Below are 55,236 nucleotides of genomic sequence, written 5' to 3'. Positions count from 1 at the left end.
CCAGGGTCGGGGCGATGTCCGCGGTGCGGCCGGAGATGATGTTGACGACGCCGCCGGGGACGTCCGAGGTGGCCAGCACCTCGCCCAGCGACAGGGCCGGCAGCGGGGCGTCGGCGGCCGCCGCGACCACCACGGTGTTGCCGGTGGCGATGGCGGGCGCGATCACCGAGACCAGGCCGAGCAGCGAGTGCCCGTACCCGGCCTGCGGGGCGACGATCCCGACCACACCGGTCGGCTCCGGGGTGGAGAGGTTGAAGAACGGCCCGGCGACGGGGTTGGCGCCGCCCGCGATCTGGGCGACCTTGTCCGTCCAGCCCGCGTACCAGACCCAGCGGTCGATCGCGGCGTCCACCAGGGCGGCGGCCTTCTTCGGGCCGATGCCCTCGGAGACGGCCACCTCGGCGGTGAACTGCTCGCGCCGGCCCTGCAGCATCTCGGCGACCCGGTACAGCACCTGGCCGCGGTTGTACGCGGTGGCGCCGGCCCAGCCCTTGACGGCCGCGCGGGCGGCCAGCACCGCGTCGCGGGTGTCCTTGCGGGTGCCGAGCGGGGCGTTGGCGAGCCACTCGCCCTTTGAGTCGGTCACCTCGTACACCCGCCCGCTCTCGGAGCGCGGGAACTTCCCGCCGACGTACAGCTTGTAGGTCTTGAAGACGTCAAGACGCGTGGTGGTGTCAGACATCGAGGTAGGCCTCCAGACCGTGGCGGCCACCCTCGCGGCCGTAACCCGACTCCTTGTAGCCGCCGAACGGCGAGGTCGGGTCGAACTTGTTGAAGGTGTTGGCCCAGACCACGCCCGCCTTCAGCCGGTTCGCGGTCCACAGGATCCGCGAGCCCTTCTCCGTCCAGATGCCGGCGGAGAGGCCGTACGGGGTGTTGTTGGCCTTGTCGACCGCCTCGGCGGGGGTGCGGAAGGTCAGCACCGACAGGACCGGGCCGAAGATCTCCTCCTGGGCGATCCGGTGGGCCTGGCTGACGCCGGTGAAGATGGTCGGCTTGAACCAGAAGCCGGTGCCGGGCAGCTCGCAGGAGGGCGACCAGCGCTCGGCGCCCTCGGCCTCGCCGGCGTCGGTCAGCGCGGTGATCCGGGCCAGCTGGGCGGCCGAGTTGATGGCGCCGATGTCGGTGTTCTTGTCCAGCGGGTCGCCGACCCGCAGGGTGCCCATCCGGCGCTTGAGGGCGTCCAGCAGCTCGTCCTGGATCGACTCCTGGACCAGCAGGCGGGAGCCCGCGCAGCAGACGTGGCCCTGGTTGAAGAAGATGCCGTTGACGATGCCCTCGACCGCCTGGTCGATCGGCGCGTCGTCGAAGACGATGTTCGCGGCCTTGCCGCCGAGCTCCAGCGAGAGCTTCTTGCGGGTGCCGGCGATCTGCTTGGCGATCGCCCGGCCGACCGGGGTGGAGCCGGTGAAGGCGACCTTGTTGACGTCCGGGTGCGCGGTGAGCGCGGCGCCGGTGCGGCCGTCACCGGTGACGATGTTGACGACGCCCTTCGGCAGACCCGCCTGGCGGCAGATCTCGGCGAAGCGCAGCGCGGTCAGCGGGGTGGTCTCGGCCGGCTTCAGCACCACGGTGTTGCCGGTGGCCAGCGCCGGGGCGATCTTCCACGCCAGCATCAGCAGCGGGAAGTTCCACGGGATGACCTGGCCGGCCACGCCCAGCGGGCGGGGGTTCGCGCCGTAGCCGGCGAAGTCCAGCTTGTCGGCCCAGCCCGCGTAGTAGAAGAAGTGCGCGGCGACCAGCGGCAGGTCGACGTCGCGGGTCTCGCGGATCGGCTTGCCGTTGTCGATCGACTCCAGCACGGCCAGCTCGCGGCTGCGCTCCTGGATGATCCGGGCGATCCGGAACAGGTACTTGGCGCGCTCGCTGCCCGGCAGCGCCGACCAGTCGGTGAAGGCCTTGCGGGCGGCGGCGACGGCGCGGTCGACGTCCTCCTCGGTGCCCTGGGCGAACTCGGCGAGCACCTGCTCGGTGGCCGGGTTGACCGTCTTCAGGGCCTCGCTGCCGGAGGAGTCGACGAACTCGCCGCCGATGAAGTGGCCGTAGGAGGTGGCGATGTCGCCCGCGGCGGCGGGGGACTCGGGGGCGGGGGCGTAGCTGAACAGGCCGCCGCCGGGCTGCACGGGCTCTTCGGACTTCGCGTTCTTGTTCTTGGCCATGATTCTCAGTCCACCGTCACGTAGTCGGGACCGGAGTACCGTCCGGTGGTCAGCTTCTGACGCTGCATCAGCAGGTCGTTGAGCAGGCTGGAGGCGCCGAAGCGGAACCAGTGCGGGGTCAGCCAGTCGTCGCCGAGGGTCTCGTTGACCATCACCAGGTACTTCATGGCGTCCTTGGTGGTCTTGATGCCACCGGCGGGCTTCACGCCGACCTGGACGCCGGTCTGCGCCTTGAAGTCGCGGACGGCCTCCAGCATCAGCAGGGTGACCGGCGGGGTCGCGTTGACGGCGACCTTGCCGGTGGAGGTCTTGATGAAGTCGGCGCCGGCCAGCATCGCCAGCCAGGAGGCGCGGCGCACGTTGTCGTACGTCTGTAGCTCGCCGGTCTCGAAGATCACCTTGAGGTGGGCTGCGGTGCCGTCGGGGCGCTTGCACGCCTCCTTGACCGCGACGATCTCCTGGAAGACGTCGAGGTAGCGGCCGGAGAGGAAGGCGCCCCGGTCGATCACCATGTCGATCTCGTCGGCGCCCGCGGCGACCGCGTCGGCGGTGTCGGCGAGCTTCACCGGGAGCGCGGCGCGCCCGGCGGGGAAGGCGGTGGCGACGGAGGCGACCTGGATGTCGGTGCCGCGCAGCGCCTCCTTGGCGGTGGCGACCATGTCCGGGTAGACACAGATGGCGGCCACCCGCGGGGTGGTCGGGTCGGTCGGGTCGGGGGTCCTGCCCTTGGTGCACAGGCCGCGCACCTTGCCGACCGTGTCCGCGCCCTCCAGCGTGGTCAGGTCGATCATCGAGATGGCCAGGTCGATGGCGTACGCCTTGGCCGCGGTCTTGATCGAGCGGGTGCCGAGAGTGGCGGCGCGAGCCTCCAGGCCGACCTGGTCGACGCCGGGCAGGCCGTGCAGGAAGCGGCGGAGCGAGGCCTCGGACGCCGCAACGTCCTGGAGACCGCTGCCCGCAACGCCGGGGGCATTGGCTGCAAGAGTGGACATAGTCACCAGACCAGCATATCTACGCGCGTAGTCGACCGCTAGGCCCACGGCCTTTCGATGCCGGACCGATATCTCGGCCTCCCGTCCGCCCCGCTCGTCACCCCTGTAGATCGTGGGGGGCATGGGGCAGAATCGTCGGCATGACCGAATCCGACGGCAAGCCCCACCAGGGCCCGGCCGCCCCCGATGGTGAGCCCGTGTACGCGGACCGCGTGTACCGCTCCATTCCCGGCGTCATCTCCGGTGTGCTGTTGTTGGCCGTGGCCGGGTGGCTGATCGGGGACGCCGTGCTGAACGGGACGGGCAAGACGCCCTACGTCTCGCTCGCGGCCGTCCCGGTGTTCGCCTTCCCGGTGATCGCCTACACGCTGCGGCCGGCCGTGCTGGCCAACAGCCGGCGGCTGGTGGTGCGCAACCCGCTGCGGACCATCACGGCGCCCTGGGCGGCCGTGGACGCGCTGCGGGCCGGGTACTCGGTCGAGCTGCTGGCGGAGGGCCGGAAGTTCCAGGTGTGGGCGGTGCCGGTGTCGCTGCGCCAGCGCAAGCGGGCCGCCCGGGTCGAGCGGCGCGGCGGCGTCGAGCGGCACGCGTCCCGGCTGGGGACGGCCTTCGCCCGGCCGACGCCGACGGTGGTGGAGGGGGCGCCGGATCCGAACCGGGCCTGGTCCGACCAGGTGGTCGGGGTGCTGCAGGAGCTGGCCGAGCGCAACGCCGCGCGGCCGGACGCGGCCGGGCCGGTGGTCGTGCGGTGGTGCTGGTGGATCATCGCGCCGACGCTGCTCGGGCTGGTCGCGCTGATCGTCGCGATCGCCGTCTGACCTGCTGCACAGGCAGGGCGCAGGGCACGTAGGACACAGGGCGCAAAAGCAGAAGCAGCGAAGGGGCCCGCCGAGACGGCGGGCCCCTTCGTCGTGCGGGCTGTCGCAGGCTGCGGGTCAGGCGTCGATGCCCGCGGCCACGGCCAGGTCGCGCTTGATCGCGGCGAGCAGCTCGGCGGCCCGGGTGCGGGCGTCGGCCAGGTCGGCGGCGGTGGCGACCGGGAGGACGACCTCCAGGTAGCACTTCAGCTTGGGCTCGGTGCCGGACGGGCGGACCACGATCCGGGCCGAGCGGACGGCCTCGCCGGCCAGGTAGTAGCGCAGGCCGTCGGTGGGCGGCAGGTCGGCCGAGCCGGCCGTCAGGTCGTCCGCCTGGGTGACCCGCAGTCCGGCCAGCACGGTCGGCGGCTGGTCGCGCAGGCGCTGCATGGCGTCGGCGATCAGCGAGAGGTCCTGGACCCGGACGGAGAGCTGGTCGGTGGCGTGCAGGCCGTGCTCCAGCGCCAGGTCGTCCAGCAGGTCGGCGAGGGTGCGGCCGGACCGCTTGAGGGTGGCGGCCAGCTCGGCGACCAGCAGGGCGGCGGTGATGCCGTCCTTGTCGCGCACGCCCTGCGGGTCGACGCAGTAGCCGAGCGCCTCCTCGTAGCCGTACCGCAGGCCGTCGGCGCGGGCGATCCACTTGAAGCCGGTCAGCGTCTCGGCGTAGCCGAGGCCGGCGGCCTCGGCGATCCGGCCCAGCAGGGTGGAGGAGACGATGGTGGTCGCGAAGGTCCCGGAGGCCTTCTTGGCGACCAGCGCCGCGCCGAGCAGCGCGCCCACGTCGTCGCCGCGCAGCATCCGCCAGCCGGTGCCGTCGCCGGAGCCGACCGCGTTGCCGTTCGCCGGGACGGCCACCGCGCAGCGGTCGGCGTCCGGGTCGTTGGCGATGACGATGTCCGGGCCGACCGAGGCGGCGGTGCGGAAGGCGAGGTCCATCGCCCCCGGCTCCTCCGGGTTGGGGAAGGCCACGGTCGGGAAGTCCGGGTCCGGCTCGGCCTGCTCGGCGACCACGGTGGGCGCCGGGAAGCCCGCCCGGCGGAAGGCGGCGACCAGGGTGTCGCGGCCGACGCCGTGCATCGGGGTGTAGACGACGTCCAGGTCGCGCGGGCTGTGCTCGTCCACGATCGAGACCGCGCGGTCGAGGTAGGCCTCGATCACGTCCTCGCCGAGCACCTCCCAGCCGTCGGCGGCGAGCGGGACCTCGGCGAGCGCGCCGATGGCGTCGATCTCGGCGGCGATCCCGGCGTCGGCCGGCGGCACGATCTGCGAGCCGTCGCCCAGGTAGACCTTGTAGCCGTTGTCCTGCGGCGGGTTGTGGCTGGCGGTGACGGTGACGCCGGCGGCCGCGCCGAGGTGGCGGACGGCGAAGGCCAGCACCGGGGTCGGCAGCGGGCGGGGCAGCAGCGCGGCGCGCAGGCCGGCGCCGACCACCACGGCGGCGGTGTCGCGGGCGAAGTCGAACGACTTGTGGCGGGCGTCGTAGCCGATCACCACGAGGTCGCCGAGGTTCTCCTTCTTGACGTACGCGACCAGGCCGGCGGCGGCCCGGATCACCACGGCGCGGTTCATCCGCATCGGGCCCGCGCCCAGCTCGCCGCGCAGGCCGGCGGTGCCGAACTGGAGCCGGTCGGAGAACCGCTCGGCCAGTCGGGACCAGGCGATCTTGCTGTCGGACTCGGGCTCGGGGCCCTCGGCCTCGGCCAGCAGCGCCGCCAGCTCCTCGCGGGTCTGCGGGTCGGGGTCCTCGGCGAGCCAGGCCCGGGCCCGGGCCAGGAGGTCGGTGGTGGTTGCCTGCGTCATGGCTGCAGCTCCATCGGGAAGTGCGTCGGTTGGGTGGCCGGAGGGTTCCGCAAGAAGGGTTGCCCATGCGGACGGGGCCCGCAGGCGCTGTGATCAGCGGATCACAGCAGCCCGCGGACCCCGTCGCTCACGATCGTGCGCCGCGGCGGGTCCGACGATCACCGTCGCACGCGCCGGGCGGAAATCGTCGGACTAGGGCCGGACAGGCCCTAGCCCCGGGTGGTCAGATCCGCTCGAGGACCTTCGCCAGCAGCGCGCCCATGCGCTCGGCGGAGGCCTTGCCGGCCTCCAGCACCTCGGCGTGGTTGAGCGGCTCGCCGGTGATGCCGGCGGCCAGGTTGGTGACCAGCGAGATGCCGAGCACCTCGGAGCCGGCCTCACGGGCGGCGATGGCCTCCAGGGTGGTGGACATGCCGACCAGCTCGCCGCCGATCACCCGGGCCATGTGGACCTCGGCCGGGGTCTCGTAGTGCGGGCCGCGGAACTGCACGTAGACGGCCTCGTCGAGGGTGGAGTCCACCTCGCGGCAGAGGTCGCGCAGGCGCTTGGAGTAGAGGTCCGTCAGGTCGACGAAGTTGGCGCCGACGATCGGGGAGTCCGCGGTCAGGTTGATGTGGTCGCTGATCAGGACCGGCTGGCCGGGGACCCAGCCCTCGCGCAGACCGCCGCAGCCGTTGGTCAGCACGATGATCCCGCAGCCCGCGGCGGCGGCGGTGCGCACGCCGTGGACGACGGTGGCCACGCCGTGGCCCTCGTAGTAGTGGTTGCGGCCCAGGAAGATCAGGGCGCGCTTCTCGCCGATCTTCACCGAGCGGATCGTGCCGGCGTGGCCGGCGACGGCGGGGGCGGGGAAGCCCGGCAGGTCGGTGACGGGGAACTCCGCCACGGTCTCGCCCAAGGCGTCGGCGGCCGGCACCCAGCCGGAGCCCATCACCAGGGCGACGTCGTGGCGCTCGGCACCGGTCAGCTCGCGCAGGCGCGCGGCGGCGGCCTGGGCGGCGGCGTAGGGGTCGGCGGAGACGACCGACTGAGGAGATGCGTTCACACGTCCGAGGATAGACGGGAATCGACTACGCGCGTAGAAAATCCCGGTACGACGTGCCGGATCGTTACCCGGATGGCGTGAATGTACAGCTCCGGGGCCCCTTTCGGGCCGGGTGGCCCGTAGCTGTCTACAGGCCGTACCCGGTTCGGCGGCAGCCCGGCCGCACCCGGCTCTAGAGCCGCTTCGCGCTGCGCAGTCCCTTGGCGTACAGACCGTTGTCGTCCAGCCGGGCGGTGCCGCCCTTGTCGCCGAAGGTCGGGCCGTCCGCCTCCTCGCGGCTGGAGATGTACCGGGGGTGGCCGTCGGTGTCCAGGCCCAGGTAGATGCCGGTGTGGTCCAGCCGGGTGCCGGTGCGGGCGTCGATCTCGAAGAAGACCAGGTCACCGGGTTGCAGCGGATCGATCGAGGCCGGCCGCAGGGTGGTGTCCGAGCCCGGGGCGGTGGTCAGCGGCAGCACCGGGACCCCGGGGGAGAGCCGGGCCAGTCCGTTGGCGGTGCGCGGCAGGCCGGGGCCGGCCGCGTCCTTGCTGAGCAGCGGGTAGCCGGAGCGGTAGCCGTAGACCATGCGGACGAAGCCGGAGCAGTCGAAGGCGCCGTAGCGGCTCCGGTCGGGCTGCTTGGTGACCTTGTCGGCGAAGGTGTACGCGGTGCCGAGGTAGTCGACGAAGTCGGTCTGCTCCAGGCGGAGGTCCTGGCCGAGCGCGCCGTCGGGGTTGAGCGGGCCGAAGGAGGCGTCGCCCCGGACCCGGACGCCCTTGGCGTCCTGGCCGGCCGGTGCGCCCGCGAGGTACTGCAGGGCGATCGCGAGCACGTCGTCCGCGGTGCTGCCGAGCGACTGCTGGAACCAGCCGCGGAACCAGGCCTCGTTCTCGGCGCCGGCCTTCCACGGCTGCGGCATCAGCCGCACCCAGCTGTCGTTGACCAGCGTGGCCGTGGTGGTGCCCGGCTCGGCGAAGGTGCGGCTCGGGCCGGCCAGGACGGCGGTGCGGGCGCCGTCGGTCAGGGTGGCCAGCACGCCGCCGCGGGCGTCGCGGACCACCGTGCGGTCCGGGCCGGCCAGCCGCTCGTAGCGGTAGCCCGCGGCGGCCCGGTCGACGGCCATCGACGGGGCGGCGGGGCCCGGGACGGTGGCGGCCGCGATCAGCGGGGCGGTGGAGCCCGTGACGGCCGGCTGGTCGCGGTCCCGCAGCCGGACGGTGAGATAGCCGCTGGTGGCCAGCAGGGCGACGGCGAGGCCGCCGCTGAGCAGGGACTTCCGGGTGACGGGCATGGGGGCTTCCTGCGGGCTCGGGTACGGGTGCGCGAAGGGGGCGGGGGCCGCGGGGCGATCAGGTGCCCGGCAGGGCCCCGAGCAGGACACCCGCGGTGAGCACCACGTAGTTGGCGAGGGTGACGGTGCTGGTGGCCATCAGGGTGGCCGCGCGGGGCTGGCGGACCAGCTGGTAGGCGATCAGGCCGGGCACGATGAAGCCGAGGGTCTGGTTGGCGTACAGGGTCGGCAGCTCGTGCTGGAGCACCAGCATCACGGTGGCCTGGAGCAGCACGCCGATCAGCACCACGGCCGCGAACAGCCGCTTGCCGTAGAGGATCACCAGCTTCTGGACGACCCGGGTGGCGAGGTAGGTCAGCACGGTGACGCCGACCACGATGGCCACCCGCTGGAGGTCCTCGACCAGGGTGAGGGCCAGCCAGCCGGGGGTGATCATGCCGCCGGGGGAGAGGTTGGTGGTCAGGTAGCAGACGAGTGAGAAGACCAGGCCGAGCGCGATGCCGATGGCGGCGATCTCGGGGGTGAGCTCGGTGGGGATCACTGCTGCTCTCCGTACGGGAAGGGGGCGTGCGGGCGGGCGGGGGCCGGGTCGAACCAGGAGCCGGGCAGCGGCTGGGGGACGTAGACGGGCTCGGGGGCGTACGCGGGCTGGGGGGTGTACGTGGGCTCGGCGTGGCCGGGGTGGTAGTGGCCGGGGTGGGCGTAGCCGGGCCACTCGTGCGGGGACTCGGAGTGCGGGGGCTCGGGGTACGGGGGGTCGGGGTACGGGGGGTCGGTGAAGACCTGGTCGGCTGCGGGGACCGGCTCCCCGTCCGGCTCCTCGTCCGGGGCCAGCCGGGCCAGCTCCTCCAGGAACAGTTCGCCCTGCCCGTGGATGTTGCCGATCGCGATCAGCGAGGAGTCCGGGCCGAGCCCGGCCAGCAGCTCGGCGGTCAGCGCGGCCGGGTCGCGCCGGTCGCCGCCGAGGTCGACCACGCGGCCCGCCCAGCCGGCCGGGATGCCGTCCCGGGCGCTCCTGGTCGGGTGGCCGATCAGGAAGACCGTGTCCGGGTCCAGCTCGGGCACGATCTGGCCCATCTGGCCGTTTCGCTCCACCCGGTCCGGCCGGCAGTTGACCACCACGTTGAGCGGGCGGTGGATCGCGCCGAGGCCCTCCAGCTGGCGGACGTTCATCAGGGTGGACTCGGGGTCGTTGGCGGCGAAGACGTTGGCGAAGCGCAGCCGCCCGCCGGCCGGGGTGCGGTAGCGCTCGACCGAGAGCACGCCCGGGTCCGGCGGCGCCTGCCACATGCCGCGCAGCGCCGTCTGCCGGTCCACGCCGAGGAGTGCCGCGACGGCCAGGGCGATGGCCACGTTCTCCTTGAAGGTGAACCAGCCGAAGCCGCGCAGCTCCTCGTCGCTGACCGACTCGGGGTCGACCACGATCAGCTCGCAGTCCCGCCTGGCCGCCTCCTCGCGCAGGATGTGCACCCGGTCCTGCTCGGCGGTCACGCAGACGCCGCCGACCGGCATCGAGCGGCAGAGCGAGCGGGCCACGTCGTCCAGGGTCGGGCCCATCTCGGCGAGGTGGTCCTCGCGGACGTTGCAGAGCACGCCGATGGTGGAGCGGATCAGCTTGGTCTGGTTGACCTCCTGCAGCGCCGGCATCACCGCCATGCACTCGATCACCAGGGCGTCCGGGCGGTAGGTGGCGGCCCGGCGGACGATGCCGATCTGCTCCACCACGTTGGCGATGCCGAACTTGCGGTAGACCGGCTCCTCGGTGGCGTCGGGGTGGATGAAGCGGGCCGCGGTACCGGTGGTCTTGGCGACGGTGACCAGGTCGCCGCCGCGCAGCGCGCCCGCGCAGAGCCGGGTGATCGAGCTCTTGCCCCGGATGCCGTTGACCAGGACCCGGGTGGGGATCTGCTCCAGGGCGGCGAAGTGCCGGCGCTGCTCGACGACGCCCGCGACCAGCAGGGCGGCGCAGCACACCAGCAGCACGACGTAGAGGAAGAGCACGGGGGTCCTTCGCGGTCTCAGTGGGGGGCGGTGGCAGTGGCGGTGGGCGCGCGGCGGGCGGCGCGTTCCAGGTCCTGGCGGATCAGCTCCAGGCTGCGGGCGACGGCGCCGACCTCGTCGTGGTGGACGGGGTAGAGCACGGTGCGGCGGTCCCCGGCGGCCAGCGCCTCGGCGCTCGCGGCCAGTCGGCGCAGCGGCAGGCCGACGGCGATGAACAGCCAGCCGAGGCAGAGCACGGCGGCGGCCAGGCCGAGCATGCCCGCCAGCACGGCGCGCCGGTCGGCCCGGTTCTGGTCCAGGTGCAGCCAGGACACCGGGTGGTCGGTGACCACCGACCAGCCCAGCCGGGCGACGGCGCCGTTGCCGCCGAGCGGCGCGGCCGCCAGCACGGCCGGGTCGCCGCCGGCGCGGACCACGTCGGCGGCGGGCTCCTTCCCGGCCTTGGCCAGGACGGCCGTGGCCCGGCCGTCGGGGAGTTCGCCGAAGGAGCTGTAGCCCTCGTTGGCGGCGAGGACGCGGTGCCGGTCGTCCAGCAGCCAGACCCGGCCGAGGCCGGGCCGGGTGAGCAGGGCGGGGAGGAAGTCCGTCCGGAGTTCGCCGACCACCACCGGCCCCGCGGCCTCCGGGGCGTCGCCCTCGGCCGGTTCGGCGGGGGCCGCGGTGAGGGCCGCACGGGCGGCGATCCGGGGCTCCTTGCCGGAGGTGTTGAGCAGCAGGACGCCGCTCGGGCCGAGCGCCGGCCGGCCGGTGCGGTGCGGCGGCTCGCCGGCCCGGGCGAGCACCTCGCCGTCGGCGCCGAGCACGTAGAGCGCGCGGTAGCGGTCGTGTTCGGCGAGGGTGGTGCGCAGCACGGTCTCGGCCTGGCCGACGGAGGCCTGGGCGAGGGCCGGCGCGATCGACCGCAGATCGGCGTAGCCCTCGTTGAGCGCCTGGCGGACCCGGTCGGCGGCGGTGTCGGTGCGGTCCCGCTGGGCGGCGACCACCTGGTTCGGGACGAGGACCTCGCCGTCGGTGCCGCCGAGGAACAGCAGCGGGCCCGACCAGCCGAGGACGACGACGGCGCTCAGCGCCAGCGGCAGCGCGGTGCCGGGGCGCCGGCGGCGCGGGGCGGGCACGGCGGGCGGCCGGGCCGGGTCGAGCAGTTGGCGGCGCAGCTCCTCCAGGGCGCGGGTGATCCGCCCGGCCTCGCCGCGCCGGGGCCCGGCGACCGGCTCGTCGAGGCGCTCGCCGCGGGTGAGCCGGCGGGACTCCAGGAACAGCCGCAGCAGCGGGCGCTGCAGGGTCCGGGTCAGCAGCCAGGCCAGCAGCAGGGCGACCGCCAGCAGGGCCCCGGCGGCGGCCAGCCCGAGCATGGGGTGGCGCAGGCTGCCCGTCCGGCCGTCGACGGTGCTGGTGGAGACGACGGTCAGGCCGAGCGGGGCGGCGAGGTCGCGGCCGTCGGGGGAGGCCACCGCCGCGTAGCCGGCCACCCGCCGGACGCCCTTGTCGTCCGGGCTGCCGGCCAGGCTCCCGGAGGCCGTCTCGCCGGGGGCCGGGCGCTGGTGGACGGCGTGCTCCCGGGCGGTGTCGACCAGTCGCCGGTCGGGATCGGCGGCCAGCTGGGCGCCGGCGGTGTCCAGGACGGCGCCGGCGGCGTCGAGCACCTGGACGGTCTGCTCCCTGCGGGTGGCGATGCCTGGCAGCCGCAGGTTGTCGGAGGCGACCAGCAGGGCCCGGCCGTCGGTCCTGGTGGAGACGAGGGCGAAGGTGAGCAGCCGGGTGCCGGCGGTGGAGGGCACCAGCAGCGGCGCGGGCGCGGTGTCGGTGACCTTGCCGAGGTCGAGGCCGGCCAGCGGGACGGTCTCGCCGCGGGCGGCCAGCAGCCGGCCGGTGTCGGGGCGGACGATCACCGTGCCGCGCCACTTCCGGTAGGCCTGGCCGAGCGTGCTCAGCACGGCGGCCGGGTCGGCCGGCGCGCCGTCGTAGTGGGCGGCGGCCCGGCGCAGGTCGGTGGCGCTCTCGTGGAGTCCGGCGCGCAGCGAGGCGGCGGTGTCCTCGGCGGCGTACTGGTGGGACTCGCGCAGGGCCTGCGGGGTGTCGTCGACCCGCAGGCCGCCGACGGCCAGGGCGGTGATCGCGGCGACGGCCAGCAGCAGGATCAGCAGCAGGACGATGGGCGGGCGGATGCCCCCGAGCAGCGGCATGTCGGCCCGGCGGCGATAGCGGTGCTGTCGCGGCGGGGTGGTTGCCGTGCTCACGGGGCCTCGTCATCGGATCGGGGGTGGGTGACGTGCCCACCCCCCGCGGGGCCCGCCGTGACCGGCGGTCAAGCCTTGGTCGAACGTGAGAAGCGTACGAAGCGGTTCACCGGAAACCGTCACGTTCCGGTCTCCTACCGATGACATTTCGATTCCATTGGGTTTGTATCGGGCGCACGGTAGGTTTTCGGGCCATGGAGATACGGGGTTCGCGGCGTGCGGTGGCGCTGCCGGCGGCGGTGCTGCTGGTGCTGGCGGCGCTGGCCGTCGTGCTGACGGTGGCGGCCCGCGGCTCCGCCGGGCCGCCCCGGGCGGCGGGCGGCTCGACCGGCGCCGCGGCGGGCACCCCGACGGGGCCGACCGGCCCGGTGCCGGTGGACCTGGCGGCCCGGGTGGACGGGTACACGGCGGGCTTCGGCCCCGCGACCGGGTACACCGTGCCGGACGCCGCCCAGCGGCGGGCCGTCGCGGACGGTGTGCTGCGGACGGTCGAGGGGCGGCCGCAGGAGGCGGGCCAGGCGCTGGCGCAGGCCGGCTACCGGCTGACCGAGTTCACCGAGGCGGGCAGCGGCCGCCGGGTCGCGGAGATCGCCGACGACCCGGCGGCGCAGGGGCGCGGCTGGGGCCGGGTCTACCTGGACCTCTCGGCCCCGGCCGGCTGGACGGTGCAGGTGCCGCACCCGGTCTCGGACAGCCGGACGGAGCAGCTCGGCGTCGAGCTGTTCCGGGCCGCGCCGGGCGGGGTGCTGGTACTCGCCGGGGCGCACCGCAAGGCGGGCGAGGGCGGCTCCTCGGACCCGGCGCACCGCGCCGACACGGTGTTCGCCGCCGTGGTCGAGGCGCTCACCGCGCGCGGGCTGCCCGGGATCCAGGTGCACGGCTTCGACGAGGGCAGCCTGCCGGGCCAGGACGCGGTGGTCTCCAGCGGGACGGGACCGGCCGGGGCGGCCGCCGAGCTGACCGCGGGCGGGCTCGGGCAGGCCGGGTTCGCGGTCTGCCGGGCCTGGCGGGAGAAGTGCGGGCAGCTGGAGGGCACCACCAACGTGGAGGGCCGGTTCGCGGCCGGCCTCGGGGTGCCGTGGCTGCACGTCGAGCTGGGCAACGGGCTGCGCACCGAGCCGGGCCGACGGGCCGCGGTGGCGGAGGTCCTGGCCGCCACCGCGCGCTCCTGGAGCAGGTCCTAGAAGCGGGTCAGCAGGGCCGGCGGCGCAGGTCCAGCACGTAGTCGTGGGGCGCGCCCGCGCTCTCCGCGGCGTCGGCGACCAGACCGAGGTAGCGGGCGGCGGGCAGCCCGCCCTCGTAGTCGTTGAGCACGTACGTCCACACCGGGATGTCGCCGTCCAGGGTGTGCGCGCGCAGCTTGATCTTGCGGTAGATGCCCAGCTGGACGCCCTCCCAGCGGTCCAGGCCCTCCTCGTCCATCGGCGCGACGTCGTAGAGCGAGACGAAGACCTGCTCCTTCTCGTCCTCGACCACGGTGGCCAGCGAGCCCTCCCAGCCCAGCTGCTCCCCGCCGAAGGTGAGCCGCCAGCCGTCCAGCCACCCGGTACCGCGCAGTGGGGAGTGCGGGGCTCGGCGGGTCATCTGCCGTGCATCGAGGTTGGTGGCATACGCGGCGTAAAGGGGCATGGGGTGCAGCCTAGACCGTCCGGCGGACGGCCCAGGGCTGCCGGGGGATCGCACCGGAGCCCCGACCCCGGCGTGGCGGCGCGCTCGGCGTACGGGACAATGGTGCGTGTGACTCGGATCGTGATCATCGGTGGCGGACCCGGCGGCTACGAGGCGGCGCTCGTCGCCGCCCAGCTCGGCGCGGAGGTGACCGTCGTCGACCGCGACGGTCTGGGTGGATCGGCGGTGCTCACGGACTGCGTGCCGTCGAAGACCCTGATCGCGACCGCGGAGGTGATGACCACCTTCGACAGCTCCTACGAGGAGCTCGGCATCATCGTCGCGGACGACACCCCTCCGCTGGAGCAGCAGGCCAGAGTGGTCGGCGTCGACTTGGGCAAGGTCAACCGACGGGTGAAGCGCCTGGCCATCGCGCAGTCCCACGACATCACCCAGTCGGTCACCCGGGCGGGCGTCACCGTGCTGCGCGGCCGGGGCCGGCTCGGCGCCGACGGCCAGGGCGCGGACGGCTCCCGCGAGGTGCTGGTGGACGCGCCCGACGGCACCGTCCACGCGCTGCGCGCCGACGCGGTGCTGATCGCCACCGGCGCGCACCCGCGCGAGCTGCCGGACGCCCAGCCGGACGGCGAGCGGATCCTGACCTGGACCCAGGTGTACGACCTGGAGGAGCTGCCGCGCGAGCTGATCGTGGTCGGCTCCGGCGTCACCGGCGCCGAGTTCGCCGGCGCCTACCAGGCGCTGGGCTCCAAGGTCACCCTGGTCTCGTCCCGCGACCGGGTGCTCCCGGGCGAGGACCCGGACGCCGCCGAGGTGCTGGAGGAGGTCTTCCGCCGCCGCGGCATGAACGTGATGAGCCGCAGCCGGGCGGAGGGCGCCAAGCGGGTCGGCGACCACGTCGAGGTGACCCTCTCCGACGGCACGGTGATCAAGGGCACGCACTGTCTGATGGCGGTCGGCTCGATCCCGAACACGGCCGGGATGGGCCTGGAGGACGCCGGGGTCAAGCTCAACGACTGGGGCCAGATCCAGGTCGACCGGGTGTCCCGCACCAGCGCCCCCGGCGTGTACGCGGCCGGCGACTGCACCGGCGTCTTCATGCTCGCCTCGGTGGCGGCCATGCAGGGCCGGATCGCGATGTACCACGCGCTCGGCGACGCGGTGCAGCCGCTCAACCTGAAGACCGTCGCCTCCAACGTCTTCACCGACCCGGAGATCGCCACCGTCGGCTACACGGCCGCCGACGTGAAGTGCGGCAAGATGGACGCGATCGAGATCAAGCTCCCGCTGCGCGGCAACCCGCGGGCCAAGATGCAGGGCATCAGGGACGGTTTCGTGAAGCTGTTCTGCCGCCCGGGCACCGGCATCGTGGTCGGCGGCGTGGTGGTCGCCCCGCGCGCCAGCGAGCTGATCCACCCGATCGCGCTCGCGGTGGACGCCAATCTGACGGTCGAACAGGTGGCCAGCGCGTTCACCGTCTACCCGTCCGTCTCCGGCTCGACCGCCGAGGCCGCCCGCCAGCTGCACATCCGTAAGCGGGCCGACGGCGAATCCTGAGCACCCGGCGCGAAGTTGAGGGCGGCCGCCGTTCGGTGGCCGCCCTTCGCGCAGGCGGGGGCATCACTCGGACGGCGGGCGCAGTCCCGGGTTGCTGACGGCGCGTATTGTACGGTCACGCGCCGCTCCCGGGTGAGCAATTCCCGCTACTAGCAGCAAACGCCTGAAAGCAGACGGTCACGCGGGTTACCGTCGGTTCTGTGTTTGCTGCAGAACGTCGCCAGTTGATCCTCGAAATGGTGCGCGCCAACGGAGCCGTCTCGCTCCGTGAACTGGCCCGCGTCGTCCAGACCTCCGAAGTGACCGTGCGTCGTGACGTACGGGCGCTGGAGGCAGAAGGGCTCCTCGACCGCCGGCACGGCGGTGCGGTGCTCCCCGGCGGCTTCAGCCGCGAACCCGGCTACCCGCAGAAGACCCACCTCTCCGCGGCCGAGAAGAGCGCCATCGCCGATCTCGCCGCGGGCCTGGTGGAGGAGGGGGATGCCGTGGTGGTCGGTGCCGGCACCACCACCCAGGAGCTGGCCCGCCGACTGGCCCGGGTGCCCGGGCTGACGGTGGTCACCAACTCGCTGCTGGTCGCCCAGGCGCTGGCGCACGCCAACCGGGTGGAGGTGGTGATGACCGGCGGCACCCTGCGGGGGTCCAACTACGCCCTGGTCGGCAGCGGTGCCGAGCAGTCGCTGCACGGGCTGCGGGTCTCCAAGGCGTTCATCTCCGGCAGTGGGCTGACCGCCGAACGCGGGCTGTCGACCACGAACATGCTCTCCGCGAGCGTGGACCGGGCTCTGGTGCAGTCGGCCGCCGAGGTCATCGTCCTCGCCGACCACACCAAGCTCGGCGCGGACACCATGTTCCAGACCGTCCCGACCGAGACCATCACCCGGCTGGTCACCGACGAGCAGGCCACCGCCGACGATGTGACGGCCCGCGAGCTGGACGCGCTCGCCGACTGCGGGGTGCAGATCGACCTGGCCCCGCTCGGCGCCCCGCCCGGGGACGCCCCGGTGCACGGCACCGGCAGCGGGCCCGTCCACCAGACCCAGCCCGGCCCGCTGGCGCGCCGGGCCGCCCCGCCCCCCGGCGGCGCCCCGCTGCCCGGCCAGCGCCGCCCCGGCACGCACGGCGGCCCGGGTATCCCGCTGCCGGTCCGGTTGGCGGCGGAGCTGGGCGTCCCGCGCGGGCGCTGAGCGGCGCCGGAAACGGAACCGGTCCGCACACCCGAAGGTGTACGGACCGGTCACGGAGCCCGGCCTCAGAGGTGGCCTCGGAGGCGGTCGGGCGGGGTCAGTCCTTGATCTCGCACAGCGCGGCGCCGCTGCTGACGCTGCCGCCGACCTCGGCCTTCAGGCCGACGATGGTGCCCGCCTTGTGCGCGTTCAGCGGCTGCTCCATCTTCATCGCCTCCAGGACGACGATCAGCTCGCCCTCCGCGACGACCTGGCCCTCCTCGACGGCGACCTTGACGATGGTGCCCTGCATCGGCGAGGCCAGCGTGTCACCGCCGACGGCCGAGCCGGCCTTCTTGGTGCCGACCCGGCGCTTGGCCTTGGCCGCACCGCCGGTGGACGCCGCCGGAGCGGAGGAGACGCCCAGCGAGGACGGCAGCGAGACCTCGATCCGCTTGCCGCCGACCTCGACCACGACGGTCTCCCGGCCCTCGGCCTCCTCGCCCTCGCCGGCCGCACCGGCGAACGCGGGGATGGTGTTCTCGAAGTCGGTCTCGATCCACCGGGTGTAGACCGTGAACGGCTCGTCGCTGCCGTGGACCTCGGGCGCGAACGCCGGGTCGGTGACGACCGCCTGGTGGAACGGGATGGCGGTGGCCATGCCCTCCACCTTGAACTCGGCCAGCGCGCGACGGGCCCGCTGCAGGGCCTGCTTGCGGGTGGTGCCGGTGACGATCAGCTTGGCCAGCAGGGAGTCCCAGGCCGGGCCGATGACCGAGCCGGTCTCCACGCCGGAGTCCAGCCGGACACCCGGGCCGGACGGCGGCGCGAACAGCGTGACGGTGCCGGGCGCGGGCAGGAAGCCGCGGCCCGGGTCCTCGCCGTTGATGCGGAACTCGAAGGAGTGGCCGCGCACCTCCGGGTCGCCGTAGCCCAGCTCCTCGCCGTCGGCGATCCGGAACATCTCGCGGACCAGGTCGAGGCCGGTGACCTCCTCGGTGACCGGGTGCTCGACCTGCAGCCGGGTGTTGACCTCCAGGAAGGAGATCGTGCCGTCGACGGCCACCAGGAACTCGCAGGTCCCGGCGCCGACGTAGCCGGCCTCCTTCAGGATGGCCTTGGACGCCCGGTACAGCTCGGCGTTCTGCTCGGGGGTGAGGAACGGCGCGGGCGCCTCCTCGACGAGCTTCTGGTGGCGGCGCTGCAGCGAGCAGTCACGGGTGGAGACGACCACCACGTTGCCGTGCTGGTCCGCCAGGCACTGGGTCTCGACGTGCCGCGGGTTGTCCAGGTAGCGCTCGACGAAGCACTCGCCGCGCCCGAAGGCGGCGACCGCCTCGCGCACCGCGGACTCGTACAGCTCCGGGATCTCCTCCAGCGTGCGGGCGACCTTCAGGCCGCGGCCGCCACCGCCGAAGGCCGCCTTGATGGCGACCGGCAGGCCGTGCTCCCGGGCGAAGACGACGACCTCGTCGGCACCCGTGACCGGGTCCGGCGTACCGGCCACCAGCGGGGCGCCGGCGCGCTGCGCCACGTGCCGGGCGGTGACCTTGTCACCGAGGTCGCGGATGGCCTGCGGCGGCGGGCCGATCCAGGTCAGGCCCGCGTCGAGGACGGCCTGGGCGAACTCGGCGTTCTCCGACAGGAAGCCGTAGCCGGGGTGGACGGCGTCGGCACCCGAGTCGGCGGCGGCCTTCAGCACCTTGGCGATGTCCAGGTAACTGGTGCCGGGGGTGTCGCCGCCCAGCGCGTAAGCCTCGTCGGCCGCGCGGACGTGCAGCGCATCCCGGTCCGGCTCGGCATAGACGGCGACGCTGGCGATACCGGCGTCCGAGCAGGCCCGGGCGACGCGGACGGCGATTTCTCCGCGGTTGGCGATGAGCACCTTGCGCACTGTGGCTCCCTTCTTGAACCTCGTCGAGTCTAGGGATTACGGGGTGGTACCGGCGAGTAGCCCCAGTTGGTGAGCTATCCCACACGGTGGATGACACGAAAACACGATCACTCGGGTGCGGAGCGGGACGCCCCACAGGTAGGGACGCTACGCGCCCCTCGTCGAAGCCCGCTTGAGCCGCCCGGACGGCGTGGTGGCCTTCGCCACACGCCGGGCGCCGGAAGGGCTCATGCGGCGGCCTCCGCGGGTCGCACGCTCGCCTTGGCGGTGACGTCCGACGCGAGTTCGACCACGTCGGGCCCGTACGCGCCGGGGTTGACGACACGAAGCATCAGCGCGAAGGTCCGGTCGACGCCGTACCGGCGGGCCAGCCTCCGGTGGTTGGCGACCAGGTACCGCACGGCGGCGTGGTTGGAGATCGCGCTCTGACCGGAGATCAGGAACACCGGCCGGCCGCCGGGTTCCGCGTGCAGCCTGGCCAGCAGGACGAACGCCTGGCCGCTCCGCGCGCCGTCCCCGTACACGTACCGGAACGTCTCGTCGCCCACCGATATCGCGGCGTCGTCGGGGTCGAAGTCCTCGACGACGCGATCCGGGGTGAAGGACACCCCGGGCAGCCAGGAGGCCAGATGGGCCGCCGTCCGGTCGTTGCTGACCGGGCCGCCGAGGCAGAACTCCGCCTTGTGGCCCAGCCCCTGGAGCACCCTGTCGTGGGCGACCAACTCGGCCCGCCCGCGGCACTCCCGGACCAGCCCGGAAAGCTCCATCAGCGCGTAGACGTCGTTGCGCTGCACGCTGCTCGGATGGCTGGACGAGGCGTGCCGGTTGACGACCAGCAGGCAGTCGCCGCCGTCGGGCAGGCCGAAGAACGCCTGCAGCCGACCGAGCCGTCGGCGGCGGCGCAGCGTCTGGGCGAGCCAGCCCAGCCCGGCGGCGATGGCGCTCGCGACCAGGCCGAGCAGCACGTTGAGCACGCTGTCGGTCATCGACGTCCCCCCTCCCTGATCGGCGGCGCGGCCAGCCTATGGCGTCGCGCGGCCGTACGGGCTGGACCGGAGAGACAGATGTGGGGCCGAGGATCTGTGGGATCCCTCAGGGTGCGGGCCGCCGGGGTGTGACACGGGCCGGTCAGGTCCAGAGGTCGGTGATGCGCACGCCCAGATCGGCGAGGAGCGAGCGCAGCAGCGGCAGGGAGAGGCCGATGACGTTGCCCGGGTCGCCGTCGACGCCCTCGACGAAGGGCGCCGAGCGGCCGTCCAGGGTGAACGCGCCGGCCACGTGCAGCGGCTCGCCGGTGGCGATGTAGGCGGCGATCTCGGCGTCGTCGGGGGTGCCGAAGCGGACCGTGGTGGACGCGGTGGCGGAGGCCTGCGCGCCGGTGGTGGTGTCGATCACGCAGTGGCCGGTGCGCAGCACGCCGGAGCGCCCGCGCATCGACCGCCAGCGGGCCAGCGCCTCGACGGCGTCGGCGGGCTTGCCGAGCGCGAGCCCGTCCAGCTCCAGGACGGAGTCGCAGCCGATCACCAGCTCGCCGCCGGTCAGGTCGGCGGCGACCGCCTTGGCCTTGGCCTCGGCCAGCACCAGGGCCAGCTCGGCGGGGGTGGCGGCGCTGAGCGCGTCCTCGTCGACGCCGCTGACCACCACGCGCGGGTCGAGGCCCGCCTGGCGCAGCAGCCCGAGGCGGGCGGGGGAGGCGGAAGCGAGGACGAGGGCGCGCTGGTCGGTCATGCCCACCAGGGTAGGGGGTGGCGCGGGGCGGCCGTCAGAGCATCAGCAGGACGGCGATCACCAGGGCGAGGACGGCGAGGACGCGCCCGGCGCGGTGCAGCTTCTGCTGCATCCGGCGGGCCTCGGGGGAGGGCTCGTCGCGGGGGTCTGACCAGAGCACCGTTCCAGGGTGCGCCGCGGACCGGGCGGACGCCTGAGTATCCGTACTCAGCTTTCGGGCAATCCGGGCCATCCCGGCCACCGGCCGGCGCGGGGGTGCGCCGGGGCGGGGCGCCGGACCGGCCGACGCCCTGCCCCGGCGCGGCCGGTCAGCCCGCCCAGCCGGAGGTGCGCCAGACGTTGGCGCCCGGGCGGGGCGCGGGGCGCATCCGGCGGGCGCGGTCGTTCCAGGGGGAGTCCGGGCCGGCGCCCGCGCGGCGGGCCGCCTCGGCGGCGGCCTGCGCGGCGGCGGCCCGGGACTGGACCACCGCCAGAACGGTGGCCAGCTCCTCGGGGGTCGGCTGCCCGTGCAGCACGTGGATCGGGGCCATGCTCAATCCTCTCGCGACGGCCGCTGTCTGAAAAGCGCTACTGCCTACAGGGGGATGTTGCCGTGCTTCTTCGGCGGCAGCACCTCGCGCTTGCCGCGCAGCGCCCGCAGGCCGCGCACGATGTGCCGACGGGTCTCGCTGGGCGCGATGACGGCGTCGACGTACCCGCGCTCGGCGGCCAGGTACGGGTTGAGCAGGGTGTCCTCGTACTCGGCGACCAGCTCGGCCCGGCGGGCGTCGACGTCCTCGCCGGCCGCGGCGGCCTCCGCCAGCTCGCGGCGGTAGACGATGTTGGCCGCGCCCTGCGCGCCCATCACGGCGATCTGCGCGGTCGGCCAGGCCAGGTTGAGGTCGGCGCCCAGGTGCTTGGAGCCCATCACGTCGTACGCGCCGCCGAAGGCCTTGCGGGTGATCACGGTGATCAGCGGGACGGTGGCCTCGGCGTAGGCGTAGATCAGCTTGGCGCCGCGGCGGATGATGCCGTCCCACTCCTGCTCGGTTCCGGGCAGGAAGCCGGGCACGTCGACGAAGGTCAGCACCGGGATGTTGAAGGAGTCGCAGGTCCGGATGAACCGGGCGGCCTTCTCGCTGGCGGCGATGTCCAGGCAGCCGGCCAGGTCCATCGGCTGGTTGCCGACGATGCCGACCGGGTGGCCCTCGACCCGGCCGAAGCCGGTGATGATGTTGCCCGCGTACAGCGGCTGGGTCTCCAGGAACTCGCCGTCGTCCAGGACGTGCTCGATCACCTTGTGCATGTCGTACGGCTGGTTCGCCGAGTCGGGCACCAGGGTGTCGAGTTCGAGGTCCTCGTCGGTGACGGTGAGGTCCGCCTCCTCGGGGAAGGACGGCGGGTCGGACAGGTTGTTGGAGGGCAGGTACGAGAGCAGGCTCTTGACGTACTCGACCGCCTCCTTCTCGTCCGTGGCCAGGTAGTGCGCGTTGCCGGACTTGGTGTTGTGGGTCCGGGCGCCGCCCAGCTCCTCCATGCCGACGTCCTCGCCGGTGACGGTCTTGATCACGTCGGGGCCGGTGATGAACATGTGCGAGGTCTGGTCGGCCATCACCACGAAGTCGGTGATCGCGGGGGAGTACACCGCGCCGCCGGCGCAGGGGCCCATGATCAGCGAGATCTGCGGGATCACCCCGGAGGCGTGGACGTTGCGGCGGAAGATCTCGCCGTAGAGGCCGAGCGAGACCACGCCCTCCTGGATGCGGGCGCCGCCGGAGTCGTTGATGCCGACGACCGGGCAGCCGGTCTTCAGCGCGAAGTCCATCACCTTGACGATCTTCTCGCCGAAGACCTCGCCGAGGGAGCCGCCGAAGACGGTGAAGTCCTGGGCGAAGACGGCCACCTGGCGGCCGTCGACGGTGCCGTAGCCGGTCACCACGCCGTCGCCGTACGGGCGGTTCTTCTCCTGGCCGAAGTTGATCGAGCGGTGGCGGGCGAACTCGTCGAACTCCACGAAGGAGTCCTCGTCCAGCAGCTCGACGACGCGCTCGCGGGCCGTCAGCTTGCCCTTGGCGTGCTGCTTCTCCACCGCCTTGGCGGAGCCGGAGTGGACCGCCTCGTCGATCCTGCGCCGCAGGTCGGCGAGCTTTCCGGCGGTGGTGTGGGGGTCGTACGACGCCTCGGTCATCCGGGGGCTCTCCCTGATCCATGGGCCGCGACCTGGGGGTGGCGCACGGGCCGGGAGGGGACCGGGCGCGTGAGGGCAGGGCGGCGCAACGAACTACCGCCAAGTAGCGTAGCCAGCGCGCGGGGCTTCCTGTTATGGCCAGCGACACAGTGTGTTAACGCGCGTTCTGCGGGACGATGGGGCGGCGTAGGCCGTGTCCTGGTGCATTTCGGACGGGCCGGCGGGCTTCGGGGCTTCGTTCGGGCGATTCCCGCCGGGCGCGGACGGCCTGACACACCCTAGGGTTTCCCGCATGAGCGACTCGAACGATCCGGTGCGTGAGCCCGCCACCCCCCGCCGCAGTGGACTGCGCGGCTTCGGCCAGGACGGGCCGTCGCCGTGGACCGACCTGGACCGGCCGCCGCTGGACACCGAGGCGCTGCGCCGCGACCTGGTGCTGCCGGGCGGGCTGTGGACCGCACTGGACGTCGTCGCCGAGACCGGCTCGACCAACAGCGACCTCGCCGCGCGGGCCCGGCAGGGCGCGTCGCAGGGCGCGGTACTCGTCGCCGAGTCGCAGAGCGCCGGGCGCGGGCGGCTGGAGCGGCAGTGGACGGCGCCGCCACGGTCGGGGCTCTTCCTCTCCATCCTGCTTCGCCCGGACGAGGTACCCGTCGAGCGGTACGGCTGGTTGCCGATCCTGGTCGGCGTGGCGGCGGCCAGCACGCTGAGCCGGGTCGCCGGGGTGGAGGTCGACCTGAAGTGGCCCAACGACCTCCAGGTCGGGATCGACGGCGCGGAGCGCAAGCTCGGCGGCATCCTGACCGAGCTGAGCGGCGGTGCGGTGGTGGCCGGCCTCGGGATCAACGTCTCGCTGCGGGAGGCCGAGCTGCCCGTCCCCGCCGCCGCCTCGCTGGCGCTGGCCGGCGCCGCCGTCACCGACCGGACCATCCTGCTGCGCGCCCTGCTGCGCGAGTTCGCCGTGCTGTACGCGGAGTGGACGGCGGCCTCCGGCGACCCGCACGCCAGCGGCCTGCTGCCCGCGTACGCGGACCGCTGCAGCACGCTCGGGCGGCCGGTTAAGGTCCTGCTGCCGGGCGACCGCGAGCTGCTCGGCGAGGCGGTGGCGATCGACGGCGACGGCCGGCTGGTGGTCCGCACGTCCGACGGGAGCCGCACGGCGGTGGGCGCCGGAGACGTCGTCCACGTCCGGCCCGAGCCGCGCTGAACGGCACTCTTCACCTCCCCTTGACTCTGGCGGATGCCCCGGATCGCGGGATTCCGTGCGAATATTCCACCTGGCAGCGGTGTGAGGCGCGCCACTGCCCGCCGGGTGGCGGGCGCGCCCGGACAGGCAGGACACGAGGCAAGTGCGGCGACCGCACGGGGACGGACCGGTGGCAGAGGACGGCAGCAGCGGCGGCACGGCGGACTCCGAGGACCCGACGGTCGCGCTCGACCTGGAACGCCTGATCCTGGACGCGCCGCGCCGCTACACCCCGTACCAGGCCGCGCGCGCGGCCGATGTGCCGATGGAGCTGGCCACCCGCTTCTGGCGGGCGATGGGCTTCCCCGACATCGGGCAGTCCCGGGCGCTGACCGACGGCGACGTGATCGCGCTGCGCCGCCTCGCCGGACTGGTGGAGTCGGGCCTGCTCAGCGAGCCGATGGCGATCCAGGTGGCGCGGTCCACCGGGCAGACCACCGCCCGGCTGGCCGGCTGGCAGATGGACACCTTCCTGGAGAACCTCACCCAGGCCGTCGAGCCGGGCCTGACCCGCGCCGACGTCGCGTACCCGCTGGTCGAGCTGCTGCTGCCGGAGCTGGAGCAGTTCCTGGTGTACGTCTGGCGCCGGCAGCTGGCGGCCGTCACCGGCCGGGTGGTGCAGGCCGCCGAGGACACCGAGATCACCAGCGGCCGCCTCGCGGTGGGCTTCGCCGACCTGGTCGGCTTCACCCGGCTGTCGCGCCGGCTGGAGGAGGAGGAGCTCGGCGAGCTGGTCGAGACCTTCGAGAACACCTGCTCCGACCTGATCGCCGGCCTCGGCGGCCGGGTCGTCAAGACCCTCGGCGACGAGATCCTCTACGTCTCGGAGGACCCGGTGACGGCCGCCGAGATCGCGCTCGGCCTGATCGAGGCGCTGGCGGAGGACGACACCATCCCCGCGCTGCGGGTCGGCATGGCCTTCGGCACCGTCACCTCGCGGATGGGCGACGTCTTCGGCACCACCGTCAACCTGGCCAGCCGGCTCACCTCGATCGCCCCGAAGGACGCGGTGCTGATCGACGGCGAGTTCGCGGCCGCGCTGGAGCAGAACGGCAGCGCGGCACCCGCGGACGCGGACGGGGCGGGCCTCGCCGAGGCGCTGTCGGCCGCCGCAGGCCTGCACTCCGCCGGCCTGTCGGCGATGGGCCCGGAGGCCGGGCACCGCTTCCACCTCCAGCCGATGTGGCGCCGCCCGGTGCGCGGGCTCGGACTGGTGGAGCCGTGGCTGCTGTCGCGGCGGCCGCGCACCGGCTGACCTCCTGAGCCGTGCGGTCCCCCGGGTGGCCCCCGTGTGCACGGCCGTCTCCGCGCGGCGGGCGGTTGCCGGGCCCCGACGGGGGTACGCGGACCGGGTGACGTAGGCGCAACGAATGAAACCCGGACGGCCGGGGCGGATCGATCCGGGCAAACGCGGCAGAAGCGGTGCAAACCGCCATAGTCTTGGTGCAAGCGGCCGGATGGGTGCGGTTCCCGGCGCGGTGCGCCATGGGAGCCGAGCATGACCGGGCACAGGGAACGAGGCGAGCCGGTGAGCAGCGAGACGATCATGGCGGACCGCGGCTGCGACTGCGATGGTGCGCAGCGGCCGCCCGCCGCCCCGGACCCGCGGCTGACGTCCGTGGTCGAGCTCGCCCAGGACATGGCGGGGGCGCTCACCCCGCTGGAGGCGGTCCGCGCGGCCGCCGTCCGCGCCACCGCGGCGCTCGGCGCCACCATGGCGGCGGTCTCGGTCTGGGACCGCGAGTCCGGGCGGCTGCGGGTGCTGGTCAACCACGGGGAGCTGGCGCCGGGGGAGGAGGAGCTGCCGGAGGACGAGTCCTACCCGGTGGCCGACTTCCCCGAGATCGTCACCTATCTGGAGGAGCGCTGGACCACCGGCCGGTTGCCGCGCGCCTGGCTGCAGAGCGCCGAGAACTCCAGCCCGCACCCCGGGCACGCGCACCCGACCGCGGGCGCGTACTGCCAGGAGCGCGCCGCGGCGCTGCGTCGGCGGGGGCGGGCCTGCTGCGTGGTCGCGCCGATCGTGCTGCACGGACAGGCCTGGGGCGAGCTCTACCTGGCCCGCACCACCGGGATGGCGGAGTTCACCGAGGCGGACGCCGACTACGCCACCCTGCTGGCCGCCCAGATCTCGGCCGGCCTGGCCCAGACCGAGCGCCTGGCCGACCTGCGCAAGCTCGCCTTCTCCGACCCGCTGACCGGCCTGGCCAACCGGCGCGCCGTGGACGCCCGGCTGGAGAGCGCGCTGGAGGCGCACAACCGGGACAACACCGTGGTCTCGCTGGTGGTCTGCGACGTCAACGGGCTGAAGCGGGTGAACGACCAGCTCGGCCACGAGATGGGCGACCGGCTGCTGGAGCGCTTCGCCCACCAGCTGTCGCTGGCCGCCGCCAAGCTGCCCGGCAGCCTCGCCGCCCGGCTCGGCGGCGACGAGTTCTGCCTGCTGGTGGAGGGGCAGAAGGCGGACGAGGTGGTCGCCGCGGCCGAGGAGCTGTGTGCGCGGGCGCTCGCGCTGGCCGAGGGCGAGGGGGTGGCCTGCGGGGTCGCCTCCACCGGGGACTCGATCGGGCCGGTCACCACGCCCGACCGGCTGTTCCGGCTCGCCGACGCCGCCCAGTACCGGGCGAAGGCCGCCCGCGCGGCCCACCCGGTGGTGGCCGGGCGCAGCCACGGGCCGGGCTTCTCGCCGGATCCGACGGTGCTGCTCGCGGACGCCGCCGACCCGCACCACCGGGCCGACGGGCGCGGGCGGGCCTCCGGCCGGGCGGGCTCCGGCGACCGGCGGCGGTTCCGCGGCGCGGCGCACAGCGCGGACCCGGGGCAGCTGCTCGCCGCGGTGCTCACGGCGCTGGACCAGCAGGGCTCGACCCGCTCGATCCACCCGGCCGACACCATGGGCAAGCTGGCGCTCGTCGCGGAGACCTCGGCGCGGCTGCTGGACGCGGTCGGCTGGTGGGTGTCCTACGTGCCGCCCGGCTCGCATCTGATGCGCACCGCGCAGCACGCCGTCTACCGGATGACCAGCGGGCCGAGCAGCCGCCGGGCGGAGACCCAGCGGGCCCAGATCGAGGCCCCGGACGCGGTGTTCGACCTGCGGCACTACCCGATGACCCGGGGGGCGGTGCACGGCGGCGCGTTCGCGCTGCGCGCGGGCGCGGCGGGGAACGACCCGTCGGAGGAGGCCGTGCTGGTGGTCAGCGGCTACCGGGGGATGGTCGCGGCGGGCGGGCAGAACGCGGCGGGCGGCTGGCTGGTGGAGCTGTTCGCGGACGATGCCACGCTGCCGCTCGGGCAGGCGGCCACCGCGATGCGGGCGCTGGTGGCGGTGGCCCTGGCGGGCCCGGCCTCGCCGCCGTCGGGCTGAGGCCGCCACCCGGGGGCGCGGGGCTGGGGCGCGGCGCGGAGTGCGGGTGCGGGAGCCGGTTGTGCCGGTTCGGTGACCGGTGTGTTTCGAGCGGGTCGCGGTCCGGTGCAGGGGTGGTCGCAGGGCTGGGCGGGGTGGCGTGGCCGTGGGATGGTGTCCGCGGTCGGCGGCCATGGTGGCCGGGCCGGATCGGGGGTCGAAGTCCATGCGTACTCGTATGACAAGCCTGGTGGTGTCCGCGGTGCTGGCCCTCGGCGGCGCCGCGCTCGCGGCCGCGCCGGCCGCCCAGGCCGCGCCCCGCGCCGCCGCGGTGGCCACCGTCGCGGCTGGACCGGCTGTCGCGGGCGGAACCGTCCAGGCCGCCCCGGCGGCCGCGGTGACCGCCGACCGGCACGGCGCCGCCCAGCTGGCCGCGTCCAAGGACAAGGCCAAGAAAAAGAAGAAGAAGGGCTTCAGCAAGATCATCGGTGCGGTGATCGGCATCGTGGTCGTGCTGGTGGTTATCGCCGTGATCATCGCGGTGGTCGTGATGCTCCGCCGCCGCAACCGGGGCTAGGGCGTTTCGGGCACGGCTCAGGCCGGCGAGGCACCGAGCGTGCGCAGGACCGCCTCCACCAGGCGGTCCGCGTACGCGTGGTCGAGCGGGCCGAGGCCGTGCAGCCAGCGGTAGTACACCGGGCCGTAGAGCAGTTCGACGGCGAGGTCGAGGTCGGCGTCCTCGTCGAGGTGGCCGGCCGCGCGGGCGCTGCGCAGGCGGTCGCGGGTGACCTCCAGCAGCGGGTCCAGCAGCCGCTCGCGGTACTCGCGGAGCAGGGCGGGGTCGTTGAGGACCTCGGCGGTGAGGCCGCGGCCGGTGCGGTCGAAGGCGGGGTCGGCCAGCTCGTCGACGGTGGGGCGCAGGACGGCCCGCAGGTCCGCGGCGAGGTCGCCGGTGTCCGGGAGGGCGAGGCTGCCGCCGGAGGCCTTCTCGTTTGCGGCCAGGAAGGCGTCGAAGACCACCGCGCCCTTGGAGGGCCACCAGCGGTAGATGGTCTGCTTGCCGACCCCGGCCCGGGCGGCGATCCGCTCGATGGTGAGCTTGGCGAAGCCGAGCTCGGCGACCAGCTCGGCGGCGGCCGTGAGGATCGCGGCGCGGCTCTGCTCGCTGCGGCGGCTGGGGTCGGGTGCGGTGTGGCGCGGCATGGCCTCATCGTACCGGAATGACGAGACGGTTCGTATCGTCTTGACCGGCGACAGTGGATGGGCCATGCTGAGTGAGCGCCAACGAGACGAACCGTCTCGCCTTGACGGTGGATCAGCCCGTTCCGCCCGTCCGGCCCGTCGACCCCGGAGGTCCTGATGACCCGCACGACCCGCACGACCCGCCCCGCGCACATCGCCATGGTCTCGATCCCCGCCCACGGCCACGTCAACCCGAGCCTCGCGGTGATCGCCGAGCTCGTCGCCCGCGGCCACCGGGTGAGCTACGTCAACGACCCCTCGTTCGCCGCGACCGTCGAGAAGGCAGGCGCGAAGGCCGTCCCGTACACCTCGGTGCTGCCGCTGGCCGACGACCCGGGCGGCTGGCCGGACGACCCGGTGGCGATCCAGGACCTCTTCCTGGACGACGCCCTCGCGATGACCCCGGCGGTGCAGGGGCTCTTCGCCGAGGACCGGCCCGACCTCCTCCTCTACGACATCGGCGGCTTCGCCGGCCGGGCCGTCGCCGAGGCGCACGCAGTGCCCGCCGTCCAGCTCTCACCGACCTTCGTCGCCTGGGAGGGGTTCGAGGAGGAGATGGCCGGGATGTACGAGGCGCTCCGCAACGGACCGGGCGGGCCGGAGCACTACCGGCGGTTCGGTGGCTGGCTGGCCGACACCGGTGCCGTCGTCCGCGACGTGGAGGCGTTCAAGGGCGTCCCGGACCGGTCGGTCGTCCTCGTCCCGCGGGCCCTGCAGCCCCGCGCCGACCGGGTCGACCCGCAGCGGTACACCTTCGTCGGGCCGTGCGCCGGGGACCGCTCGCACCAGGGCTCCTGGGAGCGTCCGGCCGGGGCCGAACGGGTCCTGCTGGTCTCGCTCGGTTCGGCGTTCACCCGGCAGCCGGCGTTCTACCGGGAGTGCGTGCGGGCCTTCGCCGACCTGCCCGGCTGGCACGTCGTGCTGCAGATCGGCCGGCACACCGACCCGGCCGAACTGGGCGAGGTGCCGGCCGGCGTCGAGGTGCACCCCTGGGTGCCGCAGGCCTCGGTGCTGGCGCAGGCGGACGCCTTCGTCACCCACGCCGGCATGGGCGGGGCGAGCGAGGGGCTCCAGGCCGGCCTGCCGATGATCGCGGTGCCGCAGGCCGTCGACCAGTTCGCCAACGCCGACCGGCTGGTGGAGCTGGGCGTCGCCCGTCGCCTGGACACCGAGGAGGCCACCGCGGCCGCGCTGCGGGCCGCCCTGCTGGAGCTGGTCGGCGACCCGGAGGTGGCCCGGCGGCTCGACGCGCTCCGGGCCGAGGCGCTGGCGGAGGGCGGCACGGCCCGCGCGGCCGACCTGATCGAGGCTCAGCTGGCCTGAGGCGCCGCGGTGAGCGCCTCGTCGAGCCGGGCCGCGAACGCCCGGGGGTGGGTCAGGTTGCCGTTGTGGCCGCCGGGGAGGTGCAGGAGCCCCGTGCCGAGCCGCTCGGCCAGCACCTCGGCGCAGCGGTAGCTGTAGACCGTCGGGTCGGTGGTCAGGCCGATGGCGGGGACCACCCGGGTCGGCCCGGCGGCGAGCGCCCCGGCCTCGGCGAGGCCGAAGGTGCTGCGGCGCAGGGTGGTCAGGTCGTGGGCGAGGAAGGAGGCGAAGTTCGCCTCGCGCTCCGGGCCGAACGGCGCCGGGCGGACCTCGGGCTCGCGCTCCTGGCGGGCCGGGTCGATCCCGGTGGCCGCCATCACCCCGCGCAGTGCGGCCTGCCAGCCGTCCCGGTGGAACACCTCCTGGATCCCGGCCAGCGCGGTCAGCGTCCCGGCGCACTCCTCGGTCGGCAGCAGCCGCGGCGCGGCGGGCTCGTGGGCGATCAGGGTGTCCAGCTGACCGGGGTGGTCGTGGGCGAGCTGGAGGCCGATCAGCGCGCCGAGGCTGCAGCCGAGCATCAGGGCGGGCCGGTCGGTGAGGGCGGCGAGCAGCCGGTGGACGTCGTCGGCGTGCTCCTCGACGGTCGGGGTGGTGCCCGGCCGGTCGAGCGGGCTGCGGGAGAGGCCGCGCCGGTCGTACGTCACCACCGTGTACCGGTCGACGAGCCGGGCCACCAGGTCGGCGCTGCGGTCGGCGTCGCCCTCGCCGCTCTGGGCGATCAGCAGGACCGGGCCGCCGCCCTGGACCTGGTGGTGGATGCGGGCGCCGGCGGTGTCGAGCAGTGCGGTGGTCATGGCGTGGTCCCCTCCCGGGGCGGCCGGGCGGCCGCCGTTGACTCCACGTTAGAACATCTTTTTCGATGCATCAAGATAGATGCATTATTTTTGATGCATCTCTTCTGATGTACCTTGGGTCCATGAACGGAGTCGAACTGCTGCTGCTCGGCCGGACCTTGGCGAAGATCGGTGAGGAGGCCGTCCCCACGGCGGGGGTCGCGGGGCGGGCCACCGGCGTCAAGGCGGTCGTCGTGGTGATGAGCGACATCTACGAGCACCCGGGCAGCGCGGTCGGCGAGATCGCCGCGCGGACCGGTCTGCCGCAGAGTCAGGTGTCCGCGGCCGTCGCGCGGTTGCGGGAGGCCGGGTCGATCGTCACCGAGGCCGACCCCCGGGACCGTCGGCGGCTGCTCGCCCGGCAGGCGCCCGAGATCTCCGCCCGCCGGGCCGAGGTGGCCGCCGCGCCGATCGACGGCGCGCTGGCCCGGGCGCTGGGCACCGACGACCCGGCGGAGCTCGCCGAGGTGCTGGCCGCGCTGGAGGTGCTCGCCCGGCGGCTCACCCCCGCCTCGCTGCGCCGGCTGAAGGCCGAGCGGGCTGAGGGCTGAGCGGTCGGGCCGGGGGGCTCAGCCCTCGATGCGGTCCGGGCGGGTGTAGACGTTCGCGCCCTCGCCGCGCAGGAAGCCGACCAGGGTCAGGCCCAGCTCCTCGGCGAGGTCCACCGCCAGCGAGGACGGCGCCGAGACGGCCGCCAGCAGCGGCACGCCCGCCAGCGCGGCCTTCTGGGTGAGCTCGAAGGACGCCCGGCCGCTGACCAGCAGGACGTGCCCGGCCAGCGGCAGCCGGCCCTCGCGCAGGGCCCAGCCGACCACCTTGTCCACCGCGTTGTGGCGGCCGACGTCCTCGCGGGCGCAGAGCAGCTCGCCGCTCGCCGCGTCGAACAGCCCGGCCGCGTGCAGGCCGCCGGTGGACTCGAAGGTCCGCTGCACCTCGCGCAGCCGGTCCGGCAGCCCGTACAGCAGCCGCGGCGGCACGGTCAGCCGGTCCGCCGCGACCGGCCAGCGGACGTGGGTGCGCACGGCGTCCACGGTGTCCCGGCCGCAGAGGCCGCAGGCGCTGGTGGTGAGCAGGTTGCGGTGCGCCGAGAGCGGCAGCGCGCCGGGGCCGCGCAGCGTCGCGTCCACCACGTTGTAGGTGTTGGCGCCGTCCTCGTCCGTGCCCGCGCAGTAGCGCAGGGCCGCCAGGTCGTCGGCCGCGTGCACCAGCCCCTCGCCGACCAGGAACCCCGCGACCAGGTCGAAGTCCTGCCCGGGGGTGCGCATGGTGACGGTCAGCGGCTCGCCGCCGACCCGGATCTCCAGCGGCTCCTCCGCCGCCAGGGCGTCCGGGCGCGCACTGCGCGCATCCCCCCGCAGCCGCACCACCCGCCGCCGCGCCGTCGCCCGCGTCATCGGTCCTCCACCGTCGATCCGTCCGTCCGGCCTCCAGCCTGCGGCATCGGGAGGGGCTCGCGAAATCCGTCCGGCTGACCTCGTGCCTCCCAAAGGCGCACTGGCGGTTGTCATATCTCCATTCACCTGATGTGATGGTGTATATGGATATGCACAGTGCTGTGGCCCCCGACGCGCCGCTCGTCCAGGTCGGCAAGGCCGACGTCAGTGCCGAGGACGTGCTGGCCGTCGCCCGGGGCAACGCCCGGGTCGAGATCGGTCCCGACGCGCTCGCCGAGATGGCGACCGCCCGCGCCCGGATCGACGCCCTCGCGGCCGAGCCGCGCCCCGTCTACGGCGTCTCCACCGGCTTCGGTGCGCTCGCCGTGCGGCACATCAGCCCCGAGCTGCGCGCCCAGCTGCAGCGCTCGCTGGTGCGCTCGCACGCCGCCGGGATGGGCCCGGCGGTGGAGCGCGAGGTGGTTCGCGCGCTGGTCTTCCTGCGGATGAAGACGCTGGCCTCCGGCCGGACGGGCGTGCGCCCGCTGGTCGCGCAGACCATGGCCGCGATCCTCAACGCGAACATCACCCCGGTGGTCCGCGAGTTCGGCTCGCTCGGCTGCTCCGGCGACCTCGCGCCGCTGTCGCACTGCGCCCTGGTGCTGATGGGCGAGGGCGTGGCGACCGGCGCCGACGGCGTCGAGAAGCCGGCCGGCGAGCTGCTCGCCGCGGCCGGCATCGAGCCGGTCGAGCTGCTGGAGAAGGAGGGCCTGGCCCTCATCAACGGCACCGACGGCATGCTCGGCATGCTGGTGATGGCCATCGCCGACCTGCAGCGCCTGTTCACCACCGCCGACATCACCGCCGCGATGACCCTGGAGGCGCTGCTCGGCACCGACAAGGTGCTCGCCCCCGAGCTGCACGCCCCGATCCGCCCGCACCCGGGTCAGGCGCTGTCCGCCGCCAACATGCTGGCCGTCCTCAAGGGCTCCGGCCTGACCGGCCACCACCAGGACGACGCCCCGCGCGTCCAGGACGCCTACTCGATCCGCTGCGCCCCGCAGGTGGCCGGCGCCGGCCGCGACACCGTCGAGCACGCCCGGCTGGTCGCGTCCCGCGAGCTGGCCGCCTCGGTCGACAACCCGGTGGTGCTGCCGGACGGCCGGGTGGAGTCCAACGGCAACTTCCACGGCGCCCCGGTCGCGTACGTGCTGGACTTCCTCGCCATCGCCACCGCCGACCTCGGCTCGATCTCCGAGCGCCGCACCGACCGGCTGCTCGACAAGGCCCGCTCGCACGGCCTGCCGGCCTTCCTGGCCGACGACCCGGGCGTGGACTCCGGCCTGATGATCGCCCAGTACACCCAGGCGGCGCTGGTCAGCGAGAACAAGCGGCTCGCGGTGCCGGCCTCGGTCGACTCGATCCCGTCCTCCGCGATGCAGGAGGACCACGTCTCGATGGGCTGGTCCGCCGCCCGCAAGCTGCGCCAGGCGGTCGACAACCTCGGCCGGATCCTCGCCGTCGAGCTGACCGCCGCCGCCCGCGCGCTGGAGATCCGTCAGCAGGCCGACGCCAGCGGCACGGTCGCGCCGGCCACCGCCGCCGCGATGGCCGCCGCCCGCGAGGCCGGGGTCGGCGGCGCCGGCCGCGACCGCTTCCTCTCGCCGGACCTGGAGGCCGCCGCCGCGTTGGTCGCCTCCGGCGAGCTGGTGCGGGCCGTCGAGAAGGTCACCGGGCCGCTCGCCTGAGCCCCGCCGTTCCCGGGGCGGGTGGGCTCAGTCCCACTCGCCCCGGGACCGCTCGGTGCGCCGCTCGTCGCGGCGGTCGCCCAGCGCGGCCGCCACGTTGACCCCGACGATGCCGGCCCAGCAGACCATCAGCCCGAGGATGCCGTTGGACGTGGCGCCGGTCGCGATGCCGGTCAGCGGGATGCCGAGGACCAGCGAGACCATCGGCAGCCGCGCGTTGGGGCGGCCGCCCCGGCGCCGGTAGGCGTATCCGGCGGGCCCCTGCCCGGGGTCGTCGAGCCGCTCGGCGACCCGGCGCTCCACCCGGGCGTCGAGGCGGGCGTCCAGTCGGGCCAGGAACGAGTCGACGATCTCCGACTCGTATTCCTTGCCGAGCTCCTTGCGGGTCTGCACCGCCGCTTCGAGGTCGCGGCGCAGGTCGTCCTGGCGAGTGTCCATGGCGACCAGCGTGCCCCCTCCGGCGGCGGCCGGTCCACCGGTCGGCGGTCGGCTCAGGGGAAAGTCAGGGTCACCCCGAGGGCCCGTCCCACCGATCGGGACGTCTCACCGGGCGTCCCGGCGTACGAGACGTCTTTGCCAGCGCCACCGGACTGCTGCACAGTCGTCGTCCGAACAGCTCGCACCCGGAGGTACCGCTGATGACCGCCACCGACGAATCCGGCATCGACGAGTCCGGCACCGTCGGACCCTCCGCCCGGCTGCTGCAGCTGTTCGAAGGCCACCGGCTGACGCCGACCCAGCGGCGGATCGCCCACTCGCTGGTGCGGCACGCCACCGAGGCGCCGTTCCTCTCCAGCGTGGAGGTCGCCGAACTCGCGGGCGTCAGCCAGCCGTCCGTCACCCGCTTCGCGGTGGCTCTCGGCTACGACGGCTACCCGGCGCTGCGCAAGCAGCTGCGGGAGCTCGGCGCCGGGGAGCCGGCCGCGCCGGAGACCCCGGACGACGCGGTGCGCAACGAGCACCAGCAGGCCGTGCTCGCCGAGATCGCGCACCTGCGCCACCTCGCCGACCTGCTCGCCGACCCGGAGCCGATCCTCCGGGCCGCCCGGCTGCTGGCCGCCTCCCGCCCGCTGCCGGTGCTCGGCCTGCGGGCCGCCTCCGCGCAGGCCCGCGGCTTCGCCTACTTCGCGGCCAAGGTGCACCCGGACATCCGGCTGCTCGACGAGGGCGGCAGCATGCTCGCCGACCGCCTGGAGCAGGCCGCCGCCGCGGGGGCCAGTGCGCTGCTCTGCTTCGCGCTGCCGCGCTACCCGCGTGAGCTGATGGACGCCCTGACGGTGGCCCGGGAGTGCGGGCTGACGATCCTGACCGTCGCCGACAGCGCCTTCGCCCCGGTGGCCAAGCTCTCCGACCTGCTGCTGCCGGCCGCGGTCGGCACCGGGCTGGTCTTCGACACCGCCTGTGCGCCGATGATGCTCGGCCGGGTGCTGCTGCAGGCCATGTGCGACGAACTGCCCGGTGCGGAGGCCAGGTTGGAGTCCATCGAGCAGTCGGCGACGGCCCGCGGGCTGTTCCTGGAGTAGCCGCCGGAGTGCCGGGTCGGAGTGCCGGGTCGGAGTGGTCAGGCCGCCAGGGCGGCCTGGATCCGGGCCAGGGTGGCCCGCATGCCGGCCCGGTTGACCTTGACCCGCAGCTCCGGGTTGGTCCCGGCGAAGACCGTCCCGAGCACCTCGGTCAGCCCGGAGGCGCGCCCGGTCCGCAGGTCCCGCCAGTACTCGGTGACGGTCGTGCCGCCGCCCTCGGCCGGCTCGAAGCGGTAGCCCCACTGCGCCACCGGCAGCCCGAAGGTGTCGACCCGGAAGGCGAACTCGCGCCCCGGGTCGGCGTCCGTCACCCGGCAGGTGGTGAACCAGAAGAACAGCCCCCGGCGGTTGAACCCCACGAACCGGGCCCCCACCCCGAGCGGTCCGCGGCGCGCCCACACGGCCCGGCACTCCGGACTCCACTCGCCCATCCGGCGGACGTCGGCGACGGCGCGGTACGCGGCCGCCGGCCCGGCCTTCACCGAGACGCTCTCCTCGACGCTCCACTCGCGGCTCATCCGGGCCCCTCCCCGTTCGACGGCGTCGGTACTGACGCAGGTTCTCACAGCCTGCAGTGACCGTACCGTCACGTTGGCGATCCGCCCAGAGGGGGAATCCTCCTTGTACTAGGGGGTGGCCGCCATGCGCGTGATCCACGAGATGAAGTTCGTCGGCCGGCTCGCCTCCGGAGCCGACGAGTGGTCCTGCCCGACCTGCGGACGCCGCGTCACCCTGCGCCGTCTGCCCGATCCCGAGCTGATCGTCCTCGACCCGGGCGACGAGAGCGCCGTCCACGTCGGGGTCATCGAACCCGACGTCCACGCCGCCTCGACCGCCGAGCGCTACGGGCTCGGCCCCGTCCAGGAGATCCCCCGCCCTCCCCGGCCCGCGGCCCAGGCCGGCCCCGACGCCGACGACCGCCGCTGGCTCGCCGAGATCGGCATCGACTGGGACGGCGGCGCGGCCGCCTGAGGGCCGCCCCTGCCTCCGGCCGCTCCCCGCAGCTCCCCGGGGCTGGGCCGAGTGGTTGGTGTTCGCCGGGTTCGCGGTTGCGGTCGGAGGCCGGCCGGCCGGGCGCTGATCGGATGGGCCAAGGTCTGGCCGACGACTGAATGATTGGATATATTCAGTCTCGGAAAGTCTGAATGAATTCATCCGCAGGAAGGCCGGGAACATGGTGCAGCAGCAGACGAGCGGACCGCGCGAGGTGCGTGCGGCGCGTGGCACGGCGCTGACGACGCAGGGCTGGCAGCAGGAGGCCGCCCTGCGGATGCTGATGAACAACCTCGACCCGGAGGTCGCCGAGCACCCGTCGAAGCTCGTCGTCTACGGAGGCACCGGCAAGGCGGCCCGGGACTGGCGCTCGTTCGACGCCATGGTGCGGACCCTGGAGACGCTCAAGCGCGACGAGACCATGCTGGTCCAGTCCGGCCGGCCGGTCGGCGTCATGCAGACCCACGAGTGGGCGCCGCGGGTGCTGATCGCCAACTCCAACCTGGTCGGCGACTGGGCCAACTGGGAGGAGTTCCGCCGACTGGAGAGCCTCGGGCTCACCATGTACGGGCAGATGACCGCCGGCTCCTGGATCTACATCGGCACCCAGGGCATCCTCCAGGGCACCTACGAGACCTTCGCGGCCGTCGCCAACAAGCGCTTCGAGGGCACCCTGGCCGGGACGATCACGCTCACCGCCGGGCTCGGCGGCATGGGCGGCGCCCAGCCGCTGGCCGTCACCATGAACGGCGGCGTGGCGATCTGCATCGACTGCGACCCGTCCCGGATCTCCCGCCGGATCGAGCACCGCTACCTGGACGTCGAGGCCAAGAACCTCGCCCACGCGCTGGAGCTGGCCACCGCCGCCCGCGACAAGAGGCAGCCGCTCTCCATCGGCCTGCTGGGCAACGCCGCCGAGCTGTTCCCGCAGCTGCTCGCGATGGACGCCCCGATCGACATCGTCACCGACCAGACCAGCGCCCACGACCCGCTGAGCTACCTGCCGATCGGCGTCTCCTTCGACGACATGGCCACCTACGCGGCCGAGAAGCCCGCCGAGTTCACCGAGCGCTCGCGCGAGTCGATGGCCCGGCACGTCGAGGCCATGGTCGGCTTCATGGACGCCGGCGCCGAGGTGTTCGACTACGGCAACTCGATCCGCGGCGAGGCCCAGCTGGCCGGCTACGACCGCGCCTTCGCCTTCCCCGGGTTCGTCCCCGCCTACATCCGGCCGCTGTTCTGCGAGGGCAAGGGCCCGTTCCGCTGGGCCGCGCTCTCCGGCGACCCGCAGGACATCGCCAAGACCGACAAGGCCGTGCTCGACCTCTTCCCGGAGAACGAGTCGCTGCACCGCTGGATCAAGATGGCCCAGGAGAAGGTGCACTTCCAGGGCCTGCCGGCGCGGATCTGCTGGCTCGGCTACGGCGAGCGCGACAAGGCCGGCGAGCGCTTCAACGACATGGTCGCCTCCGGCGAGCTGTCCGCGCCGATCGTCATCGGCCGCGACCACCTGGACTGCGGCTCGGTCGCCTCCCCCTACCGGGAGACCGAGGCGATGCTGGACGGCTCCGACGCGATCGCCGACTGGCCGCTCATCAACGCCATGGTCAACGTCGCCTCCGGCGCCTCCTGGGTCTCCATCCACCACGGCGGCGGCGTCGGCATCGGCCGCTCGATCCACGCCGGCCAGGTCACCGTCGCCGACGGCACGCCGCTGGCGGGCGAGAAGATCCGCCGGGTGCTCACCAACGACCCGGGCATGGGCGTGATCCGGCACGTGGACGCCGGCTACGACCGGGCCGACGAGGTCGCCGCCGAGCGCGGTGTGCGCATCCCGATGGGTGAGCTGTGACCTTCCACGAGATGTGGGCGGAGCTGCTCCCGGTGGGCCGCTCCGCCTCCTCCGGCGGCTACCGCCGGTTCGCCTGGAACTCCGCCGACGCCGAGTGCCGCGCCTGGTTCAAGGAGCAGGCGCTGGGACGCGGTCTGACCTACGAGCTCGACCGCAACGGCAACCAGTGGGCCTGGCTGGGCGACCCGCAGGGCGAGGGCGCGATCGTCACCGGCTCGCACCTGGACTCCGTACCCGACGGCGGCGCCTTCGACGGCCCGCTCGGCGTGGTCTCCTCCTTCGCGGCGCTCGACGAGCTCCGCGCGCGGGGGGCCGCGTTCGAGCGGCCGCTGGCCATCGTCAACTTCGGCGACGAGGAGGGCGCCCGGTTCGGCGTGGCCTGCATCGGATCCCGGCTCTCCGCCGGGGTCCTGGGCCGCGAGCAGGCCTACGAGCTGCGCGACGCGGACGGCGTCCGGCTGCCCGACGCGATGGAGAAGGCCGGCTACGACCCGGCCGGCATCGGCGCGGACGGCGACCGGCTGGCCCGGATCGGCGCCTTCGTCGAACTCCACGTCGAGCAGGGCCGCTACCTCGGCGAGGACCAGCCGGTCGGCGTGGCCAGCGCGATCTGGCCGCACGGCCGCTGGCGGTTCGACTTCCACGGCGAGGCCAACCACGCCGGCACCACCCGGATCGAGGACCGCCGCGACCCGATGCTCACCTACGCCAACACCGTGCTCGCCGCACGGAAGAAGGCGAGGCTCGCGGGCGCCCTGGCCACCTTCGGCAAGGTCGCGGTCGAGCCCAACGGCACCAACGCGATCGCCTCCCTGGTCCGCGGCTGGCTGGACTCCCGGGCCGCCGACGAGCGCACGCTCACCGCGCTGGTCGAGGAGATCGAGCACGCCGCCGCCGAACGCGGCGAACGCGACGGCGTCCGGGTCGAGCTGACCCGCGAGTCCTACACCCCCGTGGTGGACTTCGACGGGCCGCTGCGCGACCGCCTCGCCAAGACGCTCGGCGGGGTCCCGGTCCTGCCGACCGGCGCGGGACACGACGCCGGAATCCTGGCATCGGCCATTCCGACCGCCATGCTGTTCGTACGAAACCCGAGCGGCGTCTCGCACTCCCCGACGGAGCACGCCGAGGAGGCCGACTGCCTCGCCGGGGTCGCCGCCCTGGCCGACGTACTGGAGGACCTGGCGTGTCAGTGACCTACTGGGCGCAGTACGCCTGGCTCCCGCACGTCAACGGGCCGGTGGTGGAGCAGGACGTCCTGATCACCACCGGGGCCGGCGGCCGGATCGCCAGGGTGACGCCGGACAGCGGGCCCTGCCCGCCCGGCGCCGTCCGGCTGGAGGGCCTGCTGCTGCCGGGCCAGGCGAACGCGCACTCGCACGCCTTCCACCGGGCGCTGCGCGGCAACGTCCAGGTCGGCTCCGGCACCTTCTGGACCTGGCGCGACACCATGTACCGGTTCGCCGGCGCGCTCGACCCGGACGGCTACCTGGCGCTCGCCACCGCCGTCTACGCCGAGATGGCGCTCGCCGGGATCACCGCGGTGGGGGAGTTCCACTACCTGCACCACGCACCCGGCGGCGTCCGGTACGACGACCCCAACGCGATGGGCGAGGCGCTGATCGAGGCCGCCGCCCGGGCCGGCATCCGGATCACCCTGCTGGACACCTGCTACCTGTCCTCGGGCTTCGGCGCCGAACCGACCAAGCCGCAGCTGCGGTTCGGCGACGGCGACGCAGACGCCTGGGCCGAGCGGGCGAGCGCGCTGAAGGCCCGCGACCACGCCCGGATCGGCGCCGCCGTCCACTCGGTGCGGGCCGTCCCGGCCGAGCAGATCGGCACCGTCGCGCAGTGGGCGGCGGAGCGCGAGGCGCCGCTGCACGTCCACCTCTCGGAGCAGACCGCCGAGAACGACGCCTGCCTCGCCGCGCACGGTGTCACCCCGACCCGACTGCTCGCCGACCACGGCGCGCTCGGGCCGCGCACCTCCGCCGTGCACGCCACCCACCTCACCGAGGAGGACGTCAAGCTCCTGACCGACTCCTCGACCACCATCTGCATGTGCCCCACCACCGAGCGGGACCTCGCGGACGGCATCGGTCCGGCCCGCCAACTGGCCTCGGCCGGCTGCCCGGTCACCCTCGGCAGCGACAGCCACGCGGTCATCGACCCGTTCGAGGAGGCCCGGGCGCTGGAGCTGAACGAGCGGCTGCGCACCCGCACCCGCGGCCACTGGACGGCCAACTCGCTGCTGCGGGCGGGCACCGAGGACGGGCACGCCTCGCTCGGCTGGCCGGAGGCCGGGCGGATCGAGGCCGGCTCGCTGGCCGACTTCACCGTGATCGCGCTGGACTCGGTGCGCACCGCCGGGCCGCCCGCCCGGCTCGGCGCCGAGATCGCGGTGTACGCCGCCTCGGCCGCCGACGTCCGGCACCTGGTGGTCGGCGGCCGGCACGTCGTCCGGGACGGTGTGCACCAGCTGGTGCCGGACGTCCCCGGCGCGCTGCGCGCCTCGATCGACGCACCCAGCTGCTGAGACACCCCCCAACCCCCGGGGGCGGGGCGGGGGCCGACCCCGCCCCGCCCCCGGGCCAAGTGTGAAAGGCCCGACGTGAGCACCCCGAGCACCTCGAAGAACCAGGGCATGCCGAGCACCCTGATCACCGGCATCGGCAGCCTGGTCACCAACGACCCCACGCACGGGACCGGGCCGCTCGGCCTGCTCACCGACGCGGCCGTGGTGGTGGACGGCGGCACCGTCGCCTGGGTCGGCCCGGCCGCCGAGGCGCCCGCCGCCGACGAGCGGTTCGACGCCGCCGGGCGGGCGCTGCTGCCCGGCTTCGTCGACTCGCACGCCCACCTGGTGTTCGCGGGCGACCGCACCGCCGAGTTCAACGCCCGGATGTCCGGCCAGGCCTACACCGCCGGCGGCATCCGCACCACGGTGGCCGCCACCCGCGCCGCCACCGACGCCGAACTGGACGCCAACCTGGCCCGGTTCGTCCGCGAGGCACTGCGCCAGGGCACCACCACCATCGAGTGCAAGTCCGGCTACGGCCTGACCGTGGTGGACGAGGCCCGGGCCCTGCGGATCGCCTCCTCGTACACCCCCGAGACCACCTACCTCGGCGCCCACGTGGTCGCCCCCGAGTACGCCGAGGACCCGGCCGGGTACGTCGACCTGGTCACCGGCGACATGCTGGACGCCTGCGCGCCCTACGCCCGCTGGGTGGACGTGTTCTGCGAGAACGGCGCCTTCGACGGCGACCAGGCCCGGGCGATCCTCACCGCCGGCGTCGAGCGCGGCCTGACCCCCCGGGTGCACGCCAACCAGCTCTCCTACGGCCCGGGCGTGCAGCTCGCCGTGGAGCTGGGCGCCGCCTCCGCCGACCACTGCACCCACCTCACCGACGAGGACGTGGCCGCACTGGCCGGCTCGGCCACCGTGGCGACCCTGCTGCCCGGCGCCGAGTTCTCCACCCGCGCCCCCTACCCGGACGCGCGCCGGCTGCTCGACGCGGGCGCCGTCGTCGCGCTGTCCACCGACTGCAACCCGGGCTCCAGCTTCACCAGCTCGATGGCGTTCTGCATCGCGGTCGCCGTCCGGGAGATGGGCATGACCCCGGACGAGGCCGTGCACGCCGCCACCGCCGGCGGCGCCCACGCGCTGCGCCGCGGCGACGTCGGCACCGTCGCGGTGGGCGCCCGGGCGGACCTGCTGCTGCTGGACGCCCCCTCGCACGTCCACCTGGCCTACCGCCCGGGCGTCCCGCTGACCGCCGCCGTCTGGCGGGCGGGCGTCAGGGAGGTCTGAGCCCCGCCCGCTCCTAGGCCCCGAGGCTGCGCCGCAGGAAGTCCAGCTGGTGCAGCAGCAGGTTCTCCGCCACCGTCTCGTCGCTCGGGGAGTGGGTGACCCCGCTGAGCGGGAGCAGCTCGTGCGGCCGCCCGGCGGCGAGCAGCGCGGCGGAGAGCCGCAGCGCGTGCGCGGGCAGCACGTTGTCGTCGGCCATGCCGTGGACCAGCAGCAGCGGTCGGCGCAGGCCGGCGGCGTCGGGGATCAGCGAGCAGGCGTCGTAGTACTCCGGGTGCTCGTCGGGGTGGCCGAGGAAGCGCTCCTTCCAGTGGGTGTCGTACAGCCGGTGGTCGGTCGGCGCGGCCCCGGCGACGGCGGCGTGGAAGACGTCCGGGCGGCGCAGCACGGCCAGCGCGGCGAGGAAGCCGCCGTAGGACCAGCCGCGGATGCCGACCCGGTCGAGGTCGAGCAGGCCGGGCCGGATGCGGGCGGTCTCCCGCAGTGCCTCGACCTGGTCCTCCAGGGCCGGTGTGGCGACGTCGCCGAAGACGGCCTTCTCCCAGTGCGGGCCGCGGCCGGGGGTGCCGCGCCCGTCCACCACCAGGACGGCGAAGCCCTGGTCGGCGAACCACTGGGAGACCAGGTCCGTCCAGCCGCCGGCCGCGGTGGCCTTCTGCATCGCGGGCCCGCCGTACGGGTCGAGCAGCACGGGCAGCGGGCCGTCGTCGGGCCGGTGGCCGGCCGGCAGGAAGAGCGTGCCGCGCAGCTCGCGCGGGCCCAGCCGGAGCAGCTCGGGGCGGGCGGTGAGGACGGGCGGCAGCGTGTGCGAGCGCAGCTCGGCGGCGGGGCGCCCGCCGCGCTGGACGCTGGTGCGGCCGCCGGGTGCGTCGGGCGTCCGGGCGGTGTGGACGAGCGTGCCGGCGCGCTGCACGCCGGTGTGCACGCCGGGCGCGGAGCTCAGTCGTACGGCGCCCTCGGCGGGGTCGTACCGCCACAGGTGGGTCTCGGTCGGCTCGTCGGAGGCGGTGAAGAGCAGCTGCTCGCCGTCCGTCCCGAGCACCGAGCGCAGCTGGAGGCCGGGCGGGGTGACGGGCTTGCCGTCGAGGGTCAGGAACCGGGTGCCGTCGAGGTCGGCGGAGTCGGCCAGGGCCCCGGCGGCGGTCCGGACGGGCAGGCCGGGGAGGAGCTCCACCCAGTGCTCGTCGCGCCGTTCGGCGAGCAGCCGGGTGGCGCCGTCGGCCGGGTCGACGGCCAGGGTGCGGACGGTCCGCTGGTCGCGGCTCTGCACGGCGGCGTACGGGCCGTGGGCGTCCCAGCCGGCGGCGGTCAGGTACTCGTACCCGGCGCGGTCCCAGCGGACCTCGGTGCGGCCGCCGTCGAGGTCGAGCAGCCAGAGGCCGACGTCGGCGTTGGCGGTGCCGGCCAGCGGGTAGCGCAGCACGCGCGGCGGGCGGGCCGGATCGGCCGGGTCGGCCAGGTGGAGGCGGCTGAGCGGGCTGTTGTCCACCCGGGCTGCCAGCAGCCGGGTGCCGTCCGGCGACCACCAGTACGCCCGGGTGCGGTACATGGACTCCGCGGCGACGTGGTCGGGGACGCCGAACGCGACCTCGGCGTGCTCGGGTTCGGCCAGGGCGCGGTCTTCGCCGCCGTCGGCGCCGACCACGCGCAGCGCGCCGTCGCCCACGTAGGCGATCCGGCGCCCGGTCGGGTCGGGGCGCGGGTCGTAGACCGTGGTGGCGGTCGGTATCCGGCGGACGGCGCCGTCCGCCGGGTCGGCCGTCCAGAGCGCCCCGCCCAGGGCGAAGGCGACCGTGCGGCCCGCGGCGTCGGCGGCGAAGGCGGTGATGCCGGTGGCGTGGACGCGGGCCCGCTCGCGGCGGATCCGCTCGGCCTCCGGGAGGTCCTCGGCGCCGCCGGCCAGCGCCGCCGGGTCGGCCAGCAGCCGCTCCTCGCCGGTGTCGGCGTCCAGCGCCCAGAGGCAGGTGACCGGGTCGTCCCCGGCGCGGCTGCGCAGGAACAGCACCGTGCGGCCGTCGGCGCAGACGGCGGGCTGGGCGGGCGCGCCCAGCGAGAAGCGGCGGGTGCGGGCGAGTTGGCGCGGGAGGGATTCGGTCGGCATGTCCGACACCCTGACATGCCCGGGCACGGCGCCGCACCGGAAAAGGGACCGGTACGGATCGGGTGATCCGTACCGGTCCCTTATCCGGGGCGCAGCGCCCCGGTGGTGCCCCGGCGGTGTGGCCCGGGGCGGCGTCAGGGGCGCGTCAGTGGACGTCGCCCATCAGCTTCACGACCTTCTTGCGGTACATCCACAGCGCCACGCCGGCGAGGATCGCCAGCAGGCCCTGGACCGCGAAGTACCCGGTGGAGCCGACCACCTTGTCGCCGAGGACCAGCTGCGAGATGGCCGCGACGCAGTCACCGGCGGTGACGGCGAGGAACCAGACACCCATCATCTGGCTGGCGTACTTCGTGGGGGCCAGCTTGGTGGTGACGGAGAGGCCGACCGGCGAGAGGGTGAGCTCGCCGACGGTCTGGACCAGGTACACCAGGGCCAGCCAGAGCGGGGTGACCTTGGTGCCGCCCGAGGCGGCGGCCATCGCCAGCATCATGACCAGGAAGGACGCGCCGATCATCAGCAGGCCGAAGGCGAACTTCACGGTGGTGCTGGGGTTCTTGGCCTTGCGGGACAGGGCCACCCAGAGCCAGGCGAAGACCGGGGCCAGCGCCATGATGTACAGCGGGTTCAGCGACTGGAACCACGTCGACGGGAAGTTGAAGCCGAACAGCGTCGACGCGGTGTTCTCGTCCGCGAAGATGCTCAGCGTCGAGCCCGACTGGTCGTAGATCATCCAGAAGACGGCGGCCGCGACGAAGAACCAGATGTAGCCGCTCATCCGGGACTGCTCGGTCTCGTCGAGGTCCTTGTCGCGCTTCACCTTGGCGAAGACGAAGACCGGGATCGCGATGCCCGCGATCGACAGCGGCCAGATCGCCCAGTTGATGGTGAAGTGGCCGGTCAGCGCCACGACCGCGTAGAAGACGGCGGCGACGGCCAGCCAGAGGCCGGCCTTCTTGAAGATCGCGCTCTTCTCGGCGGGCGAGATCGGCGAGGTCACCACGTCGCTCTTGGCGCTGAGGTGGCGGGTGCCGAGGAGGAACTGGGTCAGGCCGAGCGCCATGCCGATACCGGCCAGGGCGAAGCCGAGGTGCCAGTTCACGCTCTGGCCGACGGTGCCGATGACCAGCGGGGCGGCGAAGGCACCGAGGTTGATGCCCATGTAGAAGATGGTGAAGCCACCGTCACGGCGCGGGTCGTTCGGCCCGTCGTAGAGGTGCCCGACCATCGTCGAGATGTTGGCCTTGAGGAGACCCGAGCCGACCGCGATGAACGCGAGGCCGACGAAGAACGACACGCTCGCCGGCACCGCCAGCAGGAAGTGGCCGATCATGATGATCGAGCCGCCGACTGCGACGGTCTTGCGCGCGCCGAGGAAGCGGTCCGCGATCCAGCCGCCCGGCAGGGCGAGCAGGTAGACCATGGCCGTGTACACGCTGTACACGGCGGCGGCGACAGCCGCCTTCATGCCGAGCCCGCCCTCCGCGATGGAGGCCGTCATGTAGAGCACCAGCAGGGCACGCATGCCGTAGTAGCTGAAGCGCTCCCACATCTCGCTCATGAAGAGGGTGGCGAGGCCCCGGGGGTGCCCGAGGAAGGTCTTGCCGCTGGGAGAGGCCGACTGAACGCCGGGCTCCAGGGTCGTAGACGCCATGTGTAGTGGTTCCTTGCCTGACAGCGTCCGCCAAGGGGGGTGGCGGCGGACGTGGACCAAACCACTGTACGTGGCGATATTTGGCGGTATCAGCTGACAAAACCCGCCAATTAGGTATGGCGATGGCAAAGTTTGCCGCTGATCTGTTCGGCATATCCATGGTAGAGCCGGATATGTTCCTTCGGATGCAAGAGCTGGGGGTGGAATATTCGCCGAACGGGCGGTCGAGGCAGGTCCGTTGACCGGTGATCGCGCTCCGTATAACGATCACGCTCTGTGAACTACCTCACAGCGCGAACGCCCATACCCCGGCGGACTACCATCACCACATGACCTGTGTGCTGCTCGCCGAGGACGATCCGGCGATCTCCGAACCGCTCGCCCGGGCCCTGCGACGCGAGGGCTATGAGGTGCTCGTCCGCGAGGACGGTCCGACCGCACTGGCCGCCGGACTCACCGAGGAGGTCGACCTCGTCGTCCTCGACCTCGGGCTGCCCGAGATGGACGGCCTGGAGGTCTGCCGCCGGCTGCGCGCCGACGGCAAGAGCTGCCCCGTCCTGGTGCTCACCGCCCGCGCCGACGAGGTGGACACCGTGGTCGGCCTGGACGCCGGCGCCGACGACTACGTCACCAAGCCCTTCCGCCTGGCCGAACTGCTCGCCCGCGTCCGCGCCCTGCTCCGGCGCGGCAACGTCGACCAGCTCACCACCGGCGCGCACGGGGTGAAGATCGACATCGAGTCGCACCGCGCCTGGCTCGGCGAGGAGGAGCTCACCCTCTCCGCCAAGGAGTTCGAGCTGCTGCGGGTGCTGGTGCGCGACGCCGGCCGGGTGGTGACCCGCGAGGAGATCATGCGGCAGGTCTGGGACACCACCTGGTGGACCTCCACCAAGACCCTGGACATGCACATCTCCTGGCTGCGCAAGAAGCTCGGCGACGACGCCGCCAACCCCCGCTACATCGCCACCGTGCGCGGGGTGGGCTTCCGCTTCGAGAAGAACTAGGCCGGTCAGGGCGTCTCTGTAAGGTTCCGCCGGGTCCGAGGCGGCTCCGCGGACACGCCTGGGACCGTCAGCAGGTAGCGACACCAATGGGAGCGGCAGCGTGAAACGCCGGATGATCAACTCGCTGCTGGGCGTCGTCCTGGTGGTGGTCGCGGTGTTCTGCGTCCCGCTCGCCCTGGTCGAGAAGCGCACCATCGTCAACGCCGCCCAGGACCGGGTGGACGCGGCCGCCGTCCGGGTGCTCGGCCTGGTGGAGAACCGCCTCGCGGCGGGCGAGCCGGTCACCGGGGACAAGTTCGCCAACCAGGTCACCGACGGCAGCTACGTCGAGGTGGACATCCCCGGCCAGCCGATCGTCTCCAGCGGCACCCGGCCGGCCGGGAACCACCTGCTGAAGGCCGTTGAGAAGGGCAACAGCGGCGAGACGGTCACCGTCGAGCAGTCCCGGGCGGCCGTCGACCACGAGATCGCCAACATGCTGCTGCTGCTCGGGGTGGTCGCCCTGCTGGCCGTCCAGGCCGCCGTAGCCCTCGCCGTCTGGCAGGCCAAGCGGCTCGCCCGCCCGCTCACCGACCTCGCCGAGACCGCCGAGCGGCTCGGCTCGGGCGACCCCCGTCCGCGCGACCGCCGCTACGGCGTGCCGGAGCTCGACCGGGTCGCCGAGGTGCTGGACGTCAGCGCCGAGCGGATCGCCCGGATGCTCACCGCCGAGCGCCGGCTCGCCGCCGACGCCTCCCACCAGCTGCGCACCCCGCTCACCGCGCTCTCCATGCGGCTGGAGGAGATCACCGCGCTGGCCGAGGACCCGGAGACGGTCAAGGAGGAGGCGACCATCGCCCTCCAGCAGGTCGAGCGGCTCACCGACGTCGTCCAGCGGCTGCTCACCAACCAGCGGGACCCGCGCAGCCCCACCGCCGTCGCCTTCGACCTGGACGACGTGATCAAGCAGCAGGTGGAGGAGTGGGGACCGTCGCTGCGCGACACCCGCCGGGTGCTCCAGGTGGAGGGCCTGCGCGGGGTCGCCACCGTCGGCACCCCCGGCACGGTCGCCCAGGTGCTGGCCACCCTGATCGAGAACTCGCTGATGCACGGCGCCGGGACGATCACCCTGCGGGTGCGGCCCTCGGGGACGTCGGTGGTGGTCGAGGTACAGGACCAGGGCGCGGGCGTGCCGCCGGAGCTGGGCAACCGGGTCTTCGAGCGCGCGGTCAGCGGGCGCAACTCGACCGGTATCGGCCTGGCCGTCGCCCGCGACCTCGCGGAGGCGGACGGCGGGCGGCTGGAACTGCTGTCGCTGCGGCCGCCGGTGTTCGCGCTGTTCCTCGGTCGGAGCCAGAAGGGCGACTGAGGCGCAGGGCAGGGCAGGGCAGGGCAGGGGAGCCGGGCCTACTCGGCCTTGGCGAGCCGGCTCTCCTCGGCGGCCAGCATCAGCTCGGCCTGCGCGGCGAGCCCGGTGTCCGCGGGCAGCTCGGGAATCGCCTTGAACACCCAGGTCCGGTACGAGACGAAGCGGAACACCGTGCCCACGGCCAGGCCCGCGACCTTGGCGGCCAGCTGCTCGAAGTGCGAGGTCAGGCCGAGCACGTAGACGGAGAAGCCCAGCACGCCGGTCTCGATCAGCATCCCGGCGCCGCTGAACAGCAGGAACAGGGTGATCTCCCGCTTGCGCGAGGCCGCGTCCCGGTCCTGGTACAGCCAGTAGCGGTAGCCGAGGTAGTTGGTGGCGATGGCGACCAGCGTGGCGACCACGTTGGAGCGCAGCGAGGCCAGGCCCAGGCCGTTGATGCAGACCCAGAAGACCAGGAAGTTGATCGCCACACCGCTCAGGCCGACGATGCCGAACTTCACGACCTCGCTTGAGAGGCCGCGCAGTCGGCTGGCCAGCGAGAGGTTCGAAGCTGCGGTCGTCGTCATACCGGGCTGCCTCCATGCGCCTGCGGACAAAAGGGCCGGTGCGGGTGCGCGGTTGCCCTTCAGCCCTGCGTGCACGCACATCATCGGACCGCGCGTACCAGGACCTAGCGGACCAGGCTACCCGGTTCGGCCGATCGGCTCAGCCCCTAGGGCCTTCCCCTTCTCATCACGCTCCCCTGCCACCCGGTGGTTCCACGGCCGCTCACCGGCCCGGATATCCTGGCGGGGTGACTTCCCCGGGCAATGCGAATTTTCCAGTGGTGGGCATGATCGGCGGCGGGCAGCTGGCCCGGATGGCACACCAGGCGGGCATCCCGCTCGGGGTCAGCTTCAAACTCCTCGCCGACACGCCCCAGGACTCCGCCGCACAGGTGGTGTCCGATGTGGTCCTCGGCGACTACCGCGACCTCGACACCCTGCGCCGCTTCGCGGCCGGCTGTGACGTGGTGACCTTCGACCACGAGCACGTGCCGACCGAGCACCTGCGCGCCCTGCAGGCCGACGGCATCGCCGTCCGCCCCGGGCCGGACGCGCTGGTCAACGCCCAGGACAAGGGCGTGATGCGGGCCAGGCTGGACTCCATCGGCGTCCCCTGCCCGCGCCACCGGATCGTCGCCGACCCGGCCGACGTCACCGCCTTCGCGAACGAGGGCACGGGCTACCCCGTCGTCCTGAAGACCGTCCGCGGCGGCTACGACGGCAAGGGCGTCTGGGTGGTCGGCAGCGAGCAGGAGGCGAACGCGCCGTTCCTGGCGGGCGTGGCCGTGCTGGCCGAGGAGAAGGTCGACTTCCTCCGCGAGCTGGCCGCCAACGTGGTCCGCTCGCCCAGTGGCCAGGCCGTCGCCTACCCGGTGGTGGAGAGCGTCCAGGAGAACGGCGTCTGCGCCGAGGTGACCGCCCCCGCGCCGGACCTCGACCCCGCGCTCTCCGACGAGGCCCAGCAGCTGGCCCTGCGGATCGCGGGCGAGCTGGACATCACCGGCCACCTCGCGGTGGAGCTGTTCCAGACCAGGGACGGCCGGATCCTGGTGAACGAGCTGGCCATGCGGCCGCACAACTCCGGGCACTGGACCCAGGACGGCGCCGTCACCTCGCAGTTCGAGAACCACCTGCGGGCCGTGCTCGACCTGCCGCTCGGCGACCCCCGGCCGCGCGCGAAGTGGACCGTGATGGTCAACGTCCTCGGCGGCGACTACCCGGACATGTACCACGCCTTCCTGCACTGCATGGCCCGCGACCCCGGCCTGCGGATCCACATGTACGGGAAGGACGTGAAGCCCGGCCGCAAGGTCGGCCACGTCAACGTCTTCGGGGACGACCTCGACGACGTCCGCGAGCGCGCCCGCCACGCGGCCGCCTACCTGCGAGGAACGATCACCGAATGAGCAACCCCACGGCTCCCGTCGTCGGCATCGTCATGGGCTCGGACTCCGACTGGCCCGTGATGGAGGCGGCCGCCCAGGCCCTCGACGAGTTCGAGATCCCCTACGAGGTGGACGTGGTCTCCGCGCACCGGATGCCGCGCGAGATGGTCGCGTACGGCGAGAACGCGCACCGGCGCGGGCTGAAGGCGATCATCGCGGGCGCCGGCGGCGCCGCCCACCTGCCGGGCATGCTCGCCTCCGTCACCCCGCTGCCGGTCATCGGCGTGCCGGTGCCGCTGCGCTACCTGGATGGTATGGACAGCCTGCTGTCGATCGTCCAGATGCCGGCCGGCGTGCCGGTGGCGACCGTCTCGGTGGCCGGAGCGCGCAACGCGGGCCTGCTGGCGGTGCGGATGCTGGCGGCGTTCGACCAGGAGCTGGCCGAGAAGATGACCGACTTCCAGGCCGAGCTGAACAACCAGGCCACCGAGAAGGGCAAGAAGCTGCGGGCCAAGGTGGCGGGTTCCTCCGCCTTCGGCTTTGGAAAGTAGTCAAAACGGATAGAACAGCTCGTATGACATTTGAGCTGTTGGATTCATCCGCCCTGCTGGAGCAGGCCCGGGCCGTCCTGCGCGACACCCCCGTGGTGGACGGGCACAACGACCTCCCCTGGGCGATGCGCGAGCAGGCCGGCTACGACCTCGACGCGCTCGACCTCGCGGCCGACCAGCGCGACCGGCTGCACACCGACCTCGCCCGCCTCGCCGCGGGCGGGGTCGGCGCCCAGTTCTGGTCCGTCTACGTCCCCGCCCGGCTGGCCGGCGACCACGCGGTCAGCGCCACCCTGGAGCAGATCGACTTCGTCCGCGCCCTGGTCGCGCGCTACCCCGACCGGTTCCGGCTCGCGCTGACCGCGGACGACATGGCGGCCGCCCGCGCCGAGGGCCGGATCGCCTCGCTGATGGGGGCCGAGGGCGGCCACTCCATCGACTGCTCGCTCGCCACCCTGCGGGCCCTCCACGCGCTCGGTGTCCGGTACCTGACGCTCACCCACAACGACAACCTGCCGTGGGCCGACTCCGCGACCGACAAGCCGGTGGCCGGCGGCCTCACCCGGTTCGGCGAGGAGGTCGTCCGGGAGATGAACCGGCTCGGCATGCTGGTCGACCTCTCGCACGTCTCCGCCGACACCATGCGCGACGCGCTGCGGGTCACCGAGGCACCGGTGCTCTTCTCGCACTCCTCCGCCCGCGCCGTCTGCGACCACCCGCGCAACGTCCCGGACGACGTGCTCGCCCAACTGCCCGGCAACGGCGGCGTGGCGATGGCCACCTTCGTCCCCAAGTTCATCCTGCCCGCCGCCATCGAGTGGACGGCCGCGGCGGACGAGAACATGCGCGCCCACGGCTTCGACCACCTGGACACCAGCCCGGCCGGGATGGCCTGTCAGCGCGCCTTCGAGGAGGCCGTCCCGCGCCCGGTCGCCACCCCTGGCACCGTCGCCGACCACCTGGACCACATGCGCGAGGTGGCCGGCATCGACCACATCGGCATCGGCGGGGACTTCGACGGCACCGCCTTCCTCCCCGCCGGCCTGGACGACGTGGCCGGCTACCCCAACCTGATCGCCGAACTGCTGCGCCGGGGCTGGTCGCAGGACGATCTCGGGAAGCTCACCTGGCACAACGCGGTCCGCGTGCTGCGCGACGCCGAGGCGGTCGCCCGGGACCTCCAGGCGACCCGCCGCCCGTCCATCGCCACCATCGCGCAGCTGGACGGCCGGACCTGAGCCGGGCCCGGCGCCCGGCACCCGGCGCCCGCCCCGAGGGGTGGGAATGGCCGGGCGACCACCGGCGCTGCAGCTCACGAGTTCCCGGACACGAGGAGGCAAAGGCATGTACGGCGATCCGGACACCGTCCGCAGGATCCTGACCGAGCTGGGCGACACCTGGGCCGTCGTCGGGCTCTCGTCCAACGAGCGGCGCGCGGCCTACGGCGTGGCCGAGGTGCTGCAGCGCTTCGGCAAGCGGATCGTGCCGGTGCACCCGAAGGCGGAGACGGTCCACGGCGAGCGCGGCTACCCCTCCCTCGCCGAAATCCCCTTCGCGGTCGACGTGGTGGACGTGTTCGTCAACAGCGACCTGGCCGGCCGGGTGGCCGACGAGGCCGCCGCCATCGGCGCCAAGGGCGTCTGGTTCCAGCTCGGCGTGGTCGACCAGGCCGCCTACCAGCGGACCACGGCCGCGGGGCTGGCGATGGTGATGGACAGGTGCCCCGCCATCGAGATCCCCCGCCTCGGCTGAGCCCGGCCCATGCTTGAGGCCGCCCCCGGTGTCCTACCGGGGGCGGCCTCACGTTTCGGGTCCCAGGGCCGGTCTAGCTCGGGCGCCCGAGCGCCCGGTACGTCCAGCCGGCCGCGCGCCAGGCGTCGGCGTCCAGGACGTTGCGGCCGTCCAGCAGACGGCGCTCGGCGACCACCGCGCCCAGCTCGGCCGGGTCGAGGGAGCGGAACTCCTGCCACTCGGTGAGGTGCAGCACGACGTGTGCGCCCTCGGCGGCCTCCAGCGGGGAGTCCGCGTAGGCCAGGCCCGGGAACATCTTGCGGGCGTTGTCCATCGCCTTCGGGTCGTACACCGTGACCTGGGCGCCCTGGAGCTGGATCTGGGCGGCCACGTTGAGCGCGGGCGAGTCCCGGATGTCGTCCGAGTTCGGCTTGAAGGCCGCGCCGAGGACGGCGACCCGGCGGCCGAGGAAGCCGCCGACGCACTGCTCGCGGGCCAGCTCGACCATCCGGGAGCGGCGGCGCATGTTGATCGAGTCCACCTCGCGCAGGAAGGTCAGCGCCTGGTCGGCGCCCAGCTCCCCGGCCCGGGCCATGAACGCGCGGATGTCCTTGGGCAGGCAGCCGCCGCCGAAGCCGAGGCCCGAGTTGAGGAACTTGCCGCCGATCCGCTCGTCGTAGGAGAGCGCGGTGCTCAGCTGGGTGACGTCGGCGCCGGCCGCCTCGCAGACCTCGGCCATCGCGTTGATGAAGGAGATCTTCGTGGCCAGGAAGGAGTTGGCGGCCGCCTTCACCAGCTCGGCGGTCGCGTAGTCGGTGGCCATGAAGGGCACCCCGGCCGCGATCGGGTCCGCGTACACCTCGCGCAGCAGCTGCTCGGCCCGCTCGCTGCGGGTGCCGACCACGATGCGGTCCGGGCGCAGGGTGTCCTGGACGGCGAAGCCCTCGCGCAGGAACTCCGGGTTCCAGGCGAGTTCGGCGCCCTCGCCGACGGGCGCGAGCGCCGCCAGCCGCTCGGCCAGCCGGCTCGCCGAGCCGACCGGGACGGTGGACTTGCCGACCACCAGCACCGGGCGGGTCAGGTGCGGGGCCACCGCGTCGATGGCGGCGTCGACATAGGACATGTCGGCGGCGAACTCGCCCTTGCGCTGCGGGGTGTTGACGCAGACGAAGTGCACGTCGCCGAACTCGGCGGCCTCCTGGGCGGAGGTGGTGAAGCGCAGCCGCCCGGTCGAACCCTCGTGCCCGGCCACGTGCTTGAGCAGCAGCTCGGACAGGCCCGGCTCGTACATCGGCACTCTGCCGGCGGTCAGCGTGGCGATCTTCTCCGGGTCGATGTCGAGACCGAGCACCTCGAAGCCGAACTCCGCCATGGCGGCGGCGTGGGTGGCGCCGAGATAGCCGGTGCCGATCACGGAGATGCGGAGGGTCACGGGTTCCCCTTTGCGGAGCTCGACCTGGAGTGGCATGACGTGCGAGCACCGATGCTATCCGCCCGTTCGGGTGCCGCCCAGGCCGTCCTACCAGCACCGATGTTTCGGCCGTGATGAGCGCGGTTTCCGGGCAGGTGAGGGGTGGGAGGGGCACGAAATCACCACAATCGCCACGGGCGGGCTGTGACCGACGGCACAATGCGCGCATGGATCCGAAGCCCGAGAGCACGGACGAACCCGCGGAGCCCGCCCAGCCGGAAGAACCCGCCCAGCAGGTAGAGCCCACCGAGCCGCAGGAGCCCGCCGAGCCGGAAGGGCCCGCCCGGTCCGCGGCCGGGCTGAGCATCTTCGGGCCGCGCGACGACGAGGCCGGGCACGACCCGGCGCCGGCTCCCGAACCGCCGCGCCGGCGCCGCCGGACCCGCCGGGTGCTGCTCTGGACGCTCTCCGTCCTGCTGGTGCTGGTGGTCGGCACGGCCGGCGCGCTCTACTGGACGGCCGAGCACTACGCCTCCTCCGTCACCCGGATCCCGGACGCCTTCCCGACCGTGCCGGAGTCCGCCCAGCCGCGGCCCGTCCCCGCCGGCGGCCTCAACCTGCTGCTGGTCGGCCTCGACGCCCGTTCGGACGCCCCCACCACCGGCAGCAGGGCCGCCGCCCCGGCCTGGCAGGCCGGCGCCGCCCGCAGCGACACCATGATGCTGCTGCACCTCTCCGACGACCGCCGCAGCGCCTCGCTGGTCTCGCTGGCGCGCGACACCTGGGTGGACATCCCCGGACACGGCCGGGCCAAGCTGAACGCCGCGTACTCCTGGGGCGGCCCGGCGCTGATGACCGAGACCGTGCAGAACCTCACCGGCATCCGGATCGACCATCTCGCGGTGGTCGACTGGAACGGCTTCCGCGCCCTCACCGACGCCGTCGGCGGGGTCGACATCACCATCCCGCGGACCATCGAGGGGGTCGGCGAGGCCCGCCGCTGGGAGGCCGGCACCCACCACATGGACGGCGAACAGGCCCTGCTGTACGTCCGCGAGCGCTACGGGCTGCCCGGCGGGGACCTCGACCGCACCAGGCGCCAGCAGAACTTCCTCCGCGCGCTGATGCTGCGGGTGATGGACTCGGGCACCCTGACCAGCCCGTCCCGGCTCGGCGGGCTGCTGCAGTCGGTGGGCGAGGTGGTCAGCGTGGACGACCGGCTCTCCAACACCGACCTGTTCCAGCTCGCCTGGGGCCTGCGCTCGCTGCGCGCCGACGACGTGCGGTTCATGAACGCGCCGTTCGGCGGCTTCGACACCCGGGACGGGCAGAGCGTCGTCCTGCTGGACGAGCGCCCGGCCGCGCAGCTCTGGGAGGCGATGCGCAACGACCGGATGGCGCAGTACTTCCAGGAGCACCGGGCCGGCGACACCCTGGGGTCGGATGTGGACTGACAAACCTAGGCAGTCGCAGGCCGGCGCCCTAGGATCTCTACTTAACGGTAGCTAACTGAATACGATCCTTCACCACGCATTCCTTCATCACGTGAACGAGGCAGGCATCATGGCGGGCAGCGCAGGCGCGGCGGACTTCGATCTCTTCCGGATCTCCGAGGAGCACGGGATGCTCCGTGAGGCGGTGCGTTCGCTGGCCGAGGCGAAGATCGCTCCGTTCGCGGCGG

Annotated in this window: 48 protein-coding genes and 2 pseudogenes (1 of these 50 only partly in view); 25 read left to right on the top strand and 25 right to left on the bottom strand. The window is 73.7% G+C overall.

Annotated elements, in window-relative coordinates:
* The 3 genes in view from ACIGZJ_RS29365 to deoC are tightly spaced (at most 5 nt apart) and all read right to left on the bottom strand, a layout consistent with a single transcriptional unit that may run on beyond the window.
* Window positions 1-682: the 5' portion of an aldehyde dehydrogenase family protein gene (locus ACIGZJ_RS29365; protein ID WP_396460078.1), read on the bottom strand. It extends 221 nt beyond the left edge of the window; the window shows 682 of its 903 coding nt (coding positions 1-682); the start codon lies at window positions 680-682; the stop codon falls past the left edge of the window.
* Window positions 675-2,159 carry an aldehyde dehydrogenase family protein gene (locus tag ACIGZJ_RS29360; protein WP_396460077.1) on the bottom strand — a complete coding sequence of 495 codons (1,485 nt, stop codon included), beginning with the start codon at window positions 2,157-2,159 and terminating at the stop codon, window positions 675-677. Before ACIGZJ_RS29360 ends, ACIGZJ_RS29365 begins: the two co-directional genes overlap by 8 nt.
* Window positions 2,160-2,164: 5 nt before the next feature.
* Window positions 2,165-3,151: a deoxyribose-phosphate aldolase gene (deoC, locus tag ACIGZJ_RS29355; protein WP_396460076.1), complete on the bottom strand. Its 987-nt coding sequence runs from the start codon at window positions 3,149-3,151 to the stop codon at window positions 2,165-2,167.
* 140 nt (window positions 3,152-3,291) lie between these two features.
* On the opposite strand from deoC, the gene ACIGZJ_RS29350 reads away from it, so the two are divergent.
* Window positions 3,292-3,969 carry a PH domain-containing protein gene (locus ACIGZJ_RS29350; RefSeq protein ID WP_392939703.1) on the top strand — a complete coding sequence of 226 codons (678 nt, stop codon included), beginning with the start codon at window positions 3,292-3,294 and terminating at the stop codon, window positions 3,967-3,969.
* 117 nt (window positions 3,970-4,086) lie between these two features.
* On the opposite strand, the gene ACIGZJ_RS29345 is transcribed toward ACIGZJ_RS29350, so the two are convergent.
* From ACIGZJ_RS29345 to ACIGZJ_RS29320, 6 genes are all read right to left on the bottom strand, one after another.
* Window positions 4,087-5,808, bottom strand: a complete 1,722-nt coding sequence (locus ACIGZJ_RS29345) for a phospho-sugar mutase (protein WP_396460075.1) — start codon at window positions 5,806-5,808, stop codon at window positions 4,087-4,089.
* A gap of 223 nt (window positions 5,809-6,031) precedes the next feature.
* Entirely contained in the window at window positions 6,032-6,853 is an 822-nt protein-coding gene (locus ACIGZJ_RS29340; protein WP_392939700.1) for a purine-nucleoside phosphorylase, read from the bottom strand.
* Between the two features lie 172 nt (window positions 6,854-7,025).
* Window positions 7,026-8,123: an NlpC/P60 family protein gene (locus ACIGZJ_RS29335; RefSeq protein ID WP_396460074.1), complete on the bottom strand. Its 1,098-nt coding sequence runs from the start codon at window positions 8,121-8,123 to the stop codon at window positions 7,026-7,028.
* Between the two features lie 58 nt (window positions 8,124-8,181).
* Window positions 8,182-8,664 (bottom strand): poly-gamma-glutamate biosynthesis protein PgsC/CapC, encoded by a 483-nt coding sequence (locus ACIGZJ_RS29330; protein WP_392939696.1) that lies wholly within the window; start codon window positions 8,662-8,664, stop codon window positions 8,182-8,184.
* Window positions 8,661-10,124 carry a poly-gamma-glutamate synthase PgsB gene (gene pgsB, locus ACIGZJ_RS29325; protein ID WP_396460073.1) on the bottom strand — a complete coding sequence of 488 codons (1,464 nt, stop codon included), beginning with the start codon at window positions 10,122-10,124 and terminating at the stop codon, window positions 8,661-8,663. Before pgsB ends, ACIGZJ_RS29330 begins: the two co-directional genes overlap by 4 nt.
* 17 nt (window positions 10,125-10,141) lie before the next feature.
* Window positions 10,142-12,361: a HAMP domain-containing protein gene (locus ACIGZJ_RS29320; protein ID WP_396460072.1), complete on the bottom strand. Its 2,220-nt coding sequence runs from the start codon at window positions 12,359-12,361 to the stop codon at window positions 10,142-10,144.
* Between the two features lie 194 nt (window positions 12,362-12,555).
* Here ACIGZJ_RS29320 and ACIGZJ_RS29315 point away from each other — a divergent pair, with 194 nt between their 5' ends.
* Window positions 12,556-13,545 carry a hypothetical protein gene (locus ACIGZJ_RS29315; RefSeq protein WP_396460071.1) on the top strand — a complete coding sequence of 330 codons (990 nt, stop codon included), beginning with the start codon at window positions 12,556-12,558 and terminating at the stop codon, window positions 13,543-13,545.
* A 7-nt stretch (window positions 13,546-13,552) separates the two neighbouring features.
* Here ACIGZJ_RS29315 and ACIGZJ_RS29310 read toward each other — a convergent pair whose 3' ends face one another.
* The gene (locus tag ACIGZJ_RS29310) at window positions 13,553-13,990 is read right to left on the bottom strand and encodes a gamma-glutamylcyclotransferase (RefSeq protein ID WP_329487974.1); all 438 of its coding nucleotides are present in this window, start codon (window positions 13,988-13,990) and stop codon (window positions 13,553-13,555) included.
* A gap of 99 nt (window positions 13,991-14,089) precedes the next feature.
* On the opposite strand from ACIGZJ_RS29310, the gene ACIGZJ_RS29305 reads away from it, so the two are divergent.
* Both ACIGZJ_RS29305 and ACIGZJ_RS29300 read left to right on the top strand, forming a co-directional pair.
* Window positions 14,090-15,544, top strand: a complete 1,455-nt coding sequence (locus ACIGZJ_RS29305; protein WP_392939689.1) for an NAD(P)H-quinone dehydrogenase — start codon at window positions 14,090-14,092, stop codon at window positions 15,542-15,544.
* Window positions 15,545-15,780: 236 nt separating this feature from the next.
* Complete coding sequence (locus ACIGZJ_RS29300) at window positions 15,781-16,731, top strand: DeoR/GlpR family DNA-binding transcription regulator (RefSeq protein WP_396460130.1); 951 nt, start codon at window positions 15,781-15,783, stop codon at window positions 16,729-16,731.
* 97 nt (window positions 16,732-16,828) lie between these two features.
* Here ACIGZJ_RS29300 and ACIGZJ_RS29295 read toward each other — a convergent pair whose 3' ends face one another.
* The 6 genes from ACIGZJ_RS29295 to ACIGZJ_RS29270 form a co-directional block, all read right to left on the bottom strand.
* Window positions 16,829-18,604, bottom strand: a complete 1,776-nt coding sequence (locus ACIGZJ_RS29295; RefSeq protein ID WP_396460070.1) for an acetyl/propionyl/methylcrotonyl-CoA carboxylase subunit alpha — start codon at window positions 18,602-18,604, stop codon at window positions 16,829-16,831.
* 227 nt (window positions 18,605-18,831) lie between these two features.
* Window positions 18,832-19,590, bottom strand: coding sequence for a hypothetical protein (locus ACIGZJ_RS29290; RefSeq protein ID WP_396460069.1), 759 nt, complete (start codon window positions 19,588-19,590; stop codon window positions 18,832-18,834).
* 142 nt (window positions 19,591-19,732) lie between these two features.
* On the bottom strand, window positions 19,733-20,332 hold the full coding sequence (locus ACIGZJ_RS29285) for a nucleoside triphosphate pyrophosphatase (protein ID WP_396460068.1): 600 nt from the start codon (window positions 20,330-20,332) through the stop codon (window positions 19,733-19,735).
* Window positions 20,333-20,366: 34 nt separating this feature from the next.
* The gene (mmpB, locus tag ACIGZJ_RS29280; RefSeq protein ID WP_387948499.1) at window positions 20,367-20,492 is read right to left on the bottom strand and encodes a morphogenic membrane protein MmpB; all 126 of its coding nucleotides are present in this window, start codon (window positions 20,490-20,492) and stop codon (window positions 20,367-20,369) included.
* Window positions 20,493-20,640: 148 nt separating this feature from the next.
* The gene (locus ACIGZJ_RS29275) at window positions 20,641-20,862 is read right to left on the bottom strand and encodes an acyl-CoA carboxylase epsilon subunit (protein ID WP_392939682.1); all 222 of its coding nucleotides are present in this window, start codon (window positions 20,860-20,862) and stop codon (window positions 20,641-20,643) included.
* Between the two features lie 44 nt (window positions 20,863-20,906).
* Window positions 20,907-22,499 (bottom strand): acyl-CoA carboxylase subunit beta, encoded by a 1,593-nt coding sequence (locus ACIGZJ_RS29270; RefSeq protein WP_396460067.1) that lies wholly within the window; start codon window positions 22,497-22,499, stop codon window positions 20,907-20,909.
* 292 nt (window positions 22,500-22,791) lie between these two features.
* Here ACIGZJ_RS29270 and ACIGZJ_RS29265 point away from each other — a divergent pair, with 292 nt between their 5' ends.
* The 4 genes and pseudogenes from ACIGZJ_RS29265 (at window position 22,792) to ACIGZJ_RS29250 (ending at window position 27,665) form a co-directional block, all read left to right on the top strand.
* Complete coding sequence (locus tag ACIGZJ_RS29265; RefSeq protein WP_396460066.1) at window positions 22,792-23,706, top strand: biotin--[acetyl-CoA-carboxylase] ligase; 915 nt, start codon at window positions 22,792-22,794, stop codon at window positions 23,704-23,706.
* A gap of 169 nt (window positions 23,707-23,875) precedes the next feature.
* The gene (locus ACIGZJ_RS29260; RefSeq protein ID WP_396460065.1) at window positions 23,876-25,000 is read left to right on the top strand and encodes an adenylate/guanylate cyclase domain-containing protein; all 1,125 of its coding nucleotides are present in this window, start codon (window positions 23,876-23,878) and stop codon (window positions 24,998-25,000) included.
* Between the two features lie 384 nt (window positions 25,001-25,384).
* Window positions 25,385-26,521: pseudogene (locus tag ACIGZJ_RS29255) on the top strand (diguanylate cyclase domain-containing protein); the annotation flags it as partial.
* Between the two features lie 805 nt (window positions 26,522-27,326).
* Window positions 27,327-27,665, top strand: a complete 339-nt coding sequence (locus ACIGZJ_RS29250; RefSeq protein ID WP_396460064.1) for a hypothetical protein — start codon at window positions 27,327-27,329, stop codon at window positions 27,663-27,665.
* Window positions 27,666-27,682: 17 nt separating this feature from the next.
* Here ACIGZJ_RS29250 and ACIGZJ_RS29245 read toward each other — a convergent pair whose 3' ends face one another.
* Window positions 27,683-28,291: a TetR/AcrR family transcriptional regulator gene (locus ACIGZJ_RS29245; protein WP_396460063.1), complete on the bottom strand. Its 609-nt coding sequence runs from the start codon at window positions 28,289-28,291 to the stop codon at window positions 27,683-27,685.
* Window positions 28,292-28,447: 156 nt separating this feature from the next.
* Here ACIGZJ_RS29245 and ACIGZJ_RS29240 point away from each other — a divergent pair, with 156 nt between their 5' ends.
* Complete coding sequence (locus ACIGZJ_RS29240) at window positions 28,448-29,653, top strand: macrolide family glycosyltransferase (protein WP_396460062.1); 1,206 nt, start codon at window positions 28,448-28,450, stop codon at window positions 29,651-29,653.
* On the opposite strand, the gene ACIGZJ_RS29235 is transcribed toward ACIGZJ_RS29240, so the two are convergent.
* A complete protein-coding gene (locus ACIGZJ_RS29235; protein ID WP_396460061.1) occupies window positions 29,641-30,486 on the bottom strand; it encodes an alpha/beta fold hydrolase in 846 nt (281 codons plus the stop codon). The two genes, ACIGZJ_RS29240 and ACIGZJ_RS29235, sit on opposite strands and share 13 nt — an antisense overlap.
* 122 nt (window positions 30,487-30,608) lie before the next feature.
* On the opposite strand from ACIGZJ_RS29235, the gene ACIGZJ_RS29230 reads away from it, so the two are divergent.
* A complete protein-coding gene (locus ACIGZJ_RS29230; RefSeq protein WP_396460060.1) occupies window positions 30,609-31,076 on the top strand; it encodes a MarR family winged helix-turn-helix transcriptional regulator in 468 nt (155 codons plus the stop codon).
* Window positions 31,077-31,094: 18 nt separating this feature from the next.
* On the opposite strand, the gene fdhD is transcribed toward ACIGZJ_RS29230, so the two are convergent.
* Window positions 31,095-31,919: a formate dehydrogenase accessory sulfurtransferase FdhD gene (gene fdhD, locus ACIGZJ_RS29225; protein ID WP_396460059.1), complete on the bottom strand. Its 825-nt coding sequence runs from the start codon at window positions 31,917-31,919 to the stop codon at window positions 31,095-31,097.
* Window positions 31,920-32,062: 143 nt separating this feature from the next.
* Between fdhD and hutH the strand changes: the two genes are divergently transcribed.
* Window positions 32,063-33,646, top strand: coding sequence for a histidine ammonia-lyase (hutH, locus tag ACIGZJ_RS29220; RefSeq protein WP_396460058.1), 1,584 nt, complete (start codon window positions 32,063-32,065; stop codon window positions 33,644-33,646).
* 27 nt (window positions 33,647-33,673) lie between these two features.
* On the opposite strand, the gene ACIGZJ_RS29215 is transcribed toward hutH, so the two are convergent.
* Window positions 33,674-34,084: a hypothetical protein gene (locus tag ACIGZJ_RS29215; protein ID WP_396460057.1), complete on the bottom strand. Its 411-nt coding sequence runs from the start codon at window positions 34,082-34,084 to the stop codon at window positions 33,674-33,676.
* 200 nt (window positions 34,085-34,284) lie between these two features.
* On the opposite strand from ACIGZJ_RS29215, the gene ACIGZJ_RS29210 reads away from it, so the two are divergent.
* On the top strand, window positions 34,285-35,169 hold the full coding sequence (locus ACIGZJ_RS29210) for a MurR/RpiR family transcriptional regulator (protein ID WP_396460056.1): 885 nt from the start codon (window positions 34,285-34,287) through the stop codon (window positions 35,167-35,169).
* 38 nt (window positions 35,170-35,207) lie between these two features.
* Here the strand turns inward: ACIGZJ_RS29210 and ACIGZJ_RS29205 are convergent, their stop codons facing one another.
* Window positions 35,208-35,687 carry an SRPBCC family protein gene (locus ACIGZJ_RS29205; protein WP_396460055.1) on the bottom strand — a complete coding sequence of 160 codons (480 nt, stop codon included), beginning with the start codon at window positions 35,685-35,687 and terminating at the stop codon, window positions 35,208-35,210.
* A gap of 124 nt (window positions 35,688-35,811) precedes the next feature.
* Here ACIGZJ_RS29205 and ACIGZJ_RS29200 point away from each other — a divergent pair, with 124 nt between their 5' ends.
* The 5 genes from ACIGZJ_RS29200 (at window position 35,812) to hutI (ending at window position 41,828) form a co-directional block, all read left to right on the top strand.
* The gene (locus tag ACIGZJ_RS29200) at window positions 35,812-36,141 is read left to right on the top strand and encodes a hypothetical protein (RefSeq protein ID WP_396460054.1); all 330 of its coding nucleotides are present in this window, start codon (window positions 35,812-35,814) and stop codon (window positions 36,139-36,141) included.
* A 202-nt stretch (window positions 36,142-36,343) separates the two neighbouring features.
* Window positions 36,344-38,014, top strand: a complete 1,671-nt coding sequence (hutU, locus tag ACIGZJ_RS29195; RefSeq protein WP_396460053.1) for a urocanate hydratase — start codon at window positions 36,344-36,346, stop codon at window positions 38,012-38,014.
* A gap of 11 nt (window positions 38,015-38,025) precedes the next feature.
* Complete coding sequence (locus ACIGZJ_RS29190; RefSeq protein WP_396460129.1) at window positions 38,026-39,210, top strand: allantoate amidohydrolase; 1,185 nt, start codon at window positions 38,026-38,028, stop codon at window positions 39,208-39,210.
* A complete protein-coding gene (locus ACIGZJ_RS29185) occupies window positions 39,201-40,550 on the top strand; it encodes a formimidoylglutamate deiminase (RefSeq protein WP_396460052.1) in 1,350 nt (449 codons plus the stop codon). Before ACIGZJ_RS29190 ends, ACIGZJ_RS29185 begins: the two co-directional genes overlap by 10 nt.
* A 108-nt stretch (window positions 40,551-40,658) precedes the next feature.
* Window positions 40,659-41,828 (top strand): imidazolonepropionase, encoded by a 1,170-nt coding sequence (gene hutI / locus ACIGZJ_RS29180; RefSeq protein WP_392939874.1) that lies wholly within the window; start codon window positions 40,659-40,661, stop codon window positions 41,826-41,828.
* Between the two features lie 13 nt (window positions 41,829-41,841).
* Here the strand turns inward: hutI and ACIGZJ_RS29175 are convergent, their stop codons facing one another.
* Both ACIGZJ_RS29175 and ACIGZJ_RS29170 read right to left on the bottom strand, forming a co-directional pair.
* Window positions 41,842-43,926 (bottom strand): prolyl oligopeptidase family serine peptidase, encoded by a 2,085-nt coding sequence (locus ACIGZJ_RS29175; protein ID WP_396460051.1) that lies wholly within the window; start codon window positions 43,924-43,926, stop codon window positions 41,842-41,844.
* Between the two features lie 145 nt (window positions 43,927-44,071).
* On the bottom strand, window positions 44,072-45,580 hold the full coding sequence (locus ACIGZJ_RS29170; protein ID WP_396460050.1) for a peptide MFS transporter: 1,509 nt from the start codon (window positions 45,578-45,580) through the stop codon (window positions 44,072-44,074).
* A gap of 329 nt (window positions 45,581-45,909) precedes the next feature.
* On the opposite strand from ACIGZJ_RS29170, the gene ACIGZJ_RS29165 reads away from it, so the two are divergent.
* Complete coding sequence (locus ACIGZJ_RS29165; protein ID WP_030290974.1) at window positions 45,910-46,584, top strand: response regulator transcription factor; 675 nt, start codon at window positions 45,910-45,912, stop codon at window positions 46,582-46,584.
* A 100-nt stretch (window positions 46,585-46,684) separates the two neighbouring features.
* A complete protein-coding gene (locus ACIGZJ_RS29160; protein ID WP_396460049.1) occupies window positions 46,685-47,932 on the top strand; it encodes an ATP-binding protein in 1,248 nt (415 codons plus the stop codon).
* Window positions 47,933-47,970: 38 nt separating this feature from the next.
* Here the strand turns inward: ACIGZJ_RS29160 and ACIGZJ_RS29155 are convergent, their stop codons facing one another.
* Entirely contained in the window at window positions 47,971-48,498 is a 528-nt protein-coding gene (locus ACIGZJ_RS29155) for a GtrA family protein (RefSeq protein WP_396460048.1), read from the bottom strand.
* Between the two features lie 266 nt (window positions 48,499-48,764).
* Between ACIGZJ_RS29155 and ACIGZJ_RS29150 the strand changes: the two genes are divergently transcribed.
* The 4 genes from ACIGZJ_RS29150 (at window position 48,765) to ACIGZJ_RS29135 (ending at window position 52,165) form a co-directional block, all read left to right on the top strand.
* Window positions 48,765-49,883 (top strand): 5-(carboxyamino)imidazole ribonucleotide synthase, encoded by a 1,119-nt coding sequence (locus ACIGZJ_RS29150; protein WP_396460047.1) that lies wholly within the window; start codon window positions 48,765-48,767, stop codon window positions 49,881-49,883.
* On the top strand, window positions 49,880-50,413 hold the full coding sequence (gene purE, locus ACIGZJ_RS29145) for a 5-(carboxyamino)imidazole ribonucleotide mutase (protein WP_396460045.1): 534 nt from the start codon (window positions 49,880-49,882) through the stop codon (window positions 50,411-50,413). The genes ACIGZJ_RS29150 and purE overlap by 4 nt, the downstream gene beginning before the upstream one ends.
* 23 nt (window positions 50,414-50,436) lie before the next feature.
* Window positions 50,437-51,651, top strand: coding sequence for a dipeptidase (locus ACIGZJ_RS29140; RefSeq protein ID WP_396460044.1), 1,215 nt, complete (start codon window positions 50,437-50,439; stop codon window positions 51,649-51,651).
* 106 nt (window positions 51,652-51,757) lie between these two features.
* Window positions 51,758-52,165 carry a CoA-binding protein gene (locus tag ACIGZJ_RS29135; protein WP_396460043.1) on the top strand — a complete coding sequence of 136 codons (408 nt, stop codon included), beginning with the start codon at window positions 51,758-51,760 and terminating at the stop codon, window positions 52,163-52,165.
* A 73-nt stretch (window positions 52,166-52,238) separates the two neighbouring features.
* Here the strand turns inward: ACIGZJ_RS29135 and ACIGZJ_RS29130 are convergent, their stop codons facing one another.
* Window positions 52,239-53,576, bottom strand: coding sequence for a UDP-glucose dehydrogenase family protein (locus ACIGZJ_RS29130; protein ID WP_392939642.1), 1,338 nt, complete (start codon window positions 53,574-53,576; stop codon window positions 52,239-52,241).
* Between the two features lie 206 nt (window positions 53,577-53,782).
* Between ACIGZJ_RS29130 and ACIGZJ_RS29125 the strand changes: the two genes are divergently transcribed.
* Window positions 53,783-55,009 carry an LCP family protein gene (locus ACIGZJ_RS29125; protein ID WP_396460042.1) on the top strand — a complete coding sequence of 409 codons (1,227 nt, stop codon included), beginning with the start codon at window positions 53,783-53,785 and terminating at the stop codon, window positions 55,007-55,009.
* Window positions 55,010-55,118: 109 nt separating this feature from the next.
* Window positions 55,119-55,236, top strand: a pseudogene (locus ACIGZJ_RS29120) (acyl-CoA dehydrogenase); the annotation flags it as partial.

The organism is Kitasatospora sp. NPDC052868 (assembly GCF_044547105.1).
GTDB lineage: Bacteria > Actinomycetota > Actinomycetes > Streptomycetales > Streptomycetaceae > Kitasatospora.
Note: the sequence above shows the minus strand (reverse complement) of the source record. Positions and strands in the feature narration are given on the sequence as shown.

Bases quoted from the DNA above. Each gene is read 5' to 3' on its own strand.
- ACIGZJ_RS29240 (WP_396460062.1), top strand. From the start codon at position 28,448: ATGACCCGCACGACCCGCACGACCCGCCCCGCGCACATCGCCATGGTC.
- ACIGZJ_RS29250 (WP_396460064.1), top strand. From the start codon at position 27,327: ATGACAAGCCTGGTGGTGTCCGCGGTGCTGGCCCTCGGCGGCGCCGCG.
- hutH (WP_396460058.1), top strand. From the start codon at position 32,063: ATGGATATGCACAGTGCTGTGGCCCCCGACGCGCCGCTCGTCCAGGTC.
- ACIGZJ_RS29290 (WP_396460069.1), bottom strand. From the start codon at position 19,590: ATGACCGACAGCGTGCTCAACGTGCTGCTCGGCCTGGTCGCGAGCGCC.
- ACIGZJ_RS29335 (WP_396460074.1), bottom strand. From the start codon at position 8,123: ATGCCCGTCACCCGGAAGTCCCTGCTCAGCGGCGGCCTCGCCGTCGCC.
- ACIGZJ_RS29150 (WP_396460047.1), top strand. From the start codon at position 48,765: ATGATCGGCGGCGGGCAGCTGGCCCGGATGGCACACCAGGCGGGCATC.
- ACIGZJ_RS29135 (WP_396460043.1), top strand. From the start codon at position 51,758: ATGTACGGCGATCCGGACACCGTCCGCAGGATCCTGACCGAGCTGGGC.
- ACIGZJ_RS29350 (WP_392939703.1), top strand. From the start codon at position 3,292: ATGACCGAATCCGACGGCAAGCCCCACCAGGGCCCGGCCGCCCCCGAT.
- ACIGZJ_RS29205 (WP_396460055.1), bottom strand. From the start codon at position 35,687: ATGAGCCGCGAGTGGAGCGTCGAGGAGAGCGTCTCGGTGAAGGCCGGG.
- purE (WP_396460045.1), top strand. From the start codon at position 49,880: ATGAGCAACCCCACGGCTCCCGTCGTCGGCATCGTCATGGGCTCGGAC.
- ACIGZJ_RS29210 (WP_396460056.1), top strand. From the start codon at position 34,285: ATGACCGCCACCGACGAATCCGGCATCGACGAGTCCGGCACCGTCGGA.
- ACIGZJ_RS29245 (WP_396460063.1), bottom strand. From the start codon at position 28,291: ATGCCGCGCCACACCGCACCCGACCCCAGCCGCCGCAGCGAGCAGAGC.
- ACIGZJ_RS29200 (WP_396460054.1), top strand. From the start codon at position 35,812: ATGCGCGTGATCCACGAGATGAAGTTCGTCGGCCGGCTCGCCTCCGGA.
- hutU (WP_396460053.1), top strand. From the start codon at position 36,344: ATGGTGCAGCAGCAGACGAGCGGACCGCGCGAGGTGCGTGCGGCGCGT.
- ACIGZJ_RS29270 (WP_396460067.1), bottom strand. From the start codon at position 22,499: ATGACCGAGGCGTCGTACGACCCCCACACCACCGCCGGAAAGCTCGCC.
- ACIGZJ_RS29230 (WP_396460060.1), top strand. From the start codon at position 30,609: ATGAACGGAGTCGAACTGCTGCTGCTCGGCCGGACCTTGGCGAAGATC.
- ACIGZJ_RS29310 (WP_329487974.1), bottom strand. From the start codon at position 13,990: ATGCCCCTTTACGCCGCGTATGCCACCAACCTCGATGCACGGCAGATG.
- ACIGZJ_RS29155 (WP_396460048.1), bottom strand. From the start codon at position 48,498: ATGACGACGACCGCAGCTTCGAACCTCTCGCTGGCCAGCCGACTGCGC.
- ACIGZJ_RS29235 (WP_396460061.1), bottom strand. From the start codon at position 30,486: ATGACCACCGCACTGCTCGACACCGCCGGCGCCCGCATCCACCACCAG.
- ACIGZJ_RS29300 (WP_396460130.1), top strand. From the start codon at position 15,781: ATGGTGCGCGCCAACGGAGCCGTCTCGCTCCGTGAACTGGCCCGCGTC.
- ACIGZJ_RS29215 (WP_396460057.1), bottom strand. From the start codon at position 34,084: ATGGACACTCGCCAGGACGACCTGCGCCGCGACCTCGAAGCGGCGGTG.
- ACIGZJ_RS29125 (WP_396460042.1), top strand. From the start codon at position 53,783: ATGGATCCGAAGCCCGAGAGCACGGACGAACCCGCGGAGCCCGCCCAG.
- ACIGZJ_RS29175 (WP_396460051.1), bottom strand. From the start codon at position 43,926: ATGCCGACCGAATCCCTCCCGCGCCAACTCGCCCGCACCCGCCGCTTC.
- ACIGZJ_RS29265 (WP_396460066.1), top strand. From the start codon at position 22,792: ATGAGCGACTCGAACGATCCGGTGCGTGAGCCCGCCACCCCCCGCCGC.
- hutI (WP_392939874.1), top strand. From the start codon at position 40,659: ATGCCGAGCACCCTGATCACCGGCATCGGCAGCCTGGTCACCAACGAC.
- ACIGZJ_RS29275 (WP_392939682.1), bottom strand. From the start codon at position 20,862: ATGGCCCCGATCCACGTGCTGCACGGGCAGCCGACCCCCGAGGAGCTG.
- ACIGZJ_RS29315 (WP_396460071.1), top strand. From the start codon at position 12,556: ATGGAGATACGGGGTTCGCGGCGTGCGGTGGCGCTGCCGGCGGCGGTG.
- ACIGZJ_RS29165 (WP_030290974.1), top strand. From the start codon at position 45,910: ATGACCTGTGTGCTGCTCGCCGAGGACGATCCGGCGATCTCCGAACCG.
- fdhD (WP_396460059.1), bottom strand. From the start codon at position 31,919: ATGACGCGGGCGACGGCGCGGCGGCGGGTGGTGCGGCTGCGGGGGGAT.
- ACIGZJ_RS29190 (WP_396460129.1), top strand. From the start codon at position 38,026: ATGTGGGCGGAGCTGCTCCCGGTGGGCCGCTCCGCCTCCTCCGGCGGC.
- ACIGZJ_RS29140 (WP_396460044.1), top strand. From the start codon at position 50,437: ATGACATTTGAGCTGTTGGATTCATCCGCCCTGCTGGAGCAGGCCCGG.
- ACIGZJ_RS29305 (WP_392939689.1), top strand. From the start codon at position 14,090: ATGGTGCGTGTGACTCGGATCGTGATCATCGGTGGCGGACCCGGCGGC.
- ACIGZJ_RS29345 (WP_396460075.1), bottom strand. From the start codon at position 5,808: ATGACGCAGGCAACCACCACCGACCTCCTGGCCCGGGCCCGGGCCTGG.
- ACIGZJ_RS29170 (WP_396460050.1), bottom strand. From the start codon at position 45,580: ATGGCGTCTACGACCCTGGAGCCCGGCGTTCAGTCGGCCTCTCCCAGC.
- ACIGZJ_RS29360 (WP_396460077.1), bottom strand. From the start codon at position 2,159: ATGGCCAAGAACAAGAACGCGAAGTCCGAAGAGCCCGTGCAGCCCGGC.
- deoC (WP_396460076.1), bottom strand. From the start codon at position 3,151: ATGTCCACTCTTGCAGCCAATGCCCCCGGCGTTGCGGGCAGCGGTCTC.
- ACIGZJ_RS29285 (WP_396460068.1), bottom strand. From the start codon at position 20,332: ATGACCGACCAGCGCGCCCTCGTCCTCGCTTCCGCCTCCCCCGCCCGC.